At 73.3% G+C, this 57,671-nt stretch carries 42 protein-coding genes and 1 pseudogene (2 of these 43 cut by a window edge); 35 read left to right on the top strand and 8 right to left on the bottom strand.

Annotated features, from left to right (window positions below; all coding sequences use genetic code 11):
• On the top strand, positions 1-695 hold the end of the coding sequence (hflX, locus tag OG286_RS13655) for a GTPase HflX (protein ID WP_396323794.1). The gene continues 811 nt to the left of window position 1, outside the view; the window shows 695 of its 1,506 coding nt (coding positions 812-1,506); its start codon lies beyond the left edge, outside the window; it ends in the stop codon at positions 693-695.
• A 144-nt stretch (positions 696-839) separates the two neighbouring features.
• Here the strand turns inward: hflX and OG286_RS13650 are convergent, their stop codons facing one another.
• Both OG286_RS13650 and OG286_RS13645 read right to left on the bottom strand, forming a co-directional pair.
• Positions 840-1,994: a trypsin-like serine peptidase gene (locus OG286_RS13650; protein ID WP_396323793.1), complete on the bottom strand. Its 1,155-nt coding sequence runs from the start codon at positions 1,992-1,994 to the stop codon at positions 840-842.
• A gap of 37 nt (positions 1,995-2,031) precedes the next feature.
• Positions 2,032-3,198: a hypothetical protein gene (locus tag OG286_RS13645; protein WP_396323792.1), complete on the bottom strand. Its 1,167-nt coding sequence runs from the start codon at positions 3,196-3,198 to the stop codon at positions 2,032-2,034.
• 357 nt (positions 3,199-3,555) lie between these two features.
• Between OG286_RS13645 and OG286_RS13640 the strand changes: the two genes are divergently transcribed.
• The 5 genes from OG286_RS13640 to OG286_RS13620 are packed head-to-tail and all read left to right on the top strand — an operon-like array spanning position 3,556 to position 11,363.
• A complete protein-coding gene (locus tag OG286_RS13640) occupies positions 3,556-5,391 on the top strand; it encodes an IucA/IucC family protein (protein ID WP_405361485.1) in 1,836 nt (611 codons plus the stop codon).
• Positions 5,283-5,990 (top strand): GNAT family N-acetyltransferase, encoded by a 708-nt coding sequence (locus OG286_RS13635; RefSeq protein WP_396323832.1) that lies wholly within the window; start codon positions 5,283-5,285, stop codon positions 5,988-5,990. Before OG286_RS13640 ends, OG286_RS13635 begins: the two co-directional genes overlap by 109 nt.
• 14 nt (positions 5,991-6,004) lie before the next feature.
• A complete protein-coding gene (locus OG286_RS13630) occupies positions 6,005-7,405 on the top strand; it encodes a lysine N(6)-hydroxylase/L-ornithine N(5)-oxygenase family protein (protein WP_396323790.1) in 1,401 nt (466 codons plus the stop codon).
• Positions 7,383-9,218: an IucA/IucC family protein gene (locus tag OG286_RS13625; protein WP_396323789.1), complete on the top strand. Its 1,836-nt coding sequence runs from the start codon at positions 7,383-7,385 to the stop codon at positions 9,216-9,218. Before OG286_RS13630 ends, OG286_RS13625 begins: the two co-directional genes overlap by 23 nt.
• A 12-nt stretch (positions 9,219-9,230) precedes the next feature.
• On the top strand, positions 9,231-11,363 hold the full coding sequence (locus OG286_RS13620; protein ID WP_396323788.1) for an ATP-dependent DNA helicase: 2,133 nt from the start codon (positions 9,231-9,233) through the stop codon (positions 11,361-11,363).
• Positions 11,364-11,523: 160 nt separating this feature from the next.
• Here the strand turns inward: OG286_RS13620 and lexA are convergent, their stop codons facing one another.
• Positions 11,524-12,186, bottom strand: a complete 663-nt coding sequence (gene lexA, locus OG286_RS13615; RefSeq protein ID WP_224281048.1) for a transcriptional repressor LexA — start codon at positions 12,184-12,186, stop codon at positions 11,524-11,526.
• A gap of 584 nt (positions 12,187-12,770) precedes the next feature.
• Between lexA and nrdR the strand changes: the two genes are divergently transcribed.
• The 17 genes and pseudogenes from nrdR (at position 12,771) to OG286_RS13530 (ending at position 33,212) form a co-directional block, all read left to right on the top strand.
• Positions 12,771-13,268, top strand: a complete 498-nt coding sequence (nrdR, locus tag OG286_RS13610; protein WP_396323787.1) for a transcriptional regulator NrdR — start codon at positions 12,771-12,773, stop codon at positions 13,266-13,268.
• Positions 13,269-13,507: 239 nt separating this feature from the next.
• The gene (locus OG286_RS13605; protein WP_405365296.1) at positions 13,508-16,405 is read left to right on the top strand and encodes a vitamin B12-dependent ribonucleotide reductase; all 2,898 of its coding nucleotides are present in this window, start codon (positions 13,508-13,510) and stop codon (positions 16,403-16,405) included.
• A gap of 176 nt (positions 16,406-16,581) precedes the next feature.
• A complete protein-coding gene (locus tag OG286_RS13600) occupies positions 16,582-17,346 on the top strand; it encodes an SDR family oxidoreductase (RefSeq protein ID WP_396323785.1) in 765 nt (254 codons plus the stop codon).
• A gap of 31 nt (positions 17,347-17,377) precedes the next feature.
• Positions 17,378-17,614, top strand: a complete 237-nt coding sequence (locus OG286_RS13595; RefSeq protein ID WP_396323784.1) for an RNA polymerase subunit sigma-70 — start codon at positions 17,378-17,380, stop codon at positions 17,612-17,614.
• Positions 17,615-17,617: 3 nt separating this feature from the next.
• Positions 17,618-17,908, top strand: a pseudogene (locus OG286_RS13590) (Clp protease N-terminal domain-containing protein); the annotation flags it as partial.
• Positions 17,885-18,184, top strand: coding sequence for a Clp protease N-terminal domain-containing protein (locus OG286_RS13585; RefSeq protein ID WP_405366052.1), 300 nt, complete (start codon positions 17,885-17,887; stop codon positions 18,182-18,184). The pseudogene OG286_RS13590 and the gene OG286_RS13585, both read left to right, overlap by 24 nt.
• A 232-nt stretch (positions 18,185-18,416) precedes the next feature.
• The gene (locus OG286_RS13580; RefSeq protein WP_396323782.1) at positions 18,417-20,084 is read left to right on the top strand and encodes a sensor histidine kinase; all 1,668 of its coding nucleotides are present in this window, start codon (positions 18,417-18,419) and stop codon (positions 20,082-20,084) included.
• Positions 20,084-20,527, top strand: coding sequence for a roadblock/LC7 domain-containing protein (locus OG286_RS13575; RefSeq protein WP_396323781.1), 444 nt, complete (start codon positions 20,084-20,086; stop codon positions 20,525-20,527). Before OG286_RS13580 ends, OG286_RS13575 begins: the two co-directional genes overlap by 1 nt.
• A complete protein-coding gene (locus OG286_RS13570; protein ID WP_396323780.1) occupies positions 20,524-20,892 on the top strand; it encodes a DUF742 domain-containing protein in 369 nt (122 codons plus the stop codon). The genes OG286_RS13575 and OG286_RS13570 overlap by 4 nt, the downstream gene beginning before the upstream one ends.
• The gene (locus OG286_RS13565; protein ID WP_396323779.1) at positions 20,873-21,553 is read left to right on the top strand and encodes a GTP-binding protein; all 681 of its coding nucleotides are present in this window, start codon (positions 20,873-20,875) and stop codon (positions 21,551-21,553) included. The genes OG286_RS13570 and OG286_RS13565 overlap by 20 nt, the downstream gene beginning before the upstream one ends.
• Entirely contained in the window at positions 21,550-22,794 is a 1,245-nt protein-coding gene (locus OG286_RS13560) for a cytochrome P450 (RefSeq protein WP_396323778.1), read from the top strand. Before OG286_RS13565 ends, OG286_RS13560 begins: the two co-directional genes overlap by 4 nt.
• Positions 22,795-22,849: 55 nt before the next feature.
• Positions 22,850-24,055, top strand: a complete 1,206-nt coding sequence (locus tag OG286_RS13555) for a cytochrome P450 (protein WP_396323777.1) — start codon at positions 22,850-22,852, stop codon at positions 24,053-24,055.
• 282 nt (positions 24,056-24,337) lie between these two features.
• A complete protein-coding gene (locus OG286_RS13550; protein ID WP_405365292.1) occupies positions 24,338-25,738 on the top strand; it encodes an ABC transporter substrate-binding protein in 1,401 nt (466 codons plus the stop codon).
• Between the two features lie 109 nt (positions 25,739-25,847).
• On the top strand, positions 25,848-26,870 hold the full coding sequence (locus OG286_RS13545) for a carbohydrate ABC transporter permease (RefSeq protein WP_396323775.1): 1,023 nt from the start codon (positions 25,848-25,850) through the stop codon (positions 26,868-26,870).
• Positions 26,867-27,850 carry a carbohydrate ABC transporter permease gene (locus tag OG286_RS13540; RefSeq protein WP_396323774.1) on the top strand — a complete coding sequence of 328 codons (984 nt, stop codon included), beginning with the start codon at positions 26,867-26,869 and terminating at the stop codon, positions 27,848-27,850. Before OG286_RS13545 ends, OG286_RS13540 begins: the two co-directional genes overlap by 4 nt.
• Before the next feature lie 129 nt (positions 27,851-27,979).
• Positions 27,980-31,168: an Ig-like domain-containing protein gene (locus OG286_RS13535; protein ID WP_405361500.1), complete on the top strand. Its 3,189-nt coding sequence runs from the start codon at positions 27,980-27,982 to the stop codon at positions 31,166-31,168.
• Between the two features lie 421 nt (positions 31,169-31,589).
• Positions 31,590-33,212: a DUF4153 domain-containing protein gene (locus OG286_RS13530; protein WP_405365289.1), complete on the top strand. Its 1,623-nt coding sequence runs from the start codon at positions 31,590-31,592 to the stop codon at positions 33,210-33,212.
• A gap of 113 nt (positions 33,213-33,325) precedes the next feature.
• Here OG286_RS13530 and OG286_RS13525 read toward each other — a convergent pair whose 3' ends face one another.
• A complete protein-coding gene (locus OG286_RS13525) occupies positions 33,326-34,873 on the bottom strand; it encodes an MFS transporter (protein ID WP_396323771.1) in 1,548 nt (515 codons plus the stop codon).
• 160 nt (positions 34,874-35,033) lie between these two features.
• On the opposite strand from OG286_RS13525, the gene OG286_RS13520 reads away from it, so the two are divergent.
• The 3 genes from OG286_RS13520 (at position 35,034) to OG286_RS13510 (ending at position 37,474) form a co-directional block, all read left to right on the top strand.
• Entirely contained in the window at positions 35,034-35,777 is a 744-nt protein-coding gene (locus OG286_RS13520; protein ID WP_396323770.1) for a TetR/AcrR family transcriptional regulator, read from the top strand.
• Positions 35,778-35,973: 196 nt separating this feature from the next.
• Positions 35,974-36,678, top strand: coding sequence for a ribonuclease HII (locus tag OG286_RS13515; RefSeq protein ID WP_396323769.1), 705 nt, complete (start codon positions 35,974-35,976; stop codon positions 36,676-36,678).
• A gap of 265 nt (positions 36,679-36,943) precedes the next feature.
• A complete protein-coding gene (locus tag OG286_RS13510; RefSeq protein ID WP_396323768.1) occupies positions 36,944-37,474 on the top strand; it encodes a hypothetical protein in 531 nt (176 codons plus the stop codon).
• 318 nt (positions 37,475-37,792) lie between these two features.
• Here the strand turns inward: OG286_RS13510 and OG286_RS13505 are convergent, their stop codons facing one another.
• On the bottom strand, positions 37,793-38,485 hold the full coding sequence (locus OG286_RS13505) for a hypothetical protein (protein ID WP_405361503.1): 693 nt from the start codon (positions 38,483-38,485) through the stop codon (positions 37,793-37,795).
• Positions 38,486-38,857: 372 nt separating this feature from the next.
• Complete coding sequence (locus OG286_RS13500) at positions 38,858-41,113, bottom strand: RecQ family ATP-dependent DNA helicase (RefSeq protein ID WP_405365287.1); 2,256 nt, start codon at positions 41,111-41,113, stop codon at positions 38,858-38,860.
• Between the two features lie 229 nt (positions 41,114-41,342).
• On the opposite strand from OG286_RS13500, the gene OG286_RS13495 reads away from it, so the two are divergent.
• A complete protein-coding gene (locus tag OG286_RS13495; RefSeq protein ID WP_396323765.1) occupies positions 41,343-42,932 on the top strand; it encodes a DUF4192 domain-containing protein in 1,590 nt (529 codons plus the stop codon).
• Between the two features lie 244 nt (positions 42,933-43,176).
• On the opposite strand, the gene OG286_RS13490 is transcribed toward OG286_RS13495, so the two are convergent.
• Positions 43,177-44,490 carry an alpha/beta fold hydrolase gene (locus OG286_RS13490; RefSeq protein ID WP_396323764.1) on the bottom strand — a complete coding sequence of 438 codons (1,314 nt, stop codon included), beginning with the start codon at positions 44,488-44,490 and terminating at the stop codon, positions 43,177-43,179.
• 763 nt (positions 44,491-45,253) lie between these two features.
• Between OG286_RS13490 and OG286_RS13485 the strand changes: the two genes are divergently transcribed.
• The 7 genes from OG286_RS13485 (at position 45,254) to OG286_RS13455 (ending at position 55,799) form a co-directional block, all read left to right on the top strand.
• The gene (locus OG286_RS13485; protein WP_396323831.1) at positions 45,254-47,446 is read left to right on the top strand and encodes a glycogen debranching N-terminal domain-containing protein; all 2,193 of its coding nucleotides are present in this window, start codon (positions 45,254-45,256) and stop codon (positions 47,444-47,446) included.
• 272 nt (positions 47,447-47,718) lie between these two features.
• Positions 47,719-48,477: an NUDIX domain-containing protein gene (locus OG286_RS13480; RefSeq protein ID WP_396323763.1), complete on the top strand. Its 759-nt coding sequence runs from the start codon at positions 47,719-47,721 to the stop codon at positions 48,475-48,477.
• Between the two features lie 272 nt (positions 48,478-48,749).
• Complete coding sequence (locus OG286_RS13475) at positions 48,750-50,489, top strand: ATP-binding cassette domain-containing protein (RefSeq protein WP_396323762.1); 1,740 nt, start codon at positions 48,750-48,752, stop codon at positions 50,487-50,489.
• Positions 50,490-50,492: 3 nt separating this feature from the next.
• Positions 50,493-51,410: a hypothetical protein gene (locus OG286_RS13470; RefSeq protein WP_396323761.1), complete on the top strand. Its 918-nt coding sequence runs from the start codon at positions 50,493-50,495 to the stop codon at positions 51,408-51,410.
• A gap of 153 nt (positions 51,411-51,563) precedes the next feature.
• Positions 51,564-52,496, top strand: coding sequence for a FadR/GntR family transcriptional regulator (locus OG286_RS13465; protein ID WP_396323760.1), 933 nt, complete (start codon positions 51,564-51,566; stop codon positions 52,494-52,496).
• Between the two features lie 462 nt (positions 52,497-52,958).
• Complete coding sequence (locus OG286_RS13460) at positions 52,959-54,608, top strand: RNA polymerase sigma factor (RefSeq protein WP_396323759.1); 1,650 nt, start codon at positions 52,959-52,961, stop codon at positions 54,606-54,608.
• A gap of 384 nt (positions 54,609-54,992) precedes the next feature.
• The gene (locus tag OG286_RS13455; protein WP_396323830.1) at positions 54,993-55,799 is read left to right on the top strand and encodes a S1 family peptidase; all 807 of its coding nucleotides are present in this window, start codon (positions 54,993-54,995) and stop codon (positions 55,797-55,799) included.
• 281 nt (positions 55,800-56,080) lie between these two features.
• Here the strand turns inward: OG286_RS13455 and OG286_RS13450 are convergent, their stop codons facing one another.
• Positions 56,081-56,314, bottom strand: coding sequence for a hypothetical protein (locus OG286_RS13450; RefSeq protein WP_396323758.1), 234 nt, complete (start codon positions 56,312-56,314; stop codon positions 56,081-56,083).
• 594 nt (positions 56,315-56,908) lie between these two features.
• Here OG286_RS13450 and OG286_RS13445 point away from each other — a divergent pair.
• Positions 56,909-57,671: the 5' portion of a type IIA DNA topoisomerase subunit B gene (locus OG286_RS13445; RefSeq protein ID WP_396323757.1), read on the top strand. The gene runs 1,349 nt beyond the window's last position; only the first 763 of its 2,112 coding nucleotides appear in the window; its start codon is at positions 56,909-56,911; the stop codon falls past the right edge of the window.

Genomic DNA, 57,671 nt, shown 5'->3' with positions numbered 1-57,671 from the left:
AGGAGCGCAAGCGCCACCAGGTGCCGTCCGTGGCCATCGCCGGCTACACCAACGCCGGCAAGTCCTCCCTGCTCAACCGGCTCACCGGCGCGGGCGTCCTGGTGGAGAACGCGCTGTTCGCCACCCTGGACCCGACCGTGCGCCGGGCGCAGACCCCGAGCGGCCGGCTCTACACGCTGGCCGACACCGTCGGCTTCGTCCGGCACCTGCCGCACCACCTGGTCGAGGCGTTCCGCTCCACCATGGAGGAGGTCGCCGACGCGGACCTCATCCTTCACGTGGTGGACGGCTCACACCCCGAGCCGGAGACGCAGCTGGCCGCCGTCCGCGAGGTCATCGTCTCGGTCGACGCGCAGAACGTGCCGGAGATCGTGGTGATCAACAAGGCCGACGCGGCCGACCCGCACGTGCTCCAGCGCCTGCTGCGCCGCGAGCCGCACGCCATCGTGGTGTCGGCCCGCACCGGGCTGGGCATGGAGGAGCTGCTGAAGCTCATCGACGACGAGCTGCCGCGGCCGGCGATCGAGGTGCAGGCACTGGTCCCGTACACCCACGGTGGCCTGGTCTCCCGGGTGCACGCCGAGGGTGAGCTGATCTCGACCGAGCACACCGCGGAGGGCACGCTGCTGCACGCCAAGGTGCAGGCCGAGCTGGCCGCCGAGCTGGAGCGCTTCTCGGTCGCGCTGCAGGGCTGAGGCGCCGAGGGGCTGAGGCTGCGCAGGGCTCGAAGCTCCGCGGGGCTGAGGCTCCGCGGGGCCCGGGGCTCCCGAGGTCCGAGCAGAACGCCGACGGCCCCGGTCTCCTCAACGGAGACCGGGGCCGTCGGCGTTGCCGCGGGCCTACTTCGCGTTCTTGGAGAAGTAGTCGAAGGCCTGCCGCGCCTGCTCCTGGAGCGAGGGGCCGGCCATGTACTCGGACGGGTTGCGGTTGCCGATCGAGTTGACGCTGATCAGGTTCGGCTTGCCGTCCTTGGTGATGAACCAGCCGCCGCCGCTGGAGCCTCCGGTCATGGTGCAGCCGATCACGTACATCGGCGGCCGGGCCGGGTCGAAGGAGAGCTTGGCCGGCCGGATCGCGGAGTCGCAGTGGTTGAGCTCCATGCCGTCGAACGGCCGCTCGGCCGGGTAGCCGTAGGAGAAGGCCGAGGTGATCTGCTCGCGCGGGGCGTTGAACCAGACCGGGATCGAGCTGCCGACCGTCTCCTCCAGCGACTTGCCGGAGCCGTTCTCGTTGCGGACCCGGATGATCCCGTAGTCGTACTGGGAGTTGGGGCCGACGCCGTTCTCCTTCACCCAGGTCGGCGAGACCAGCGCGCGGACCGCCGTCCATCGCCCGTACGGGGAGACCTGCTGCTCGCTGTACTGCCTGCCCCGGCTGGCCTGTCCGTCCCGGTTGTAGCCGGGGACGAAGGTGATGTCCTTCAGCCAGGTGCCGCCCTTGCCGTCGTGCAGGCAGTGCGCGGCGGTGTAGACGAGGTTGCTCCGGCCCGGGTTGGCCGGGTCGGAGACCAGGGTGCCGGAGCACATCGAGTCGCCCTCGGGCGTGGTCATGAAGATCTTGCCGACCACGGCCGTCGCCGGGCTGTACGGGTGCGGCTGCGGCTTGGCGGGGATGGCGGCCGGCGGGGTGTCCCGCTCGACCGTGCTGCCGGCCGTCGTGTGCGAGTACTCCGGGGTGGCCCGGCCCTTGGCGTTCTCCATCTTGGCGATCGACCAGAACCCCTGGGCGACCTCGTTGACGAAGGCGTTGTCGCCGACGAACCTCGCCCAGTCGTCGAGCTTCCAGTTGGCGAGGTCCTGGAGGCTGCTGGGCAGTGCGGCCCCCGGCTTGCCGGGTGCGGTGGTGGCGGCGGTCGCGGACGGAGTGCCCGCGGCCTCGTTGCTCTTCTCGTTGTCCGGCCCGCAGGCGGTCGCGCTGAGGGCGAGCGCGGCGAGCACGGCGGCTCCGGCCGTCGCGGCCCGGCGGCCGGGCCCGGCCGTGGTGATCGGTGGCATGGTGATCTCTCCCCGTCGGTCGGTTCCTGCCAGCCGGCTACTTCTGCTTGCGGGAGATGTAGTCCAGGGCCTGCTTGGCGACCGTCTCCAGGTACGGGCCGCTCAGCGAGGTGTGGTCCTGGGTGCCGATGGAGGTGTTGCTGACCAGTGCGAGCCTGCCGTCCGGCATCGGGGCGAACCAGCCGCCGCCGCTGGAGCCCTGCGTCATGGTGCAGCCGATGGTGTGCATCGACGGGCGCTTCGGGTCGAAGGAGAGCCGGACCGGCTTGCCGCCGTCGCACTTGTACAGCTCCTGCCCGTCGAAGGGCTTGTAGAGCGGGTACCCGACGGCCGAGACCTTCAGCTGGTCGCGCGGGGCGTCGAACCAGACCGGAACGGCCGAACCGACCGTCTCCTCCAGCGACTTGCCGGTGTCGTTCTGGTTCTGCACCCGCATGACCGCGAAGTCGTACTGGCTGGCGGCGTCACCGGTGCCGCCGCCCTCGACCGTCCACTGCGGCGAGGTCACCACGTCCTTGGCCCACCAGGTGCCAAGCGGAGCCAGCTCCGCCAGCGGGGCCTTCTTGCCGCCGCTGGAGGCACCGGAGTTGTTGTAGGCGGGGACGAAGACGAGGTCCTTGTAGAAGTCGCCGCCCTTGCCCGGGTGCACGCAGTGCCCGGCCGTCCAGACCAGGTTGCTCTTGCCGGGGTGGGCCGGGTCGGCGATCACGGTGGCCGAGCAGTTGCCGCGGCCGCCCTCGGCGCTGAAGAACACCTTGCCCGAGGGCTGCTTGGTGTACGGGCGGGCCACCGGCGTCGCCTTGACCACGGGCGGCTCGGGGTCGGTGACCCCGGCGTCCCCGGCCGGCTTGGCGGTGGGCGGCGCCGGCTCGGCGGGCTTGGAGTCGCCCATCTTGTCCGGGTTCCAGAAGTCCTTGACGACGGGGTTGTTGAAGACGTGCTTGGAGGCCCAGTTGTCCCAGTCCTCGAACTTCCACTTCTTCAGGTCGTCCCAGCTCTTCGGCAGGCCCTCCAGCAGGCTGGTCGGGATGCCCGACGGCAGGGTGAGACCGCCGATCACTCCGCCGCCCCCCGCGGCGGAGGCGGAGGCGGTGGCGCTCGTCGAGGCCGGCGGTGGTGCGGCGGTGCCCCCGTCGCCGGCGGGGCCGTCCGGGCCGCAGGCGCTCACGACGAGCAGGGTTCCGGCGGCAAGGGCCGCGGCCATGGCTGACCGGTGGATCGATGGCATGGTGTTCGCTTTCCCCCTGGATGGTCCTGTTCCGGCGGCGCCCGCCGCCCTGGAGTCTCCCACTGGCCTCCAGGACGGCACGGGCCGACCCCCGGGTTCCGGAGCTGACGGGAGGTCACCGAGCTGTGACGAACGCCCCGTCGGCTCGTTGCCACGGCAGGGGCTCCCACCCCAGGGGTGAACAATCACCGCTCTTCACCCGGACGAGTGAGCCGCCCTTGTGATCACCAGTCAGGGATAGGTAACCCTTACCTGACGCGACGGTGCGAGCGCCCGCCAGATCCTCTCCACCACCCGCGCGCGTCCGCACCCCACGCGCCCCAAGGAGCAGCCTTGAGCACCGCCCTCACCGGAGCCCCGCCCGACGTCCCGGCGCGCCGGCCCACCCCGGGCCGCCCCGCCGTGGCCGGCCCGGCGCAACCCGATCCGCTGCTTCACCCGTCCCCGGCCGTCGCCGCCGAACAGGCGGCCCTGGAGGCCCTGCTGCGCTGCTGGGCCCGTGAGACCGGTGCCATGCCCGGCCCCGACGGGCGGCTGCGGATCGCCGTCCTCGGCGGCGCCGCCCGGCTCTCCGCGCCTGTCCGCCACTGGTCCCGGGCCGGCTGGCACCGCTTCGGCCCGGCCACCCTCTCGGCCGGCGGGGGCGCCGCGGCGGGGGATGGCCGCGACGCACCGGTCGACGCCGTCACCACCGCCGCGCTGCTCGCCGCCGCGGCCGCCGCCCGCCCCGACCCCGGCCAGGTCGCCGACCTCGCCGCCCGGGTCGCCGACTCCGTCGTCCGCACCGCCGACATCCTCACCCACCACCGCACCGCCGCCGCCCCCGGCGGGCCGGAAGGTTCCCACTTCCTCGCCGCCGAACAGTCCCTGCTGCTCGGCCACCCGCTGCACCCCACCCCGAAGAGCCGTGACGGCCTCGGCCCCGCGCAGAGCGCCGCCTACTCCCCGGAACTGCACGGCTCGTTCCAGCTGCACTGGTACGCCGTCGACCGCGAACTGCTCGCCGCCGGCTCCGCCGTGACCGAGAGCGCCGACCGGATCACCGCCCGACTCCTCGGCGACCCGGCCCTGCTACCGCCCGGCACCGCCGCCCTGCCGCTGCACCCCTGGCAGGCCCGCGAACTGGCGCTGCGCCCGGCCGTGGCCGGACTCCTCGCCGACGGACTGCTGCACGACCTCGGCCCGGCCGGCACGCCCTGGTACCCGACCTCCTCGGTGCGCACCGTCTACCGGCCCGGCACGCCCTGGATGCTGAAGCTCTCGCTCGGCCTGCGGATCACCAACTCCCGCCGGGAGAACCTCCGCAAGGAACTGCACCGCGGCCTGGAGATGCACCGGCTGCTGGAGAGCGGCCTGGCCGCCGAGTGGCGGGCCGCCCACCCCGGCTTCGACATCGTCCGCGACCCGGCCTGGATCGGCGTCGACCACCCCGCCCTCGGCGACCCGGGCGGCCTGGACACCGTGCTGCGCGCCCAGCCCTTCGCCCCCGGCGACCGCGTGCTCTGCGTGGCCGGGCTGGTCGCCGAACAGCCGCTCGGCACCGGCGACGCCGTGCCGTCCCGGCTCGGCGACATCCTGCGCTCCCTCGCCGCCCGCTGCGGCCGCCCGTTGGCCACTGTGGCCGCCGAATGGTTCCTGCGCTACCTGGACGCCGTCGTGCTGCCCGTCCTCTGGCTGGACGGACGGGCCGGCATCGCGCTGGAGGCGCACCAGCAGAACAGCCTCGTCCTGCTCGACGCCGACGGCTGGCCGACCGGCGGGCGCTACCGCGACAACCAGGGCTTCTACTACCGCCAGAGTGCGGCCGAGCGGCTCACCGGCCGGCTGGCCGGCCTCGGCGCGCAGAGCGACACCTTCCTCGCCGACGAGGTGATCGACCACCACTTCGCCTACTACCTCGGCATCAACCACGTCCTCGGCCTGATCGGCGCCCTCGGCTCCCAGCGGCTGGCCGACGAGGCGGTGCTGCTGGCCGCGCTGCGCGGCTTCCTCGGCAGCCCCCGGGCCGCGGCCACCGGCTCCGCACTGCCCGCCCTGCTGCTGGACGCGGCCACCCTGCCCTGCAAGGCCAACCTGCTCACCCGGATCAACGGCATGGACGAACTGGTCGGCCCGGTCGCCACCCAGTCCGTCTACGTCGACATCCCCAACCCGGTGGCCGGCGCGTGACCTCCGCCGCGAGCCCGGCCGAGGAGGCCGCCGGCTGGGGCGCCATGCCCACCACCGCCGGCGAGTTCCGGCTCCGCCCGGTCCGGCTGCCCGCCGACCTGGAACTGCTCACCGGCTGGATGAACGACCCGGAGATCGCCGCCTTCTGGGACCTCGCCGGGCCGCCCGCCACCACCGAACGCCACATCCGGGCCCAGCTCGACGGCGACGGGAACAGCGCGCCCTGCCTCGGCCTGCTCGACGGCACCCCGATGAGCTACTGGGAGGTCTACCGCGCCGACCTCGACCCGCTCGCCGGGTACTACCCCGCCCGGCCCCACGACACCGGCGTCCACCTGCTGCTCGGCCCGGCCGACCGGCGCGGGCGGGGCCTCGGATCCACCCTGCTCGCCGCGCTGGCCGACCGGATCCTGCGGGAACGGCCGCACTGCGAGCGCGTGGTGGCCGAACCCGACGTCCGGAACCGGCGGTCCGTCCGCGCCTTCGAACGGGCCGGCTTCGTACCCGCCGCCGAACTCGACCTGCCCGGGAAACGGGCCGCCCTGATGGTCCGCGACCGCGCCCGCGGCCCGCTCCCCTCCGCCCCGAACCCCGCCTAGGACACCGCCCACCCATGGACACCCCACCCCAGCCCGAGCCGTACGACCTCTTCGGCGTCGGCATCGGCCCGTTCAACCTCTCGCTCGCCGCGCTGGCCGAGCCCGTCCCGGGCCTGCGCACGCTCTTCTGCGACCAGCGCCCGGAGTTCCGCTGGCACCCCGGGATGCTGGTCGACGGGGCCAGGATGCAGGTGCCCTTCCTCGCCGACCTGGTCTCGCTGGTCGACCCGACCAACCGCTGGTCCTTCCTCAACTACCTGCGCGAACAGGACCGGCTCTTCCCGTTCTACTTCGCCGAGCGCTTCCAGCTGCCCCGCCGGGAGTACGACCACTACTGCCGCTGGGCCGCCGAGCGGCTCACCAACTGCCGGTTCGCCACCGTCGTCACCGCCCTGCACTGGGAGGGGGACCGCTACCGGGCCGAGCTGCTCGACACCGCCACCGGCCGGCGCGAGGAGGTGCACGCCCGCAACCTCGTGCTCGGCGTCGGCACCCGGCCGCTCCTGCCCGAGGCCTTCGCCGGTGTGGCCGGCCACCCGCGGGCCTTCCACTCCGCCGACTACCTGGACCGCCGCGCCGCCCTGGACGGCGCCCGCGACATCACCGTGGTCGGCAGCGGGCAGTCCGGCGCCGAGGTCTTCCTCGACCTGCTGCGGCGCCACGCCGGCGACGGCGTCCGGCTGCGCTGGCTCACCCGGACCAGGGCCCTCGCCCCCATGGAGTACTCCAAACTCGGCCTGGAGCACTTCACCCCCGACTACACCCGCTACTTCCACGGCCTGCCCGAGCCGGTCCGCGACCGCCTGGTCGACGCCCAGTGGCAGCTGCACAAGGCCGCCAGTGCCGAGACCCTCGCCGAGATCCACGACCACCTGTACGAGCGGACCATCGGCCGCCCGATCGACGCCGACCCGGTCGAGATCACCCCCGGAACCACCGTCACCGACGCCCGGCCCGGCCCCTGCGGCGGGCTCGAACTCCGCTGCCGGCACACCGACTCCGGCGCCGAGTACGTCCTGCGCACCGACGCCGTGGTGCTCGCCACCGGCTACCGGGCCGCCCGCCCGGCCGCCCTGGAACCGCTCGCCGAGCTGATCGACTGGGACGGCTCCGGGCGCTACCGCGTCGACCTCGACCACCGGGTCGCGACCCTTCCGGAGCTCACCGGCGGGCTGTACGTACAGAACGCCGAACTGCACACCCACGGCGTCGGCACCCCCGACCTCGGCCTCGGCGCCCACCGCGCCGCGGTGATCCTCAACGCCGTGACCGGCCGGACCGTCCACCGGCTGCCCGCCCGTACCGCGTGGACCGGCTTCGCCCCGCCGGAGCCGGCGGCCCCCGCCTCCACCCCGCCCACCACCACCGTCCCTCGCCCCCAGGAGCTGTCCCGTGCCGCAACCGCCGGCCGCTGAACCGCCGCTGTACCTGCCCCCGCAGCTCACCGCCGGGCACTGGCGGCGGGCCGGCCGCGCGCTGCTGGCCAAGATGCTCGGCGAGTTCGCCTACGAGGAACTGATCACCCCGGTCCCCGGCGCCGCCGGCGGCGCGTACCTGCTGCCCCTGCCCGAGGCCGAGTACCGCTTCACCGCCCGCCGCGGCGCCTACGGCAGCTGGCAGGTGGCCGAGGACTCGGTGCGCTGCTCCCGGCCGGACGGCCTCGACCCGCTGCGCTTCCTCCCGTACGCCCGGCACAGCCTCGGCCTGAACGGCGAGACCACCGGCCACCTCGTCCGCGAGCTCACCGCCACCCTGATCTCCGACGCCCACCAGATCGCCACCGCGCTCACCGCCGCCGAACTGGCCGACCTCGGCCACACCGAGCTGGAGGGCCGGCAGGGCGGCCACCCCTGGATCGTCCCCAACAAAGGCCGGATCGGCTTCTCCGCCTCCGACGCCGCCCGCTGGGCCCCGGAGGCGCGCACCCCGCTGCCACTGCCCTGGATCGCCGTCCACCGCCGGCTCGCCCAGTACCGGGGCGTCCCCGGCCTCACCGAGCCCGGGCAGCTGTACGCCCGCGAGATCGACGACCCGGACGCGCTGCGCGCCGGGCTGCGCGCCCTCGGCCTGGATGCCGACGACTACCTGCTGCTGCCCGTCCACCCCTGGCAGTGGGACGAGACCGTCGTCCCGCTGTTCGCGCCGTGGATCGCGTCCGGCGAGATCGTCCCGCTGCCCTCCGACGGCGACCTGCGGCTGCCCCAGCAGTCCATCCGCTCCTTCTTCAACCGGAGCCGCCCCGAACGCTGCACGGTCAAGCTGCCGCTCGCCATCCTCAACACCCTGGTCTGGCGCGGCCTCCCGACCGAACGCACGCTGGCCGCGCCCGCCGTCACCGCCTGGATCCACGGGCTCCGACAGGCCGACCCGTTCCTGCGCGACGAGTGCCGGGTGGTGCTGCTCGGCGAGATCGCCTCCGTCACCGTCGACCACCCGCTCTACCGCGAGCTGCCCGAGGCGCCCTACCAGTACAAGGAGCTGCTGGGCGCGATCTGGCGCGAACCGCTCGGCCCAGCCCTGGACGCCGGCGAGCGCGGCCGCACCCTGGCCGCGCTGCTGCAGACCGGCGCCGACGGCCGGGCGCTGGCCGCCGAGCTGATCACCCGCTCGGGGCTCGCCCCGGCCGCCTGGACGGCCCGGCTGTTCGCCGCCATGCTGCCGCCGCTGCTGCACTTCCTCTACCGGTACGGCCTGGTCTTCTCCCCGCACGGCGAGAACGCCATCCTGGTCTTCGACTCCTCCGACGCCCCCGTGCGCCTCGCGGTCAAGGACTTCGTCGACGACGTCAACCTCAGCGACCAGGACCTCCCCGAGCTGCGCGGGCTGCCCGCCGAGGTGGCCGGGGTGCTGCTGCGTGAGGACCCTCAGGGCCTCTGCCAGTTCCTCCACTCCGGCCTCTTCATCGGCGTCTTCCGCTACCTCGCCCCGCTGCTGGAGGCGCAGACCGGCCTGCCCGAGACGGAGTTCTGGGCGCTGCTGCGGGCCGAGATCCTCCGGTACCAGGAGCGCTTCCCCGAGCTGAAGGAGCGGTTCGCCCTCTTCGACCTGTTCCGGCCGCGGATCGACCGGCTCTGCCTCAACCGCAACCGGCTGCTCCTCGACGGCTACCGGGACCGCCCGCACCGCCCGCACGCGGCCAGGCACGGCTCCGTCCCGAATGCCCTCACCCCCGAGGGGACGGCCGGGCTGCCCGGCCGACGGGACCGGATTGTCACCCCTGCCCCGTAGGGTGGGAGGGTCATGACGAACGACTCCGAATCCCAGCTCCCCGCCGCCGCCGCCGAGGACGCCGCCGCCGATTCGGCCGCTGCCGACGCCGCCGAGGCCGCCGTCCCGCGGGCCCAGCTCCCCGAGCTGCTGCACGCCGCAGTCGAGGCCGTCGGCGGCGTCGAGCGCCCCGGCCAGGTCCGCATGGCCGAGGCCGTCGCCGACGCCGTCGACCACGGCGAGCACCTGCTGGTGCAGGCCGGCACCGGCACCGGGAAGTCCCTGGCCTACCTGGTGCCGGCCCTCGCCCACGGGGACCGCGTGGTGGTCGCCACCGCCACCCTGGCGCTCCAACGCCAGCTGGTCGAGCGGGACTTGCCGCGCACGGTGGAGGCGCTGCACCCGGTGCTGCGCCGCCGCCCGCTCTTCGCGATGCTCAAGGGCCGCTCCAACTACCTCTGCCTGCACCGGGCCAACGAGGGCACCCCGAGCGAGGAGGGCGAGGGCCTGTTCGACCCGGTGGACGCGCTCGGCGGCCCCACCGGCAAGCTCGGGCAGGACGTGCTGCGGCTGCGCGACTGGGCCGACGAGACCGAGACCGGTGACCGGGACGACCTCAGCCCCGGCGTCTCCGACAAGGCCTGGGCCCAGCTCTCGGTCACCTCCAAGGAGTGCCTGGGCGCCACCCGGTGCGCCTACGGGCAGGAGTGCTTCGCCGAGAAGGCGCGCGAGCGGGCCAAGCTGGCGGACGTCGTGGTGACCAACCACGCGATGCTGGCGATCGACGCCATCGAGGGCGCGCCGGTGCTGCCCGAGCACGGGCTGCTGATCGTCGACGAGGCGCACGAGCTGGTCAACCGGGTCACCGGCGCGGCCACCGCCGAGCTGACCGTCGGCGCGGTCAACCGTGCGGTGAAGCGGGCCGCGCGGCTCGCCGACGAGAAGGCCGTGGACGCCCTCCAGGGCGCCGCGGAGAACTACCACGGCCTGATGGAGACGGCTCAGCCCGGCCGGGTCGAGGAGCTGCCCGAGTACCTGGCGTACGCGGTCACCGCGATCCGGGACGCCAGCCGGCAGGTGATCACCTCGCTCGGCGAGACCAGGGACAAGTCGCTCAGCGACGAGGACGCGGTGCGCAAGCAGGCGATGGCCTCCGCCGAGGCGCTGCACGAGACGGCCGAGCGGCTGCTCGCCGACTCCGAGTACGACGTGGTCTGGATCGAGCGCAGCGACCGGTTCGGGATGGGCACCGCCTCGCTACGGGTCGCCCCGCTGAGCGTCTCCGGGCTGCTGCGCGAGGGCCTGTACAAGGAGCGCTCGGTGGTGCTCACCTCGGCCACCCTCAAGCTCGGCGGGGACTTCAACGGCGTCGCGGCCTCGGTCGGCCTGCCCTCGGAGGCCCGGCTGCCCGACGTGCGCGGGCCGGGGGACGCCCCGGAGCCCGGTTTCGGCGAGGACGTGGTGCCGCACTGGCGGGGCATCGACGTCGGCTCGCCGTTCAAGTACCCCAAGCAGGGCATCCTCTACGTCGCCAAGCACCTGGCCGACCCGGGCCGCGACCCGGAGCGCCCCGACATGCTGGACGAGCTGGCCGAGCTGATCGGCGCGGCCGGCGGGCGGACGCTGGGCCTGTTCTCCTCGATGCGCGGCGCCCAGACGGCCGCCGAGGCGATGCGCGGGCGGCTCGACAACCGGATCCTGCTCCAGGGCGAGGACACCCTGGGCGAGCTGATCCGGGAGTTCGCGTCGGACGCCACCACCTGCCTGTTCGGCACCCTCTCGCTCTGGCAGGGCGTGGACGTGCCCGGCTCGGCGTGCCAGCTGGTGGTGATGGACCGCATCCCGTTCCCGCGTCCGGACGACCCGCTGATGAGTGCCCGGCAGAAGGATGTCGAACAGCGCGGCGGGAACGGCTTCATGGCCGTCGCGGCCACCCACGCGGCGCTGCTGATGGCGCAGGGCGCGGGCCGGCTCGTGCGCGCCGCGGACGACCGGGGCGTGGTGGCGGTGCTGGACCCGCGGGTGGAGACCAAGCGGTACGGCGGGTACTTCCGGTCCTCGATGCCGGAGTTCTGGTACACCACCGACCGCAACCAGGTGCGGCGCTCGCTGGCGGCGATCGACGACTCGGCGGCGCCGGTCCGGCCGGTGGTGAGGAAGGGCTGAGCGGGCGTTCTGAGCCCGGCCCCGGGAGTACCTGTCCCGTGGGCCCGGGAATGCCCGTCGGAGCGTGCTCGGGAACGCCTCCCGCGTGGGCCCGGGAACGCCGGAGGGGCTCCCCGCACTCTGCGGTGGAGCCCCTTCCCGGTGCGTGCTGTGGCGGCGCTCAGAGACGGCGCAGGACCGCGACGACCTTGCCCAGGATGGTCGCGTTGTCGCCGTTGATCGGCTCGTACGCCGGGTTGTGCGGCATCAGCCAGATCCGGCCGTCCTCGCGCTTGAGGCGCTTGACGGTGGCCTCGCCGTCGATCATCGCGGCCACGATGTCGCCGTTCTCGGCGACCGGCTGGCGGCGGACGGTCACCCAGTCGCCGTCGCAGATGGCCGCCTCGATCATCGAGTCGCCGCGCACGGTGAGTGCGAACAGCTCGCCCTCGCCGACCAGTTGGCGCGGCAGCGGGAAGACGTCCTCGACCGTCTGCTCGGCCAGGATCGGACCGCCGGCGGCGATCCGGCCGACCAGCGGCACGTACGAGGTGGACGGGCGCCCGGCCGTCTCGGCGGTGTTGGGGCGGGCCACCTCGACGCCGCGGACCTCGTAGGCGCGCGGGCGGTGCGGATCGCGGCGGAGGAACCCCTTGCGCTCCAGGGCCATCAGCTGATGGGCGACGGAGGAGGTGCTGGACAGGCCGACGGCCTGGCCGATCTCGCGCATGGACGGCGGATAGCCGCGGCGCTGGACGGAGTCCCGGATGACCTCGATCACCCGGCGCTGGCGCTCCGTCAGCCCGGCCTCGTCGGTGCGGATGCCGGGAGGGCGCCCCGGCATCGAGCGCGCGGGGGCGGGGTGCGAGTCGTCCAGCACGGGGGAATGCTCGATCGGCTGGTCGGGAACGCGGCTCGTGCTGGAAATGGCCGCGCCGGAGAGTCGGTGTTCTTCGCTACGGTCCATGCTGACGTCCACACTCTGCTGATTCGTGGTGCGCTGCCCCACCTTGAGCTGGGAGTGTTCCTGCACCGGGATGGTGTTGCTTTCGATCGTGTTCACGGCGGCCCCTCTCGACGGCTGTCCTCTCCCTTTCCAGCCCAACGGCACCTCCTATCGAAAGGTTGCGCCAAACACACGTTCGAGTGAATTATTCGGGAGTTGGCTGACTCGATCAAGGCTTTGTTGTACATCGATTAAATGTTCGACTCGAAGTCGGCCCCGGCAGTCTATTCCGCGCCGGCGGGACCGTCGCGTCCGGATCGACACGCCCGCCGCACTGCCTCCCCCGAAGGCCTACATGTAGTGGCTACAGTCCTCATCGTGCCCAGTACTAGTGGTCACGGTGCATGATCAGCTTGCCGAGGCCGGGTCGTCATCGCGTAGACTCGACCAGTCCGCACGTCCTGCCCGGGAGGGATCCTCAGGTGCACTGCCCCTTCTGCCGGCACTCCGACAGCCGCGTCGTCGACAGCCGGACCACCGAAGACGGCAGCTCGATCCGCCGCCGCCGGCAGTGCCCGGATTGCGGCCGCCGCTTCACCACGGTGGAGACGGCCGCACTCATGGTCATCAAGCGCAGCGGTGTCACCGAGCCGTTCTCCCGGGAGAAGGTCATCTCCGGAGTCCGCAAGGCCTGCCAGGGCCGCCCGGTCACCGAGGACGCCCTCGCCCAGCTCGGCCAGAAGGTCGAGGAGTGCGTGCGGGCCACCGGCAAGTCCGAGCTCACCACCCACGACGTGGGCCTGGCCATACTCGGACCGCTCAAGCAGCTCGACGTCGTCGCCTACCTGCGCTTCGCCAGCGTGTACCAGGCGTACGACGGACTGGAAGACTTCGAGGCCGCCATCGCGGAGATCCGCGCCGAACGGCCCGTCCCCGAGGCGGACGGCACCTGCGTGCCCGTCCCCGCCGCCGCGCCCTAGGAGGCCCGGCTCAGCACACCGGCCCCCTCCGGGGCCGATCGCCAGACCGGCCCCCTCCGGGGCCGATCGCCAGACCGGCCCCCTCCGGGGCCGACGCGTGCCCGGAAACGGTGCACAGAACACCACAGACCGTGTGGAAACAGGCAGGTCGTCGCCTGTCCGCACACCGGAAGAGCGAACCAGCGGTGCCCGGACTTTTCGGGGCACTTTGGGCGTTTGCCCAGGAGGAGGAGCGAGAAGTGACAGACACCACGAGCGGTTCCGCACGCGGGTCGAAGTCCGACAAGGCCATGACGAAGGGTGCCGGCAAGGCCCCCAAGGGCGGCCTGCGGATCGAGCGCATCTACACCACCCCTGGCGTCCACCCCTATGACGAGGTCCGCTGGGAGCGCCGCGACGTCGTCATGACCAACTGGCGCGACGGCTCGATCAACTTCGAGCAGCGCGGCGTCGAGTTCCCCGACTTCTGGTCGGTCAACGCCGTCAACATCGTCACGTCCAAGTACTTCCGCGGCGCCGTCGGCACCCCGCAGCGCGAGTGGAGCCTCAAGCAGATCATCGACCGCGTGGTGCTCACCTACCGCGCCGCCGGTGAGAAGAACGGCTACTTCGCCACCCCCGGCGACGCCGAGGTCTTCGAGCACGAGCTGACCCACGCCCTCCTCCACCAGGTGTTCAGCTTCAACTCGCCGGTCTGGTTCAACGTCGGCACCAAGCAGCCCCAGCAGGTCAGCGCCTGCTTCATCCTGGCCGTCGACGACTCCATGGAGTCGATCCTCGACTGGTACAAGGAAGAGGGCATGATCTTCAAGGGCGGCTCCGGCGCCGGCCTCAACCTCTCCCGGATCCGCTCCTCCAAGGAGCTGCTCTCCTCCGGCGGCAACGCCTCCGGCCCGGTCTCCTTCATGCGCGGCGCCGACGCCTCCGCCGGCACCATCAAGTCCGGCGGCGCCACCCGCCGCGCGGCCAAGATGGTCGTCCTCGACGTCGACCACCCCGACGTCGAGGCCTTCATCGAGACCAAGGTGAAGGAGGAGGAGAAGATCCGCGCCCTGCGCGACGCGGGCTTCGACATGGACCTCGGCGGGGACGACATCGCCTCCGTCCAGTACCAGAACGCCAACAACTCGGTCCGGGTCAACGACGAATTCATGACCGCCGTCGAGAACGGCACCGAATTCGGCCTGCGCGCCCGCATGACCGGCGAGGTCATCGAGACCGTCGACGCGAAGAAGCTCTTCCGCAAGATGGCGGAGGCCGCCTGGGCCTGCGCCGACCCCGGCATCCAGTACGACTCCACCATCAACCACTGGCACACCTGCCCGGAGTCCGGACGCATCAACGCCTCCAACCCCTGCTCCGAGTACATGCACCTGGACAACTCCAGCTGCAACCTCGCCTCGCTCAACCTGATGAAGTTCCTGCGCGACGACGACTCGTTCGACGCCACGACCTTCGCCAAGGTCGTCGAGCTCGTCATCACCGCGATGGACATCTCCATCTGCTTCGCCGACTTCCCCACCGAGAAGATCGGCGAGACCACCCGCGCCTACCGCCAGCTCGGCATCGGCTATGCCAACCTCGGCGCCCTGCTGATGGCCACCGGCCACGCCTACGACAGCGAGGGCGGCCGCGCCCTGGCCGGCGCCATCACCTCCCTGATGACCGGCACCGCCTACCGCCGCGGCGCCGAACTCGCAGGCGTGGTGGGCCCGTACGACGGCTACGCCCGCAACGCCGCCCCGCACCGGCGGGTCATGAAGCAGCACGCGGACGCCTCGGTCGCCGCCGTCTCGGTCGACGACCTGGACGCCCCGGTCTGGGCCGCCGCCACCGAGACCTGGCAGGACGTGCTGCGCATCGGCGCGCAGAACGGCTTCCGCAACGCCCAGGCGTCGGTGCTCGCCCCGACCGGCACCATCGGCCTGATGATGGACTGCGACACCACCGGCGTCGAGCCCGACCTCGCCCTGGTCAAGTTCAAGAAGCTCGTCGGCGGCGGCTCGATGCAGATCGTCAACGGCACCGTCCCGCGCGCCCTCAAGCGCCTCGGCTACCAGGGCGAGCAGATCGAGGCGGTCGTCGCCCACATCGCCGAGCACGGCAACGTGGTGGACGCGCCCGGCCTGAAGACCGAGCACTACGAGGTCTTCGACTGCGCGATGGGCGAGCGGGTCATCTCGGCCATGGGCCACGTGCGGATGATGGCCGCGATCCAGCCCTGGATCTCCGGTGCCATCTCCAAGACGGTGAACATGCCGGAGTCCGCGACCGTCGAGGAGATCGAGGAGATCTACTTCGAGGCGTGGAAGATGGGCGTCAAGGCGCTCGCCATCTACCGCGACAACTGCAAGGTCGGCCAGCCGCTCTCGGCCAAGAAGAAGGACAGCGACGAGGTCAAGGCCTCCGAGAGCGCGTCCGTCGTCGAGAAGGTCGTCGAGTACCGCCCCGTCCGCAAGCGCCTCCCCAAGGGCCGCCCGGGCATCACCACCTCCTTCACGGTCGGTGGCGCCGAGGGCTACATGACCGCCAACTCCTACCCGGACGACGGCCTCGGCGAGGTCTTCCTGAAGATGTCCAAGCAGGGCTCGACCCTCGCCGGCATGATGGACGCCTTCTCCATCGCCGTCTCGGTCGGCCTCCAGTACGGCGTGCCGCTGGAGACCTACGTCTCGAAGTTCACCAACATGCGCTTCGAGCCGGCCGGACTGACCGACGACCCGGACGTGCGGATGGCCCAGTCGATCGTCGACTACATCTTCCGTCGCCTGGCGCTGGACTTCCTGCCCTTCGAGACCCGCTCCGCGCTCGGCATCCACTCCGTCGAGGAGCGCCAGCGCCACCTGGAGACCGGCTCCTACGAGCCGCTGGACGCCGAGGAGCTGGACACCGAGACGCTCGCCCAGTCCGCCCCGGTCACCCCGGCGGCCCCGGTGGCCAAGCCCGCCCCGGCGGTCGAGGCCCCCAAGGCCCCCAAGGCCACTCCGGCCCAGGCCCACAACTCGACGGAGCTGATGGAGATCCAGCTCGGCCTCAACGCCGACGCGCCGCTCTGCTTCTCCTGCGGCACCAAGATGCGCCGCGCCGGCAGCTGCTACCTCTGCGAGGGCTGCGGCTCCACCAGCGGCTGCAGCTGACCGCTGACCCGCGAGCGGTGATCCACCGCTGAGGCGGGGCGAGGACTTCGTGTCCTCGCCCCGCCTCTTCGTCGTTCTCCGGGCGTTTTCGTGCCCGGGGACCTGCCGATGTCACAAATCGGAGGGCTGCTCGGTCTCGTACGGCAGATGACCGTGACGAGAGGACGGGGACGGCGATGGCCGGGACAGTGCTGGTGACCGGGGCGACGGGGACGCTGGGGCGGGAGGTGGTGCGGCTGCTGGTCGAACGGGGCTTCTCGGTGCGGGGGCTGAGCCGGCGGGAGCGCAGCGGTGGCGGGGTCGCGTGGGTGGTGGGGGACCTGCTGACCGGGGCCGGGGTGGCCGAGGCGGTGGCGGGGGTCGAGGTGGTGGTCGACTGTGCCACCACCATCGGCAGCAAGGACCTGGTGGCGGTCGGGATGCTGCTGGACGCGGCGAAGGCAGCCGGGGTGCGGCACGTCGTCTATGTGTCGATCGTGGGCGTGGACCGGGTGCCGCTCCCGTACTACCGGACGAAGTACGCGGCCGAGCAGCTGGTGCGGGAGTCGGGGGTGGGGTGGACGGTGCTGCGGGCGACGCAGTTCCACGACCTGCTGGTCAAGGTGTTCCGGTTGTCGGCGAAGCTGCCGGTCTTCCCGGTGGTGAGCGGGGTGCGGATCCAGCCGGTGGAGGTGCGGGAGGTGGCCGCGCGGGTGGCCGGGCTGGCGGGGGAGGAGCCGGCGGGGTACGCGCCGGATCTGGGCGGGCCACGGGTGCGGACGTACCGGGAGCTGGCGCAGGTGTATCTGGCGGCGGCGGGCAAGCGCCGGCTGCTGCTGCCGCTGCGACTGCCGGGTTCGGTGGTCCGGGCGCTGCGGGCGGGAGGGAACCTCACGCCGGAGCATGCGGACGGGCGACGGGCCTTCGAGGAGGCGCTGCGCCCAGATGTCAACCAGGGTTGACGCGGCGCGAGTGTCAACCTAGGTTGACAGTATGAGCGAGAGCAGAGAACTCGCGGCGGCGGCGAGCAGCCGTGATCCGGCGGTGGGGCTCCGGGCGGTGCGGGCGTTGCGTGACCTGGCGGACCGGCTGGAGGGGTTGCAGGTCGGGAACGCCCGGCAGCAGGGCTGGTCCTGGCAGGACATCGCGGTCTGTCTCGGGGTGAGCCGCCAGGCGGTGCACAAGAAGTACGCCCGGCGTGGGCCCGGTGGAGAAAAGGACGGAGGCTGAGTGATGTTCGAGCGTTTCACCGACCGTGCGCGGCAGGTGGTGCTGCGGGCGCAGCAGGAGGCGGCCGGGCTGCGGCACGGGTACGTCGGGACGGAGCACCTGCTGCTGTCGCTGCTGGCGGAGCCGGACGACCCGGCCGTCGTGGTGCTGGTGGGCTCGGGCCTGGACCACGAGACGGCCAGGCAGGCGGTGTTGCGGCTGCTGGGGGCGGGGGAGGACGCCCAGGCGCTGGCGGCGATCGGGGTGGACCTGGAGGCCGTCCGGGAGGCGGTGGAGGCGGTGTTCGGGGAGGGGGCGCTGGACGATCCGGGCGAGGGATCGGAGGTGCGGCGGCGGGCCTGGTTCCGGTCCGAGCCGAAGGCGCGGCGGAGTCCGTTCACGGCGCGGGCGAGGAAGGTGCTGGAGCTGTCCCTGCGCGAGTCGATCCGGCTGAAGTCCGGTGAGATCGCGGTCGGGCACCTGCTGCTGGGGGTGCTCCGGGAGGGCGAGGGTCTCGGGGTCAGGGTGATCGCCGACCACGGGCTGGATGTGAACGCCGTCCGGCGGGCGGTGGAGGCGACGCTCGGCTGACGGAGTTGCGGCGGGCTCGCCTCGGATCGGTGCACGAAGCGTGAACGAACGAGACTGTCCGTCAACTTGCCAGTTGAGGACAACAGCTGAATGGATATGATCGGCCGACTGCGTGAACCGATCAACCGCCCGGAGACGTTTCATCACGTCGGCCGGGCGGTCGCGCATTCGCCTAGCCCCGCTGTCGGCGTCAGCCCGTCGACGCCCGCCGCCGCTGCCGAGGACCGCACCGATGAGAGAACGCACCAGCCCCGACGGCGGCCCGCGCCGACGACCCGCCGCTCGCACCGTGGCCCTGACGGCGGCGGCGGTCCTGCTCGCGCTGGTCGTCACCCCGATCGCGATCGGCCGGGCGGCGGCGGCCCACCAGCCGCTGACCGCCGTGGCGGTCGGCGCGGTCGCCGTGCTCTGGCTGATCGTCGTCGGGGTGGCGGCGTCCGCCACCGAACGCGGCCACCGGCTCGGCGCCGCGCTCGCCGGGAAGGACGACGAGGCCATGACGGCTCTGGTCGTGGCCGGTGCGGCCAAGCAGGCGGAGACGGCGGCCCGGCAGCGGGCCGCCGCCGCTCAGGCCGAGTGCGACGCCGCCCGCGCCGAGCTGGCACAGGCCCGGGCCGACGTCGCCGCCGCGCAGACCGAACTGGCCCGGGCGCGGGCCGAGGCCGAGGCGGAGCGGGCCGACCGCGACCGGCTGGACCGGCTGGCCGACGAGGTGTTGCCCGAGGTGGTGAAGAGGCTCCGCGACGGCGCCTCCGTCGACAGCGCGCTGGCCACGCACCGCAAGCATCCCCAGTACGCGCTGCTGCGGGCCGTCGCCGAGGAGGTCGGCCGGGGCGAGCGACTGCGGGCCGCCGCCCTCGCGGTCTGCGCGACCGCCGCCGGGCGGGTCCAGGCGCTGGCCACGAGCATGCACGCCGAGCTGCGGGAGATGCAGCACCGGCACGACGAGGAGGTCCTCGGCGACCTGCTGCGGCTGGACCACTCCACCGCGCAGGCGGGCCGCATGGCCGACGGCATCGCCGTACTCACCGGCGCCCGTTCGGGAAGGCGCTGGGCCAAGCCGATCGCCGTGGAGTCGGTGCTGCGCGGCGCGCTCGGCCGGATCGGCGCGTACCAGCGGGTCCGGCTGCACAACGCCAGTACCGCCGCCGTGGCCGGGTTCGCCGCCGAGGGCGTGATGCACGCGCTCGCCGAACTGCTCGACAACGCCACCAACTTCTCCGCCCCGCCGGCCGAGGTGCACGTCTACGTCGAGGAGGTGCCGGCCGGGCTGGCGGTCACCGTCGAGGACAGCGGCCTCGGGCTGGGCGACAGTTGGCTGCGCCGGGCCGAACGGGCCGTCTCCGCCGAGCCGCTGGACCTCACCACGCTGTCGGCGGGCACCCGGCTCGGCCTTGCGGTGGTCGGCACGCTGGCCCGCAAGCACGGGCTGCAGATCTCGTTCCGGCCGTCGGCGCGCGGCGGCACCGGGGTGGTGATGCTGATCCCGCAGCAGCTGGTGACGCACCCCGCGCCGGAGCCCGCCCCGGCGCCCGTACCGGATCGCCCGGCCGCGCAGGCTCCCGCGCGCCCCGCACTCACCCCGGCCCTCCCGCCCGCCATCGCACCTGCGCGCCCCCTGCCCGCCGTACCGGCTGCTCCGGCGGCTTCCGTCCCGGCCACCCGGGCCGACGCGCCCGCGCCGGTCACCGACAGCGGCCTGCCGCAGCGCCGCCGCGGGCAGACGCTCGCCACGGCCGCCCCGGCGGCCCCCGCCGCCAGGCCCGCCCGCGGCGACGCGGCGAGCGCCGCCGCCCGGTTCGGTGCCTTCCGCCGCGCCTCGCAGCAGGCCAGGAGCGGTGGCGAACCGACCACGGACACCACGCCCGACGCTTCCCCCGTCACCGAGAAGGACTCCTGATGAGCAGCGCCACCGATCGTGATCTCGACTGGCTGTTGGAAAACCTGCTGACGGCCACCCCCGGCACCCGGCACGCCCTGGTGCTCTCCGCCGACGGCCTGAAGCTCTGCCACACCGCCGGTCTCGACGCCGACCAGGCGGACCAGCTGGCGGCGATCGCCTCCGGGATGCAGAGCCTGGCGCACGGCGCCTCGATCGAGTTCGGCGACGGCAGCGGCGGCGTCCGGCAGTCGATGACCGAGTTCCACGGTGGCATCCTGTGCATCGTGGCGGCCGGCGAGGGTGCCCACCTCGCGGTGGTGACCGACGACGACGCGGACGTGGGCGTGGTCGGCCACAACATGCACGGCCTGATCGAGCAGATCGGCGTCCACCTCAGTGCCCCGGCCCGCGAGGACCTCGCGGGCACGGCGGACCCGGCCCGAGAGAGCGCCCCGGCATGACCGGCCGGCCGGTCATGCCGGGCCGTGACGACGACCCGGACCGCCTCTACACCATCACCCGGGGCCGCAGCCGGTCCCCGGAGAACGCCTTCGACCTGGTCACCCTGATCGTCGCCGAGCGGGAGCCGGCACCGGGCATGCAGTCGGAGCACGTCCGCATCCTGCGGATGTGCGAGGCCCCGACCGCCGTCGTGGAGGTGTCCGCCGAGCTGGCGCTGCCGGTCTCGGTGGTGAAGATCCTCCTCGGCGACCTGCTGGAGACCGGGGCGATCACCGCCCGCCACCCCCGGTTCGCCCCCAACAAGGCCCGGCTGCCCGATCTCGACACGCTGAAGCAGGTGCTGCATGGACTCCAACGGCTCTGAGGCACCGGCGGCCCGGCGCACCCCGCTGCGCGGCACCGCCGACAACGCGCTGAAGATCGTCGTGGTCGGCGGCTTCGGCGTGGGCAAGACCACGCTCGTCGGCGCGGTCAGCGAGATCCGTCCGCTGAACACCGAGGAGACCATGACCAAGGCGGGCGAGGGGATCGACGACCCCTCGGGCGCCTGGGGCAAGCGCTCCACCACGGTCGCGTTCGACTTCGGCCGGATCACGCTCTCCGCCAGCCAGGTGCTGTACCTGTTCGGCGCGCCCGGGCAGGAACGTTTCTGGTTCCTCTGGGACCGGCTGTTCAGCGGCGCCCTCGGCGCGGTCGTCCTGGTGGACACCCGGCGGCTGGAGGAGTCCTGGTACGCCATCGACCGGCTGGAACACCACGGCACGCCGTTCATCGTGGCCCGGAACAACTTCGGTGAGCCGACCCACACGCTGGAGCAGGTCCGCGAGGCGCTCGACCTGCCCGCGGACGTCCCCCTGGTGGACTGCGACGCGCGCGACCGGGAGTCGAGCAAGCAGGTGCTGATCGAGCTGGTCCGGCACCTGGCCGCCCGGGTCGAAGCGGCCGCCCGCGTCGGGGCCGACGCCGCCCTGCTCGCAACAGAAGGCATCACCGACCCGTCCCTGTACGAGGAGAGCACGCCGTGACCGAGCCCGCCGCCACCCCGCCGCCGGGCTGCCCGGCGCACGCCGGCGCCACCCCGCTGTACGGGCCGCGCTTCCAGACCGACCCGGGGCAGCTCTACCGCGAGCTGCGGGCCGCCCACGGCCCCGTCGCCCCGGTGGAGCTGGCCGGAGGCGTCCCGGCCTGGCTGGTGATCGGCTACCGCGAGCTCCAGCTGGTGACCGGCCAGCCGCAGCTGTTCGGCCGCGACTCCAGCCGCTGGAACGCCTGGGAGACCATCCCCGAGAACTGGCCGCTCAAGCCGATGATGGCCCCGGTGCCGTCGATCCTGTACGCCGAGGGCGAGGAGCACGTCCGCCGTTCCCGGGCGGTCACCGACGCGCTGGCCGCCGTCGACCCGTACGAGCTGCGCAAGCACGCGGAGGAGGTCGCCGACCGGCTGATCGACGAGTTCGCCGGGCGCGGCGAGGCCGACCTGGTCGCCGAGTACGCCCACCGGATGCCGCTGCTGGTGCTCTGCCGGCTGTTCGGGCTGAACGAGGAGCAGGCGCCGGTCCTGATCGACGGCCTGCTGACGATGCTGGACGGCGGCCCGGACGCGCCCGCCGGCGCGCAGCGGCTGCTCGGTGTGATGCTGCAGCTGGTCGAGGAGAAGGCCGAGCACCCCGGCAACGACATCGCCACCGCGATGCTCCAGCACGACGCGGGCCTGTCGCACGACGAGATCATGCGTGACCTGCGGGTGATCCTGATCGCCGGGCACCAGCCCAGTTCGTACTGGATCTCCAACGCGCTGCGGCTGATGCTCACCGACGAGCGGTTCGCCGCCTCGCTCTCCGGCGGCCGGCGCAGCATCAGCCAGGCGCTGAACGAGGCGCTCTGGGAGGACACCCCGACGCAGATCTTCGCCGGCCGCTGGGCGACCCGGGACACCCAGCTCGCCGGGCAGCGGATCGCCGCCGGGGACATGGTGCTGCTCGGCTTCGCGGGCGCGAACGCGGACCCGTCGGTGCGTCAGCCCGACGGCAGCCCGGCCGAGGGCAACCGGGCGCACATGAGCTACTCGTACGGCGAGCACGGCTGCCCGTTCCCGGCGCAGGAGGCGGCCGAGGTGATCGCCACCACCGCGATCGAGGTGCTGCTGGACCGGCTGCCGGACCTGCGGCTGGCGGTGGCCGAGCACGCGCTGGTCTGGCGCCCGTCGGCCTGGGTGCGCGGGCTGGTGGCGCTGCCGGTGTCGTTCACCGCGGGTTACCACGCCTGAGCCGGCCGGCTGTTCGGCTGTTGCAAGAACCAGGACCTCAAGGAGAGTTGTGCCGATGACCGCCCCGATAGCCCTCGATCCGCTGGCGCGCGACAACGCCGCCGAGGGTGCGCTGCTGCGCGCCGCCGGCCCGGCGGTGGCGGTGGAGCTGCCCGGCGGGGTCGCCGCCTGGGCGGTGACGCAGCACGCGGCCGCGCGGGACCTGCTGACCGACGCCCGGCTGGTGAAGGACGCCTCGCACTGGGCGGCCTACCAGCGCGGCGACGTGCCGAAGACGTGGCCGCTGATCGGCCTGGCGGTGCCCGGCCCGAGCATGGTGACCACCGACGGCGCCGAGCACCGGCGGCTGCGGGCGCTGGTGGCCCAGGCGTTCACGCCGCGCCGGGTGGAGCTGATGCGCCCGCGGGTGGAGGAGATCACCCTCGGGCTGCTGGACGCGCTGGCGGCGGGGGAGCGGGAGGTGGACCTCAAGACCGCGTTCGCCTTCCCGCTGCCGATGACGGTGATCTGCTCGCTGCTCGGCGTGCCGGAGTCCGACCACGGCCACCTGCGCGACCTGTACGAGCGGTTCTTCGGCATCCGGCCCAACCCCGAGGGCATCCAGGCGACCATCGCCGGGCTGAACGCCTTCGTCAACGACCTGGTGGCGCAGCGTCGTTCGGCGCCCGGCGACGACCTGGCCAGCGTGCTGCTGGCGGCGGACACCGAGGGCGGCGCGCTGAGCGACGCGGAGGCGGCGGCCACCCTGCGGGTGATCATCGCGGCGGGCCACGAGACCACCGTGAACCTGATCGGCAACGCCGTCCGGGCGTTGCTGGCCCACCCGGACCAGCTGGAGCTGGTGCGCTCGGGCAAGGTCGGGTGGGACGCGGTGGTCGAGGAGTCGCTCCGCTGGACGCCGCCGACCAGCAACTTCCTCTTCCGGTTCACCACCGGGGACGTCGAGGTGGGCGAGGTGGTGATCCCCGAGGGCGAGCCGGTGCTGATCTCGTACAACGCGATCGGCCGCGACCCGGCGCAGCACGGCATGACCGCCGAGCTGTTCGACATCACCCGGGACCCGATCCGCCACCTCTCGTTCGGCCACGGCCCGCATGTCTGCCCCGGGTCGCCGCTGGCCCGGCTGGAGGCGGGGGTCGCGCTGCCGGCACTGTTCGAGCGGTTCCCGGAGCTGGCGCTGGCGGTGGGGGACGAGGAGCTGCGGCCGAGCCCGTCGCTGGTGGTCAACTCGCTGCGGGAGCTGCCCGTCCGGCTCCGCTGACGGCAGGTCGTCGCACGGCCCCGTCCGGCCCGTCAGGCCCGGGCGGGGCCGTGCGGCGTTCGGGCGGGGCACGGCCCCGGGTCTCGGGTGCGGGCGGGGCACGTGCCCGGGTCACAACTTGGGCGATGAGTGGATGAAGGTCGAACGCGGACCTTGGCGAGGGGTGGCCGCTGCGTTAACGTCGTCAAACCGGCCGCCGCCGCGTCCATGTCGATCTCCGGTACAGCGCAATGTCGTTCTGTCGTACTGCCGGCGCTCTGCGCCCTGGCGAGGAGGACCGCATTGACCCCCACCCCGACCGTGCCGTCCACGTGTACGCCCTCCACCCGTTCCCGTCGTCTGGTCGCCGTACCCGCCCTGCTGGCGGCACTGGCGCTGACCGCGGCCTGCTCCAACAGTTCGAGCAGCTCGGGGGGCGGTTCGGGCGGCGGGGGGCAGGCCCTGGCCGGTGACTGTGCCAAGTACCAGCCGTACGCGGGGCATTCGGGCACCACGGTGACGGTCTTCGCGTCGATCCTCAGCCCGGAGTCGGACAACCTGGAGAAGTCCTGGTCCGAGTTCAGCTCCTGTACCGGCATCAAGATCAGCTACGAGGGCTCGAACGACTTCGAGTCCCAGCTGCCGGTCCGGGTGACCGGCGGCAACGCCCCCGACTTCGCGATCATCCCGCAGCCCGGGCTGCTGGCGCAGATGGCGAAGAGCGGCAAGGTGGTGAAGCCGCCCGCGCAGACGGTCGCCAACCAGGAGAAGTGGAGCCCGGTCTGGAAGACCTACGGCTCGGTGAACGGCACCTTCTACGCGGCGCCGATGAGCGCCAACATGAAGTCCCTGGTCTGGTACTCGCCGAAGACCTTCAAGCAGGCCGGCTACGAGGTCCCGAAGACCTGGGCCGACCTGATGGCGCTCAGCGACCGGATCGCCAAGGCCGGCGGCGGCAAGCCGTGGTGCGGCGGCATCGCCTCCGGGACGGCCACCGGCTGGCCGGCCACCGACTGGCTGGAGGAAGTGGTGCTGGGCTCGTACGGCGGCGACGTGTACGACCAGTGGGTGAGCCACAAGGTGAAGTTCTCCGACGAGAAGATCACCACGGCGATGAAGACCGTCGGGGACTGGATGCAGTACCCGGCCTGGGTCAACGGGGGCTACGGCGACGTGAAGTCGATCGCCACCACGACCTTCCAGGACGCGGGCGCGCCGATCCTCACCGGCAAGTGCCTCCTGCTCCAGCAGGCGTCCTTCTACAAGGCGCAGTGGCCCAAGGGCACCAACGTGGGCCCGGACGGCGACATCTTCGCCTTCCACCTGCCGGCGGTGAACCCGCAGGTCGCCAACCCGGTCGAGGGCGGCGGCGAGTTCCTGACCGCGTTCGCGAGCCGGCCCGAGGTGCAGGCGGTGCAGAACTACCTGTCCAGCGCGGACTGGGCGAGCAGCCGCGTGAAGACCGCGACGGGCTGGGTCTCCGCAAACCAGGGCGTGGACAAGAGCCTCTACACCGACCCGATCGACCGGCTCTCCGCCGACGCGCTGACCGACCCGGGGGCCACCTTCCGCTTCGACGGTTCGGACCTCATGCCGGCCGCGGTCGGCGCCGGGCAGGAGTGGAAGTCGCTGACCGCCTGGTTCGCGGAGGGCCAGTCCATCCAGAAGACCGCCGCCGACATCGACGCGGCCTGGCCGCAGTAGCGGCGCGCCGGGCGCCACGTGAGGACCATCTGTCGAGGGCGGTGCGGGGCCACCCGCCCGCACCGCCCGCCCCTCCTCTCTGCCTGCGGCAGGGAAAGGACGCGCAGCCATGTCCCTGACTGCCACCGCGCTCGCGGACGGCACGCTGGCCGCCGGTGCCTGGGGTGACGCGGCCGTCAAGTTCGGCAACAGCTTCGGCGCGATCGCGGGCTTCCTCGGAATCCTGCTGCTGGTCTTCCTGGCCGCCGGCCGGGCGTCCGGCCGGATCGCCCGCCCGCTGGCCGTCGCGGTCTTCCTCGGCCCGGCGGTGGTGCTGCTGCTGGTCGGCCTGGTCGCCCCGCTGGTCCGCACCGTCTACCTGAGCCTGTACAACGACGACAGCAGCCGGTTCGTCGGCGGCGAGAACTTCGGCTGGGCGTTCACCACCGACTCGGTGCAGAAGATCCTGGTCACCACCCTGCTCTGGCTGGTGGTCGCGCCCCTGGCCGCGACCGGCCTGGGCCTGGTACTGGCGCTGCTGGTGGACCGGATGCGCGGCCAGGCGGTCTACAAGTCGCTGATCTTCATGCCGATGGCGATCTCGCTGGTCGGCGCCTCGATCATCTTCAAGTTCGTCTACGAGTCCCGGGACGCCTCTCAGCACCAGATCGGCCTGCTCAGCCAGCTCGCCATCGCGCTGGGCTGGGAGCACCCGCCGAACTGGATGCTCTCCCAGCCGCTGAACACCTTCCTGCTGATGGCGGTCATGGTCTGGGTGCAGACCGGCTTCGCGATGGTGGTGCTCTCGGCCGCGATCAAGGCGATCCCGGACGAGGTCACCGAGGCCGCCCGGCTGGACGGCGCCGGCGGGGTGCGGCTGTTCTGGTACGTCACGGTGCCGATGATCCGCACCACGGTGGTGGTGGTGCTCACCACCGTCATGATCACGACGCTGAAGGCCTTCGACATCGTCCGCACCATGACGGGTGGCAACTTCGGCACCCAGGTGCTGGCCAACGAGATGTACTCGCAGTCCTTCGTGCAGTTCAACACCGGGCGGGGCAGCGCGCTCGCGGTGATCCTCTTCCTCGCGGTGCTGCCACTGGTGGCCTACAACATCGTCCAGCTGCGGAAGGAGCGTGGGGTCCGATGAGCGTGCTCGATCCGGTGCGCGGGCGCCGTCCGTCGGGTGGGAGCCGTCGGTCCGGTGGGCGCCGGCCGGCGGGCGACCGTCGCGGCCCGGTTCGGCAGGCCTTCAGCAGCCCGCTCGCCTCGGTCTTCGTGATCGCGGTGACCGTGCTCTGGACCATCCCCACCCTCGGCCTGCTGGTCACCTCGCTGCGCCCCAAGCAGGACGTCACCGCCGACGGCTGGTGGAACGCCCTCCTCCACCCCGACCTCGGCCTCTCCAACTACCACACGGTGCTGTTCGAGGGCGGCTCCGGCGTCTCCACCGGCCTGATGCCGTTCCTGGTGAACTCGCTGGCGATCAGCGTCCCGGCGACGCTCTTCCCGCTGGTGCTGGCGGCGATGGCCGCGTACGGGCTGGCCTGGGTGCGGTTCCGGGGCAGTGACACGGTGTTCTTCGTGGTCTTCGCGCTCCAGGTGGTGCCGATCCAGATGGCGCTGATCCCGCTGCTGCGGCTGTTCTCCGGCGGCGCGCACCTGGGCTCGCTGACGCTGATCCCGGCGGTGGACCTGAAGGGTACGTATGCGCCGGTCTGGCTGGCGCACACCATGTTCGCGCTGCCGCTGGCGATCTTCCTGCTGCACAACTTCATCGCCCAGCTGCCGCGCGACCTGATGGAGGCCGCGGTGGTGGACGGCGCCTCGCACTTCAAGATCTTCCGGTCGATCGTGCTGCCGCTCTGCACACCGGCGCTGGCCTCGTTCGCCATCTTCCAGTTCCTCTGGGTCTGGAACGACCTGCTGGTGGCGCTGACCTTCGCCGGCGGCACCCCGGAGGTGGCTCCGATGACGGTCCGGCTGGCGCAGCTCTCCGGCTCCTTCGGCGGGCGCTGGGAGCTGCTCACCGCCGGGGCGTTCCTGTCGATCGTGATCCCGCTGGTGGTCTTCTTCGGCCTCCAGCGGTACTTCGTCCGCGGCCTGCTGGCCGGATCCGTCAAGGGGTGACGGTCGAAGCGGCGACGGTCAGGCGGTGACGCGTCCCGGCGGGGGATTGTGGCGGTTCCGTGGACACGCTCGCCGCACAACCGGTACACCGTTAGGGGCAGTTGGCCGAAGCGGGCATAGGGGGCGGTCATGGCAGGTACAGGCCAACGCACAGGCGCACGTCCGGGCCTCCGGGCAGGTGGGGGCCCAGGCCCGGGCATCCGGTGGCGGAGGAGGATTGCGGCCCTGCTGGCGGCCCTCAGCACGGCCGCGGCGCTGGCAGCCGGCCCGGGAGCCGCCCCCGCGGCGGCCGCCACGGCCACCCTGGGCTCCACGGCGGTCGGTCCGTCCACCGACTCGGACGACTCCAACTACCTGAACGCGTCCCGGTACGTCACCGGCGCGGCGGGCGGCACGGTCAGCAGTATCAGCGTCTACGTGGGCGCGGTGGACGCCGCACCCGACAACCAGTTCCAGGCGGCGGTCTACCGCGACAACGCGGGCAGTCCGGGCGCCCTGCTGGCGAGCAGCGGCTCCGCGACCCTCACCGCCGACAGCTGGAACACCGTGCCGCTGACGGCGGGCCTGTCCGCCAACACGCCCTACTGGCTGGCCTACAACAGCAACGGCTCGGGCGCGGCCGTCAACAACCTGCACTACAGCGCCGGCGGCGCCAGCGTGTACGGCAACGGCGGCCGGTCGTTCGGCAGTTGGCCGGCCGACTTCGGCGCGTCCACGGCCAGTGGCCTGAGCTTCTCGATCTACGCGACGTACACCCCGGAGGAGACCCCGCCGCCCCCGCCGCCCGGCGCCGGACCGGGCAGCGAGGGGCCGATCCTGCTGGTCACCACCCAGGCCAACCCGTACAGCCGCTACCTCGCCGAGATCCTCAAGGCCGAGGGCCTCAACTCCTACCGCACGGTGGACATCTCGGCCGTGACCAGCTCCCTGCTCGCCTCCTACGACGTGGTGCTGCTCGGCGAGACGCCGCTCACCGCGGCCCAGGCCGCGACACTCACCACCTGGACCAACGGCGGCGGCCGGCTGGTCGCGATGCGCCCGGACAAGCAGCTCGCGCCGCTGTTCGGCCTCACCCCGGCGGCCGGCACCCGCGCCGACGCCTACCTCAAGGTGGACACCGGCGCCGCGCCCGGTATCGGGATCACCGGCGACACCATGGGCTACCACGGGCCCGCCGACCTCTACACGCTCAGCGGCGCCACCGCCGTCGCCACCCTGTACAGCGACGCCGCCACCGCCACCGCCAACCCGGCCGTCACCCTCCGCACGGCCGGCGGCGGACGCGCCGCCGCGTTCAGTTACGACCTGGCCAGGTCGGTGGTGCAGACCCGCCAGGGCAACATCGCCTGGGCCGGCCAGCAGCGCGACAGCACCGACGGCTACGAGGCCAGCGAGATGTTCTTCGGTACGGGCGGCCAGCCGGACTGGAACAACCTGGACAAGGCGCTGATCCCGATCGCCGACGAACAGCAGCGGCTGCTGGCCAACCTGATCACCCTGGTCGACGCCGCCAACAAGCCGCTCCCGCGCTTCTGGTACTTCCCGCGGGACGTCAAGGCCGTGGTGGTGATGACCGGCGACGACCACGGTGTCGGCGGTACGGCCGGCCGCTGGGACGGCTACATCGCCCAGAGCCCGCCCGGCTGCTCCGTCGCCGACTGGGAGTGCGTGCGCGGCTCCTCGTACATCTACACCGGCGACCCGCTGACCCCGGCGCAGGCGCAGGCCTACACCGACCAGGGCTTCGAGGTGGGCGTCCATGTCACGACCAACTGCCGCCCCTGGGGCACCACCGCGGCCCTCCAGGGCTTCTACCGCGACCAGCTGGCCGAGTGGCGGGCCAAGTACCCCTCGCTGCCGGGCCCGTCCAGCAGCCGCACGCACTGCGTGGAGTGGGACGACTGGGCCGCTCAGGCGAGGACCAAGCTGGCCAACGGGATCCGGCTGGACACCGACTACTACTTCTACCCGTCCAACTTCACCAGGGACCGGCCCGGTTACTTCAACGGCACCGCCCAGATCATGCGCTTCGCCGACACCGACGGCAGCGTGATCGACGAGTACCAGGCCACCACCCAGCTCACCGACGAGTCCGGCCAGTCCTACCCGGGCACCATCACCACGCTGCTCGACGCCGCCTACGGCGCCAAGGGCTACTACGCGGCGCTCACCGCCAACATCCACACCGACTTCGCCGCCTCCTCCGCCTCGGACGCGATCATCGCCGCCGCCAAGGCGCGCGGCGTCCCGGTGGTCTCCGGCCGGCAGATGCTCACCTGGCTGGACGCGCGCAACGGCTCGGCCTTCTCCAAGCTGGCCTGGAGCGGGAGTTCGCTGACCTTCGACATCACCGGCGGGGCCAACGGCCTGCGCGCGATGCTGCCGGTCTCCGCCGCCTCCGGAACGCTGACCGGCATCTCCTCCGGCGGCCGCGCGGTCCCGTACCGGATCGAGACGATCAAGGGAGTGTCGTACGCGTTCTTCGACGGTGCGGTGGGCTCCTACACCGCCTCGTACGGCCGGGACACCACCCCGCCCACCGTCACCGGAACCAGCCCGGCGGCCGGCGCCACCGGGGTCGGCCCGGGCACGGCGGTGCGCTTCTCGTTCAGCGAGCCGCTGGACCAGGCGAGCGTCACCGCCTCCGCTGTCACCCTGCGTACCGCCGGCGGCAGCGCCGTCGCGGGCACGGTGGCCTACGACGGCGCCGCCAACGGCGTCATCTTCACGCCGGGCGCCCCACTCGCGCTCACCACCGGGTACACCGCGACCGTCCAGGGCGTCCGCGACACCTCCGGCAATGCGCTGGCGAACCCGGCCACGCTCTCGTTCACCACCGGGGGAGCGCCGCCGAAGACGCTCGGCAACACCGTGGTCGGCTCGCTGATCGACGACACCGACTCCAACCACCTCAACGGAAGCCGGGTCACCACGGGCGCCGCCGCTGTGCCGCTGACCTCGCTGAGCGTGCACGTCGGCCCGGTCAGTGCGGCGCCCGACAACCAGTACCAGCTGGCGGTGTACACCGACGCGGGCGGCTCGCCCGGCTCCCTGGTGGCGGCCACCGGCAGCGGCACGCTGACCCCCAACGCCTGGAACTCGCTGCCGGTCAGCGCCACGCTGAGCGCCAACACGGCGTACTGGTTCGTCTACAACAGCAACGGCACCGGAGCCACGGTCAACAACATGAACTACTCCACCGGCCCGGCCGGCTCGGGCGCCTACAGCAACGCGGTGGTGCCCTTCGGTACCTGGCCGGCGGCCTTCGGGCCGGCGGTGAAGGACTCGCTGGCGTACTCGCTGTACGGCTCCTACTGAGCCCCGGGTCTTCTCCGGCAAGCCGCTGACCTGCCCTCACTTTCGCGCCCAGGGTGGAGGGGCGCCTCTGTCACAGCCCTGTGACGGAGGCGCCCCGATGTTTTTGAACCTGTTCAGAATGGTCTACAGTCGGCTCCAGTCGCGGCGCCTGCGCGCCTGCCGGCGGACTGCCCCCAGGGTGGCTTCCGCATGCCCACCGACCTCTGAGGGGGTACTCATGTCCGGTCTCTCAACGCCCGCCCCGGCCGACGGACCGGCCGAATCCGGTCCTTCCGGCGCCGGCTCGGCCGGTGCGGATTCGGCCGGTGCGGGCCCGTTCGGTACCGCTCCGTCCGGTACGGGTTCGGCCGGTGCCGGTCCTTCCGGTGTTGCTCCGCCCGGTACGGGTTCGGCCGGTGCGGGTGCGTTCGGTCCCGGCCCGGTGGCCGGCGCACCGTTCGGCCCCGGACCGGCGGTGGCCGGTGAGTCCGGCTTCGACCCGTACCGCGGACCCGTCGGACCGAACCCGTACCGCCCGCCGGTCGCCGGACGGGTGCCACGGCCCGACGGCTGGCTGCGCCCCAGCGACCCGGGCACCAAGGCCCCGGCCCCGCCGAGGGCGCTGCTGGCCGCCGTACTGACCGGCCTGCTGACCGCCTGGCTGCTGGGCGGCGGACTCGGCGTCAACCTGCTGATCTGCGGTGCGGTGGCCGCCGTGGGCGCGGGCCTCGCCGCCCGGTCGGCCGGCCGGAAGGTGCGTCCCTGGACGGTGGCCTGGAGCCTGCTCGCCCTGGTCCTGCTCGCCGTGCCCGCGATCTTTGACGCCGGCTGGCCGACGGTGCTGTCCACGGTCTGCGCGCTGGCCCTGGCCTCGCTCGCGCTCCACGGCGGCCGCCGCTGGGCGGGCGTACTGCTCGCCCTGCCGGGCATCCTCTGGCAGCTCGTGCCCGGCCTGCGCTGGGCCCGGGACAGTCTGCGCAGCCTCGCCCTGCCCGGCCGCGGCAAGCTGGTTCCGGTGCTGCGCGCGGCCGTGGTGGCGGTCCTCCTGCTGATCGTCTTCGGGCGGCTGTTCGCCAGTGCCGACGCGGCCATGGCGGACATCCTCGGGAGCCTCAGCCCCAGCTTCGCCCCCGGAGAGATCCCGCTGCGCCTGGTGCTGTTCGTCCTCGGGCTGGCCACCACGCTGGGCTTCGCCCACATCGCGGCCGGTCCGCGCCGCTGGGACCGTACGGTGGTCCGCCCCGGCCGCGAGCGCGGCCGGCTGGAGTGGGCGCTGCCGCTGGTCGCGCTCAACCTGATGTTCGGCGCCTTCGCGCTGGTCCAGGCCGTGGTGGTGCTCGGCGGCCGGGACTCGATCATGGAGAACGCGGGGATGAGCCGCTCCGAGTACGCCCGGCAGGGCTTCTGGCAGCTGATGGCCGTCACCGTGCTGACCCTGGTCGTGGTCGCCGTCGCCAAGCGCTGGGCGCCGCGCAGCTCCGAGTCCGACCGCCAGCTGGCCCGGCTCCTGCTCGGCGTGCTCTGCCTGCTCACCCTGGTCGTGGTCGCCTCGGCGCTCGGCCGGATGTGGTTCTACGTCGACGCCTCCGGGCTGACCAGGCTCCGGCTCTGGGTGCTGGTGGTCGAGGTCTGGCTGGGCGCCGTCTTCGTCCTGCTGATCACAGCCGGGCTGGTCCGCTCCGCCGCCTGGCTGCCTCGCGCCGTGGTGCTCAGCGGCGCGCTGACCGTCGCCGTCTACGGGCTGATCGGGCCGGACGCGATCGTCGCCGAGCAGAACGTGGCCCGCTTCGAGCGCACCGGTCAGATCGACCTGCGCAATGTCCGCGACCTCTCGCTCGACGCCGTCCCGGCCCTGGACCGGCTGCCGCAGGACTACCGGATCTGTGCCCTGGAGAAGCAGTGGTCCGAGCTCCCCGAGGAGGCCTCGCCCTGGTACGCCACCAGCCTTGCCGAGTCGCGGTCCCGCGGGATTCTGCTGGAGCGCCCGCCGGTCGGCCCGCGGAACGCGACCTCGGACGCCTGCACGTCGGTGGGGCTGCAGCGCGGCTTCTTCGAAGGGTACTGACCCGCTGTCCTGGCGGGTGCGAGCCGCCTCCGCGGCGGAAAGGGCCGGGGCCGGCCGGGAGCGTTGTGCTCCCGGCCGGCCCCTCGCGTTCGTTCGGGCCGCTGGTGTGCGACTCAGTGCATCGCGACACCCGAGGTGTCCGACGGCAGGTCGCTGGCCTTGGCCTTGATCACGACGAGCGCGACCACCAGGGCGAGGCCGGCGAGCGCCGCCCCCGCGATGAAGCCGTGCGAAATGCCTTGCGCGAGCACCTCGTTGGCCGCGCCGGTGCCCTTGGGGAACTCGTGCTTCTCCAGGAACTCCGCACGCTGCTCCGGCGTGGCCGTGGCCAGGAAGCCGGGCGCCTGCAGCTTGGCCTCGGCGGTGGCGTAGTGCGCGAACACCGTGGTCAGGATCGACAGGCCGAGGGAGCCGCCGATCTGCTGCATGGAGTTGAGCAGGCCGGAGGCGGCGCCGGTCTCCTCGCCGGCGACCCCCGCCACCGCGAGCAGCATCACCGGCACGAAGGTCAGGCCCATGCCGAAGCCGAAGATCACCGTCGGGCCGAGCACCCCGTCCACGTAGCCGCTGTCCGCGCTCATCTGCGTCAGCCAGGTGAGCCCGATGGTGACCAGCAGCGCGCCGCCGGCCATGAACGGCTTGGGGCCGTACTTGGCCTGGAGGGCGGAGGCGAGCTGGGCGGCGATGATGATCGACACGCTGATCGGCAGGAAGGCGAAGCCGGCCTTCAACGGGCTGTACCCGAGCGGTCCCTGTACGAAGAGCGTGACGTAGAAGAAGATGCCGAACATGGCCGCAGCCAGGCAGAGCATCATCACCAGGCCGCCGGTGCGGTTCCGGTTGGCGAACAGGTGCAGCGGGGTGATCGGCTGCGCGGTGCGGTTCTCGATCACCAGGAACGCGGCTATCAGCAGCACGCCGGCCGCGAAGGAGCCGAGCGTGAGCGGATCCGTCCAGCCGTCCGAGGCGGCCCGGATGAACCCGTAGACCAGGCCGACCAGGCCGAGCGTGGAGGTCATCGCGCCCGGCAGGTCGAAACGGCCTTCGTGGCGCTCCGACTCGGCGATGTAGCGGGGCGCGGCGAGCGCGATCAGGACCGCGATCGGCACGTTGACGAAGAAGACCCAGCGCCAGTCGAGGTACTCGGTGAGCACGCCGCCGGCCAGCAGGCCGATCGCCGCCCCCGCCCCGGCCACCGCGGAGAAGACACCGAACGCCTTGTTGCGTTCGGGGCCTTCCTCGAAGTTGGTCGCGATCAGTGCGAAGGCGGTCGGCGAACAGATCGCGCCGCCGATGCCCTGCAGTGCGCGGGCTGCCAGCAGCAGGCCGCCGTCCTGCGCGAAGCCCCCCAGCAGCGAGGCCAGGCCGAAGAGCAGTGTGCCGGCGATGAACACCCGGCGGCGGCCGAGGATGTCACCCGCGCGACCGCCGAGCAGCAGCAGGCCGCCGAAGGTCAGTGTGTAGGCGTTGATCACCCAGGACAGGTTGGTGGTGGAGAAGTTCAGCGCGTCCCGGATCTGCGGCAGCGCGATGTTCACGATGGTGGCGTCGAGCACCACCATGAGCTGCGTGGCCGCGATGACGGTCAGGGTGATGCCCTTGCGCCGGCCCTTGCTGCCTTGCGATGGTGAGCTCTTGCTGAGTGTGTCGGAGATAGCCAAGTTGATGCCCCCTGCTGGCTATTGCTTCGTATGCCGCGGACCAGACGCCCGGCACGGTCCCACGGCGTCCCGCAGGCTATGAAGGAACGGGATCGTTCACTAATCTGGACGATATCCTCGGCGATATTGTGAACGCAAGCGTTCTCTAAGGTTGGTGGCGATGGATCAGTTGGTGCGGCGCCAGGCGAAGGCTCCGGTGACCGACCGGGCGGCAGGACGGACCGTGGAGCGGGCGGGGGAGCGCCCCGGCGCTCCCGGACCAGCGCCTGCCCCGGTAGCTGCGCCCGCGGCGCTCTGCCCGGTCAGGGCGGCTGCCGAGGTCCTGTCCCGGCCGATGCGCCGCCGGGGCAAGGAGCTGGAGCAAGCGATCTTCGAGGCCGCGCTCGACCAGCTCACCTCCGGCGGATTCGCGCGGCTGACGATGGAAGGCGTCGCCAGTGCCGCGCGGACCGGAAAGGCCGCGCTGTACCGGCGTTGGGCGTCCAAGGTGGACCTGGTCGTCGATGCCCTGGACTCCACTCTGCCACGGCCTGCCGACACCCCCGACCTCGGGTCCGCCCGCAGCGAATTGCTGCTGCTCATCGAGGGTTTCACCGAGGCGATGAGCTCCCGGGCGGGTGGCGCGATGCAGGCGTTGATGGCCGAGCTGGACCACGAACAGGCCGAGCTGTTCAAGGACTTCATCGTTCAGCGGGTGATCGAGCCGACCAAGGGCACCATCCTGGACATCCTCCGCCGGGGTGCCGAGCGCGGCGACGTACGGCCCGGCGCGGCCACTCCGCTGGTCGCCGACGTGGCCCCGGCGATGCTGCTGTACCGGGTGAAGACCTCCGGCCGGGGGATCGCCCCCGGGTTCGCGGCCGAGCTGGTGGACGAGGTGCTGGTGCCGCTGATCCGCGTCTGAGGGGCGCGGGCGTGGGCGCCGGCAGGCGTGGCCGTGGACGTGGGGTGGTGTGGGCGTGAGTGTGGGCCGCGGCGGGCGCTGGCAGGCGTGGGCGTGGGCGGGGGCGGGCGTGGGCGGGTGCGGGCGGGGTGAGCGTGGTCGGGGCTGCTCCGGGCGGGGCTTACGCTGGAGGTTGCCCCACTCGAAGGACACCGCGATGCCCATCGTTCCGCCGACGCACTCCGTCGAGCGCTCGCTCCGCCGGGCCGGCGCCAAGATCGTCGTCGGTCTCGACGAGGTCGGGCGCGGCGCCTGGGCCGGCCCGGTCACCGTGGGCGCGGCCGTCACCGGTCTGCGCAAGCCGCCGGAGGGTCTGACCGACTCCAAACTGCTCACCGAGCTGCGCCGCGAGGCGCTCGCCCCGGTGCTCGCCGACTGGGTCACCGCGTACGCGCTCGGTCACGCCTCCGCGCTGGAGTGCGACGAGCTCGGGATGACCGCCGCCCTCCGGCTGGCCGCCGTCCGTGCGCTGGAGGCGCTGCCGGTGGAGCCGGACGCGGTGATACTCGACGGCAAGCACGACTACCTCGGCGGGCCCTGGCGGGTGCGCACCGTGATCAAGGGCGACCAGTCCTGCATCTGCGTCTCGGCCGCCTCGGTGCTCGCGAAGGTGCATCGCGACGGGATGATGGCCGAACTCGGCGAGGCGCACCCGGAGTACGGCTTCGCCGACAACGCCGGCTACCCGTCCCCGGTGCACCGCGCCGCGCTGGAGGAGTTCGGCCCGACCGAACAGCACCGGCTCTCCTGGGCGTACCTGGACGGGCTGCCCCAGTGGCGCCATCTGAAGCGGAGCCGGTTCGGTGTGGGCGGACCGGGTTCGGAAGGCCCCGCCGACGAGCAGTTGATGCTCGGTTTCTGACGTTCCGTCGTGAATTGCCTGGGTGGGGGCGGGCGGTTCGTGGTGCCCAAAAGGTGGGGCGCCCGTGCGCTCCTGACCGGCATTTGATAGATATCCGGGTATGCCTGTCTTCCCCGAGGAGCCGGAGATTCACGAGAGCCTCCCGGGCCCCGGCGTTCCCTTCCCCCGCGAGTCGGACGCACAAGCCCTTCGCACATCTGCCACCGCCGGCTCGACCGCCGCCGTACCGTCGGCCGTCACTGCCGCACCGCCGGTAGTCGCACCGGTGCCGGGCCCGCGCCCCGCACCGCCGCGGCCCGCGCCGCCGCGCGCCGACCGTTCGGGGCCGCCGCCGCGTACGGCCCAGATCCCCAAGCCCGGCCCGCGGCGCCCGGCGCCCGCCGCACCGCAGGTCGCCGTCCAGCAGGTCGCCGCCTCCCTGGCGGACGCCCTGGACCGCGCCGACGAGGCGGTCGACCAGCTGCTGGAGAGCGGCCGCAACCCGGGCGACATCCTGGTGCTGACGGTCGGTGAGGACCACCCCTGGCAGCAGCACGAACTCTCCTTCGGCGAGGAGCGCTACTGGGCGCAACTCGCCGAGGGCGATGACGTGTTCTACGCCGACGCCGCGCTGAGCCGCCCGGTCCGCCGCGAGGTGGTCGTGCTGGTCGTCAACGGCGGCACGGCCGACCGCGCCGCCGAGGCGTACACCAAGGCGCTCGGCCACGCGGCCGCGCTCCTGGTGGTCTGCGGCAACGTCGGCCCCGCCGCCGCGGCTGCCGCCGGCGCGCCCATCAGCCGCCCCGTTCGCGCCTGAGACCCCTGGACCGTCCGGGCCCGATGCCGCGAGGCACCGGGCCCGGTTCGCGTTGTGCCGGGGCCGGGGCCGGGGTCGGGGCCGGGGTCGGCGCGGGTGCCGGTGGGCGATCGGTGGTGGGCGCTCGGGCGGGGCCGGCGCGGCCTCTGGTGACGAGGCGCGCGCCGACGGCTCGTTGGCGGTCCGCGACCCGTCGTCCGGGCGCTGTGCCCTGCGGTCGGCGGCGCGTCGTGCCCTGCCGTAGCCGTAGCCGTAGCCGTAGCCGTAGCAGCTGCAGCCGCATACGCGGGTTCGGCCGCCGTTGCAGCCGCCGTTGCGTCAGCCGGTTCCGGTGCGCCGGGCCGTCGGCTCGATGGCCGTCACCCGGGCCGGAGCCCACGGAGGTTCGGACGCCCGCGGGCGCTGCGACCGCTCGCCGAGCTGGCTCCGCTCCGCCGGCTGGCGCAGCGCCGACCGGGGTGGCAGCTCCGTCACGGTGTGGACCGGCCCGCCCTCCCACGAACCCGCGTGCGGGGTGCGTCCGCTGCGATCCTGGCCGAGGATCTGCCAGCCCGCCGGGGTCAGCGCGACATACGAACCGCAGCGCAGCCCGTGCAGCACAGCCGCGTCCTGCAGGGCCCACATCCAGGCGCCGTCCTGCTCCGTCCAGCCGGCCGCACCTTCGCGGCAGCGGAGCACGACGGCCGTCCGGGTCGGGGCGGTCTGGCGCAGGTCGTGCGGGGTGACCTGGCGCAGGTGCGCAAGGATCGCGTTGCGGTGCTGCCAGCCGTCGGTGTGCCGGGGCCAGGGCGCGAACGAGGCCGAGGCGGTCAGCCGCTGCGACGCGTCCACCACCCCGACCACGACCGTGCCCGGCTGGGGCAGGTGGCGTTGGTGCAGCTCCAGGACGAATTCGCGCGGATCGCGCAGCAACGGGATCCCCGCGGCCGCCCATGTCTCCAGGTCGAGCACCCGTCTGGGCGACGAACTCCGGGCGAGGGGATACTGACCTCGGCCGATACCGTTGATCACGATCCTCCTTCCCGACCCACGGGCGCGCGGGTACGTGCGTACGCCGAAGTCCTGGTCCGTCGGACCGGGTTCCGGGTACGGTCCAATTCTCAGGGCAGATGGGGTGGAGCGGCAATGATGAAATGATGAACGCCGCCCGAAAGCCAACGTTCTGCCGGATATATTCCACAGCCGCGGGCGCTCCACTCGGGTGGTGCCGGATTGTGATCGCGGCCACCCGAAGGCGGGGCATCCCGGGCGGCATCCGCCCTCCTCGTCCCCGATCGGTGGGTCCTGCGTTCCCGGGTGTTCCGATGATCACCTCCATTGCTCCATTCGAGTGACGGTCGCTCTCGGGCCTCCTGCTTCTTCCGCCCCCTCCGCCCCGGTACCTCAGCCCTGCACGGCCAGCACCAGGGGCAGGACGGCGCTCGCCCCGGCCTTGCGCAGCAGCCGGGCAGCGACGGTGACCGTCCACCCGGAGTCGACCAGGTCGTCCACCAGCAGCACCGGCCCGCCCGCCCCGGCCACCGCGGCCGCCACCTCGGGCGGCAGGACGAGCGCGCCGGCCAGCGAGTGCAGTCGCTGGGCACTGTTGCTGCGCGCGCCGTGCGGGGGCTGCCCCGTCGCGTACTCGATCTGCCCGAGCAGTGGCAGCCGCCCGATCTCGGCGATCCGGGCACCGAGGCTGCCGACCAGTTGCGGCCTCCGGGAGGAGGCCATCGTCACCACGCCGACGGGCCGGTCCAGCCGGGTGCCGCCGCTGGTCTCGGGACCGGCCCAGCCGCCGGGGCCGCGCGCCCAGTCGGCCAGCACCGCCACCAGGGCGTCCACCGCCTCCCCGGGGACGGGCGTGTCGGGCGCCTGGTCGGCCAGCAGGGTGCGCAGCCGGTTGCCCCAGCCGATGTCGGAGAGCCGGCCGAGGGCCCGGCCGGTCTCGGCCTGCTCGCCCGCCGGGATGCGGCCCTTGAGCGGCACGCCCAGCGCGTCCATGCCGGTTGGCCAGAGCCGGCGCGGCTCGAAGCTGACTCCGGGCCGGCCGAGCGCGGCCCGGGCGGCGTCCAGCGCCTCGGCGGAGACCTCCGGGGTGTGCAGCGGCCCGGCGCAGTTGTCGCAGCGGCCGCACGGCACGGCCTGCTCGTCGTCGAGCTGCCGGCGCAGGAACTCCATCCGGCAGCCGGTACCCGCCGCGTACTCGCGCATGGCCCGCTGCTCGGCCTCGCGGGAGGCCGCGACCTTGGCGTACCGGGCGGTGTCGTACTCCCAGCTCTGCCCGGTGGCCGTCCAGCCGCCCTTGACCCGCCGCACCGCGCCGTCCACGTCGAGGACCTTGAGCATGGTCTCCAGCCGGGCGCGGCGCAGGTCCACCCGGGGCTCCAGGGCGGCGGTGGAGAGGGGCCGGCCGGCCTCGGCGAGCGCGTCGATGGTGCGGCGCACCTGCTCCTCCGGCGGGAAGGCCAGCGAAGCGAAGTAGCGCCAGATCGCCTCGTCCTCGCGCCCGGGCAGCAGCAGCACCTCGGCACGGTCGACGCCGCGGCCGGCCCGGCCCACCTGCTGGTAGTAGGCGATCGGCGAGCTCGGAGAACCCAGGTGCACCACGAAGCCGAGGTCGGGCTTGTCGAAGCCCATGCCGAGCGCGGAGGTGGCGACCAGGGCCTTGACCCGGTTGGCCAGCAGGTCGGCTTCGGCGGTCCGGCGCTCGGCGTCCTCGGTGCGGCCCGAGTACGAGGCCACCGCGAAGCCCCGCTCGCGCAGGAAGGCCGTCACCTCGTCCGCGGCGGCCACCGTCAGGGTGTAGACGATGCCGGAACCGGGCAGCCGGTCGAGGTGGTCGGCCAGCCAGGCGAGCCGGTGCGCCGGATCGGGCAGGGCGAGCACGCCGAGGGTGAGGCTCTCCCGGTCGAGCGGCCCGCGCAGCACCAGCGCGTGCGCGTCGGTGGTGCCGGTGCCGAGCTGCTCGGCGACATCGGCGGTGACCCGGGCGTTGGCCGTGGCGGTGGTGGCCAGCACCGGGACGCCAGGTGAGAGGTCGGCGAGCATGGTGCGCAGCCGGCGGTAGTCGGGGCGGAAGTCGTGGCCCCAGTCGGAGATGCAGTGGGCCTCGTCGACCACCAGCAGGCCGGTGGAGGCGGCGAGCTTGGGCAGCACCTGGTCGCGGAAGTCGGGGTTGTTCAGCCGCTCGGGGCTGACCAGCAGGATGTCCACCGCACCGGCCGCGACCTCGGCCTGGATGGTGTCCCACTCGTCGGTGTTGGCCGAGTTGATGGTGCGGGCGTGGATGCCGGCCCGGGCCGCCGACTCGACCTGGTTGCGCATCAGGGCGAGCAGGGGGGAGACGATCACCGTCGGCCCTGCGCCGCGGGCGCGCAGCAGGGCGGTGGCGATGAAGTAGACGGCGGACTTCCCCCAGCCGGTGCGCTGCACCACGAGGGCCCGTCGGTGGTCGACGACCAGGGCCTCGATGGCCGTCCACTGGTCGTCGCGGAGCGTGGCGGCCGGCCCGGCGAGTTCGCGCAGGACGGCCTCGGCCCGCGCCCGGACCTCGGCGCGGTCGGCGGCCGTCGCGGTGCCGGCGCCGGAGGCGGCCGTGCCGGTGCCGGACGTGGCGGAAGCGTCGGTGGCGGTGGTGTGGGTCTGCGGCTGCTGCATGGCGTCCATGTAACCCCGAGGTGCCGACAATGGGCGAACGGCGGTGACCCGTGGACACGTGGAGCGCGGGTGCATTTCATCCGTTCTTCCGCTGAACGGCCGTCAAATATCCCTCGGGAGGGTGGGTGTGTATGCCCCGAACGAGGGAGGTTTTATCCACAGGGCGGGTTTATCCACAGGAAAAAAGAATAATCCGGGGGCGTTCTCGAATTGCGGCAATCTTCCGGCCATGACGAACGAACGCATCACCCTCCCCTTCGGCCACCCATCCGGGGCTCGGCCGGTGACGATGCGGGGCCCGGCCGACATGGCCGAGCTGCTGCCCTACCTGCTCGGTTTCTTCCCCGACGACAGCATCGTCGCCGTCGGCCTCCAGGGACCAGAGCTCCACCAGGGCGGGGTTGTCCGGCTGGACATCCCGGAGTCGCCGGCGCAGTGGCCGGCGGCCGCGGCCGAGACGGCCACCCTGCTCGTAGGCCTGTCCGAGCAGCGGGACCGCCGCCCGGCCCAGGTGCTCCTCTACCTCTGTCAGGACCCTCGCACCGAGGACGGCCCGCCCGTGCTCGACGGGCTCAGACCGCTCGCGGCGGAGCTGCGGGCGGCCTTCGAGAGCAGGGGGGTGCCGGTGAAGGAGTCGCTCTGCGTCTCCGCCGGCCGCTGGTGGTCCTTCCTCTGCCGCCGCGACGGGTGCTGCGACCCGGCGGGGCATCCGGTCCGGCACGCGCCCGCTCCCGGAGCGGTGGCCGTGGCGGCCACCTTGGCCGGTCTCGCACCGCGCGGCAGCCGCAAGGCGATCGTCGCCGGGCTGGCGCCGATCGGCCCGCCGGGCGCCGGCTCCCAGCGCCTGGCGCTCGCCCGGGCCGAGGGCGGCGAGGGCGCCGGGCGCGGGCCTGCGCTCTCCCCGGAGCGGGGCGCCGAGCTGCTCGACCGGGCCGTCGCCGAGTTCATGGCCGGCGCCCACGAGCTCGACGAGCGCCGGACGGCAGAGCTGCTCATCGCCCTCCGGGACCGGCGCACCCGGGACCGCGCCGCCGAGTACGCCCGGCCGGCCGAGCTCGCTCCCGCCCAGCGGCTCTGGCGCTTCCTCGCCGTGCGCTGTGTGCCGCCCTACACGGGCTACGCCCCGCCCCCGCTCACTCTGCTGGCATGGGTGTCATGGGTCGCGGGGGACACCGCGACGGCGCGGGTCGTCCTCGCCCACGCGCTCCGCCTCGACCCCTCTTACCGGCTGGCCCAGCTGCTCTACGAGTCGCTGAACGGCGGGCTCTCCCCGACCTCCCTGTTGGCGAGGGCGGACGCCGAGCGCCGCCGCCGTACCGGGGAGGCCCAGGGAGCCGAGACGGCCGCCGGCCTGGAAGCCGACCCGGCCCGCGAGTCGGAGCGCGACCCGGAGGGCGGCCCGCCGGGCGAGCCGGAGCGGGGGGCGAAGCGGACTCCCGAACGGGATCCGGGCCAAGGGCCTGACAAACCGTGTGATCCCGCCCCGTCCGAGACCCGTCGACGGCGCGCCCGCCCGGGCCCGGCCGCCCCCACCGCCTCGGGCGCCGTTCCGTCGCCAGAACCGGTGGACCGGACCGAGGGCGCGTCCGGCACGTCCGATACGTCCGTCGGCTCCGCCGGGGGTACGGTCGCGCAGCTTCGCCAGCGGACGGACCGCCCGTCGGGGTGCCGGCCGTCGGCCCAGCCGCGCCCCGCGCGCAAGCTGCGGCTCGGCCGCGCGTCGCCCTGGGCGCCCGCCGCCCCGGCGGCTCCGAACGGCCGGCGCGGCCGGTGCCGGGGCGCCCGGCGCCCGGTGATCGGATCCCGGCATGCGGAGTGACACCGCCGTCGGCCGGTCGTGCCCGCTGATCCCCTCCGTCGGCCGGACGGAGCAACCGCTCCGCCCGGCCGGCGGGGGCACCGGGCCCGCCCCGGGGCAGGGCCGGGCGGCCCGTTCCTTGCTGCTGCGCCTCAGACTAGTGCGGCTCGGCCGGCCGCGCCCAGGCGCAGCGCACCGCGGCCGGCCGCACCCCGGTCCGCCGCGTCCGGAGCCGGTACACCCAGGCCTGTCGCTCCTTGGCCGGCTACGCCTCGCCGTGGGCCATCGCGAGCAGGCGGTCGAGCACCTTGCCGCCGCTCATCCGCAGGCCGTCGTGCTCCCACTCGTTGGTGATCCACGTCCGCAGGCCGCGCACGGCGCGGGCGGTCACCAGCGAGTGGGCGGTGTCGACGTACATGTCGTCGTGGTAGACCGCTGCGACCACCGGCACCTCGTTGACGGCCAGCCGCGCCGGGTCGTACAGGTCGGCCCAGTCGGGGCGGGCGGCGAGCAGCTCCGCGGTCTCCTTGAGCGGCCGCAGCGCCGGATCGGTGTCGAACATCCAGGGGTAGATCATCTCCCCGGTGAACAGCACCGGCTCCCCGGACTCCAGGGCGGCCCGGGCGTCGAACTCCGGGAACTCCTTGCGGACGCGCTCGGCCGACCACGCCGTCCCGGCCCGGTCCACCGACCGCTGCCCGTAGATCGACTCGTGCAGCACGGCGTACAGCGGCCCCCCGGCGAAGGAGAGCTTCGCCTGCGCCTCGGCCAGGAAGGTGTCGGACAGCTCGGGCCCGGCCGCGCCCTCCACCCACGCCTCCTCCAGCAGGTAGTGCAGGCTGCCGGAGCCATGGCCGCCGCCGAGCACGATCCCGAGGGCCTGGAACGCCTCGACGGTGAGCAGCCCGCCGCCGGGCAGGGGCGCAGGCGAGGCGGCCAGGTGCGCGGCGATCCGCCGCACCGCCTCGACGTCCTGCGGGAAGCGGGCGTAGTGTCCCTCGTTCTTGCGGACGACCCGGGGGTACGCCGCCCGGTAGACGTCGTCGGCCGAGCTGTGCAGGCCGGCCAGGCCGCCGGTGATGAAGGCCTCGTGCAGACCCTCGGGTGCGATCGAGAGGTAGGTGAGGGTGCAGAAGCCACCGAAGCTCTGCCCGAGCACGCTCCAACGCCGGTCGTCGCCGAGCAGCCGGCGGCGGATCAGCTCGGCGTCACGGACGATCGAGTCCGCGCGGAAGTGCGCCAGGTAGTCCGCCTGCTGCCGGGCGCCGCCGCGCCGGGCGAGGGTCTGCCGGTTCGCGGGCGTGGACCGCCCGGTGCCGCGCTGGTCGAGCAGGAGCACTCGGTAGTCGTCGAGGGCGCGCTCCAGCCAGCCGTCACGGCCGAGCGGGCGTCCGGCCTTGCCACCGGGCCCGCCCTGGAGAAAGAGCAGCCAGGGCAGGTCGTCCTTCTCGCGGCCCGGAGCCACCACCTCACGGGCGTACACCTCGATCTGCTCGCCCTGTGGGGCGGTGTGGTCGAGGGGCAGCTGGAAGACGTGGTCGGTCGTGACAATCCCGGGCAGCCGACTGGCGGTGGACATACAACTCCTCGGTACGTGCAGGTCACAGCGGTCACGTCGCTCTCCACGGTGTTGCCGGTGCGGGCGCCGCGACCCTCGCACCGTATCCTGGCGGCGGTCGGGCACCGGTCCGGCGGTTGCCGCCCCCGGTCACCCGCCTGCTGCGCCGTCCGCCCGTTGTGCCGGGCGCGATCATCCGGCGACCCCGGCGGGGGCGCGTTCGGCCCGGAACGACACCGGCACGGGGTGGCAGGGCTCCGTCGACGGCAGTGGCACGACCGCCCGCCAGTGCCGACCGGCAGGCCGAACCGGCGCGCCGGGCGTTACCTGCGACCGGTCGGCAGCGTTCAACCCCGGGGGCACTGCGCCGGAACGGCCTCCGGGCCCCGGAGGCGGACGGAGTCGCGGCGCGCCCACGGCCGCCGGGGCGCCGACGGCGGCCGAGCCAGGCGGACACGTGCCCGCGGACGTACGGCGTGCTGCCGCCGCCCGGTGACGGCCGGTCCGGGCACCGGCCGGGACAGGGCGTCATGGGCACGGCCGGACGCCGGACACGACGACGCCCGGGGCACAACGGCGTGCCCGGGGCGAGGCGGGGCCGGTACCGGAGTGGTACCGCGCGTCGCATGGCACGACCCGGCGCCGGGTACGGCCAGACACGGCACGGACGCCGACGGGAACCTCCGCCGGCCAAGGCACCATCAGCACGCGATCGAGCATGCTCGCGGCCCACCGGCCTGACCGGCCACCGGACCGCCGAGGGGAGGAGAGTCCGGTGACCGCCATGAGGCCACCACAGGCGAGGCCGCCACAGGCCATGCCGGCCGAGAGCGTGGTCGGCGCGCCGAGACCGGTCGGCCGTCCCGACCAGGTCCCCGGAGGCGCCCCCGCCGGCCAGGCACGGTCCGCGGCACCGCCGCGCCCGCAGCCTGCCGCCGTCCACCACGCGGTGCTCTGCGTCAACGCGCCCGCGATGGCTGCCTCCGGCCCGGACGGGCAGCTGCGCGGCCACGGTCTCCACGGCTTCTACCGCTCCGGCGTCCGGGTGCTGGCCCGGATGGAGCTGCGGCTCGGCGGCATGGAGCCACTGCCCCTCCAGGGCACCTCGACCACGGCGGCTCAGGCTCGCTTCCTCGGTGCCGTCCGGATTCCCGGGGACCCCGACCCCGACCCGGCGCTCACCGTCGAGCGGCTGCGGCACGCCGACGGGGTCGAGACCGTCACCGTCCGGAACACCGGTAGCCGGCCTGCCCGGCTCCCGCTGGAGATAGCGCTCGGCACCGACCTCGGCCCGGTCGGCGAGATCGCCGCCGGGCACCGCTCGCCGGATCTGCCCGGCCAGGTGCAGTCCGCCGGGCTGCGCTGGGTCGGCCCCACCCACAGTGCCGTCGTCAGTGCCAAGCCGTCGCCGCACGCCGTCCTGGCCGGCGCCGGCGTACTGCGCTGGGACCTCGAGGTGCAGCCCGGCGCCCGCTGGTCGGTCGAGCTCCGCACCGAGCTGGAGAGCACCCTCCCCGGCCCCCGCCCGCCGGGCGGGCGCGGCACCGGTGTCCCGTTGCCCTGGGCGGAGCCGGAGGTCCGCAGCGACGACCCCCGGGTCGAGCTGCTGGTGCCGCGCTCCCTGGACGCCCTCGGCGGCCTGCTGTTCGCCGACCCGGACCGCCCCACCGATCTCTACCCGGCCTCCGGCGCGCCCTGGCGGTTCGGGCTCGCCCCGGCCGACGCGCTGTGGGCGGCCCGGCTGATGCTCCCGCTGGGCACCCGGCTGGCTGCCGGCACCCTCCGGGCGCTGGCCCGCCGTCAGCAGCTCGGCTCCGCGGCAGGCCCGGCAGGGCCTGTGCACGGGCCGGGCGGCCAGAGCGGCGGTCAGGGTGGGCCGGGACGTCGCCCCGAGGGGCTGCTGCCCGGCGCCCTCCGGCACGGCGGACCGGAGCTGCCGCCCGCCTGCACCGCCACGGAGGCGACGCTGCTGTTCGTCACCGTGCTGGCCGAGGCCTGGCGCTGGGGTCTGCCCCGGCAGGAGGTCGCCGAGCTGCTCCCGGCCGCCGAGCGTGCGCTCGGGGCACTCCGTGACGGCTTGGTCGACGGCTTCGTCACCGATCTGAGCCGCCCGGTGGAGGACCGCGCAACCCACCCGGTGGCGGCCCGGGCCGAGGTCCAGGCCCAGGCGCACCGCGCCGCCCTGCACGGCGCCGACCTGCTGGAGGCCTTCGGCCGTCCCGGCGCCGAGGAGTGGCGCGGCTGGGCGGCCGCGCTGCGCGGGCGCTTCCGCGACCGGTTCTGGATCGACGACCTCTCCGGCGGCCGCCCGGCGGCCGGCCTCGGCCTCGGGCCGGGCGGCCAGCCGCTGCCCGCGGTCGCCTCCTCCTTCGTCCACCTCCTCGACCCCGGTCTCTCCGCAGACGGCGGGCGGCACGAGAGCCTGCTGGAGCGCGAGCAGACCAGGCTGCTCGCCCAGCGCCTGGCCGCGCCCGAGCTGGACAGCGGCTGGGGCCTGCGCACGCTCAGCGCCAAGTCGCCCCGGTTCAACCCGCTCGGCCACCGCAGCGGAGCCGTGCGGGTCCACGAGACCGCCCTCGCGATCGCCGGGCTGGCCGAGGCGGGCCACGAGAACGAGGCCGGCGCCCTGCTGGAGGGCCTGCTCGGCGCCGCCGCCCACTTCGAGGGGCGACTGCCCGAGATGTACGCGGGGGAGCAGCGCGCGCTCGGCTGCCCGCCCGTGCCGCACCCGGCGGCCTGCCGCCCGGCGGCGGTCTCGGCGGCCGGCGCGGTGCACGCGGTGTTCGCGCTCGCCGGGGTCCGCCCCGACGTCCCGGGCGGGCGGGTGCTGGTCCGCCCGGCCAGCACGGCGCCGCTCGGCGAGCTGCAGCTGACCGGCCTGCGGGTCGCCGGGGAGCCTTTCTCGGTCCGGGTGAGCCGGATCGGCGTCGCGATGGTGGAGGAGGCGTCCGCGGAGCTGCAACTGGTCGCCCGCTGACGCCGCCACCGCCACGCGGGTGGCACCCGGGGGGCTGCCGGAAAGAGCTGCCCCGGCCCACCCCTGGCAAGGACGCGCCCCCGGGTCCCACCCCAGGGTCCTTCCCCCGGGGAAGGCCCGACCTTCCCGGGGACCCACCCCCGGGGGGAAAGGACCCTGCCACGGCCTCGGCCCGGGGCGCGCGCTCCGGGCAGGGCGGTCACCGGACCGTCACTGCACAGTCCGTGCACGGGCCTGTGCTTATCGTCAGAGAGACGACTATGATCGTCGCCATGTCGCGTTATGACCCGTCGGCCTTCCCCCCGTTCGCTGTCACGGTTGACCTGGTGGTGCTGACGGTGCGGGACCACGCGCTGTGTGCCCTGCTGGTCCGACGGGGCGAGCCCCCCTTCCAGGGCTACTGGGCCCTGCCCGGTGGCTTCGTCCGCCCGGACGAGGGTCTGGCCGAGGCGGCCTCCCGGGAGCTGGCGGAGGAGACCGGCCTGCGTGCCTACTCCGCCCCGGGCCACGAAGCGGCGAGCCCCGGCACGGCCGGCGCCCACCTGGAACAGCTCGCGACCTACGGCCACCCCCAGCGCGACCCCCGGATGCGGGTGGTCAGTGTCGCGTACCTGGTCCTGGCGCCCGACCTGCCGACCCCGCGCGCCGGCGGCGACGCCAGCAGCGCCCGCTGGGCCCCGGTCACCGAGCTGCTGGGAAAGAACCCGGCCGACGAAGTCCCGCTCGCCTTCGACCACGGGCTGATCCTGGCCGACGGGGTCGAGCGCGCCCGATCCAAGATCGAATACTCCTCACTGGCCACGGCCTTCTGCCCGCCCGAATTCACCGTCGGCGAGCTGCGCCGGGTCTACGAGGCCGTGTGGGGTGTGGTCCTCGACCCACGGAACTTCCACCGCAAGGTCACCGGCACCCCCGGCTTCCTGCTGCCCTCCGGGGGCACGACGACGCGTCAGGGCGGTCGTCCGGCGCAGCTGTTCACCGCGGGCGGGGCCACCGTGCTCAACCCGCCGATGCTGCGGCCGGAGTCCTGAGCCGACGTCCGCGGCCTGCCGCCGCCCCGCCTGCTGCCTGCCCCAACCCTTGCCCCTGTCCCTGCCCAACCCCTGCTCGCCCCGGCCCGGTGGCGTCGCAGGATCGGATTGTCCCCTGATCGGGTGAGGTGTGCGGGCAGCGAGCCCGTGCCGCTCCCGTAATGCCCGGAATCTCCGTGGTGGGCCCCTAATGTGCTGGCGCGGGGCCGTGCGGGCACGGCCCCGCGTCGCGCAGGGACGCAGGTCGGCCGAGGGCATGGGAGCAGCCAGCGATGATCCAGATCACCGGACTGACCAAGGTCTACCGCAGGGGCGGCCCACCGGCGGTGCTCGATCTGACCTTCGACGCCCGTCCCGGCGTGGTGACGGCGCTGCTCGGCCCCGAGGGTGCGGGCAAGTCCACCGCGCTGCGGCTGATGCTCGAACTCGAACGCGGCCAGGGCGTCACACTCTTCGACGGCCGCACCTACCGCCGGCTGCGGCGCCCCGAGCGGGAGGTCGGCGTGCTGCTGCCCGGCCCGGGCGGGGCCGCGGGTGCAGTAGCCGGGCACCCCGGCCGGAAGGCCCAGAGCCATCTCAGGATGCTGGCTGCGGCCCTCGGAGTCCCGGCCCGGCGGGCCGACGAGCTGTTGGAGCAGACCCGGCTCGCCAGCGTCTGCGGGCAGCGGCTGCGCACCTTCTCGCCCGGCATGCACCGTCGGCTGGCGCTCGCCACCGCCCTGCTCGGAGACCCCGGCACCCTCATCCTCGACGCGCCCACCGAGGGCCTGTCGCCGCGCAATGTGGAGTGGTTCCACTCCTTCCTGCGCTCGTTCGGTGTGGCGGGCGGGACGGTTCTGGTGACCACCCGGACCCCGCAGGAGGCCGCCCGGCTCGCCGACCGGGTGATCACGCTCGACCAGGGCCGGATGGTGGCCGACCAGCCGGTGTCGGAGTTCTGCCGTACCAGGCTCAGCCCGGAGGTCGCCGTACGCGGGCCGCAGATGGCCCGGCTCGCCGATCTTCTGGTCGGCCAGGGCGCGCAGGTGCGTCGCGACGGCGGGGCGGGCCTCGCGGTGGCGGGGATCGGGCGCACCGAGATCGGCGAACTCGCCTACCAGCACGGCATCCTGCTGCACGAACTCGCCGACCGGGTGGTCGAGCAGCCGGCGCCCCGCGCCACGCTGCCCGTGGCCTCGGGCCGCTCCGGCCACCTCCAGGTCCACCGGGCACCGGGGGAGCAGGCAACGGGGGGGCAGGCACCCGTCGGGCAGAAGCCGGGCGGGCAGGCACCGGGGGTGCAAGCACCGGCCGCTCAGGCCCCGGCCGATCGGAGGCTGGCCGGCTCCGTACCGGCCCGTCCGGTCAGGACCCGCCCGGTGAAGGCCCGTCGGTCGGCCGACGAGCAAGCGGCGGCCCAGGCGATGGTCACCCAGGCGATGCCGGTGGCGAGCGAGGAGGCGGCGAGGCCGGAGCCGGAGCGGCCCCAGGCATCGGAGGAGGCCGGGGCCGGACACGCCCACGTGCCCCAGCCGAGCACGGGGACACCGGGCGGCGTCGCGCTCCCCGCCCTCGCGCTCCCCTCCTCGCCCGCCCCTGCCGCCTCCTCCGCCCCAGCCGCCTTCACCCCAGCCGCTCCCGCCGCCGCCGAATCCTCCGGCTCCTTCTCCGCCTCCGCAGCGACCGCGCTGTCGGCGGCGGCCGCCCGAGCGACACGGCCGGCCCCGCCCGCCCCACCCTCCGGGCCGGACCCGGCCGACCCTGCGGAGGCCTCCCCGACCGTCGCCGTGGACCGTCTCTTCCGGGACGGCCTCAGCGCTCTGGTCCGGTTCGCCGGTGGTGGTGGTCAGGCCGCCACCGCACCCCGCGACCGGTCCGTGGAGGCCGCCGCCGGAGACCTGGTGACCGCCGACACGATCCGCCTCGGCCGCCTGGATCCGGAGGCCGCCCCCACCCGCAGTGCCCACAGCTCCACCCTCGCCCCCACCCCCACCCCCGCGTCCGCCCACACCCCCGACCACCGGAGCGAGTGAACCGTGCGTGCCCTGGCCTACGAGCTGCGCCGGCTGCGCGGCCTTCGCTCCACCTGGTTGCTTCTCGCCGCGGTGCTGCTCTGCGACGCCGTCGTGGCCGCCGTGCTGGCCGCCCAGACGCCGACCGGTCCGCTGTCCGGCCCGCTGTCCGGCCCGGCGGGCGTCCGGCTGCTGACGGCGACCGTCCCACTGATCCCGCTGCCCTTCGCGGCGCTCGGTGCCGGATTGCTGGGTGCCCTCTCCTACGGGCATGAGGTGCGCCACCCGGGGCTGCCGGCTTCGCAGGTGTCGTACCTGCGGCGGGTGCGGCTGCTGCTGGCCAAGCTGGTGGTGATCGGCCCGGTCGCGGGGCTGCTGGCGCTGGCCACCCTGCTGGTCGACGCGGTGGCCGTGCACCTCGCGCTGCCCGCGGGGGTGACGGCGGCCGCCTGGTCGGACCCGGCCGCGCTCTCGGACCGGGTGTCGGTGGCGCTGTCCTCGGCGGGTCTGACGGGGCTCGCAGACCTCCCGGGCCTGCTCGCCCCGGCGGCGCTCGGGGCCGGCCACGGGGTGCCGGGGGCACTGCTGGCCTTCCTCGGGCTGGTCGTCGTGGCGGGCTGGACGGGCGTCCTGACGGCCTCGCTGACCCGCAGTGCCGCGGCCGGTGTGCTGCTGCTCTGCGCGCTGCCGGCGCTGCTGGAGTCCGGGGTGGCGTTGCTGCTGCGGCAGACGGGGACGGCCTGGCCGATCCGCGCGGCGGAGCTGCTGCCGTTCCAGTCCGGCATCGAGTGGGCGTACGGATGGGTGTACGGCGGGGACCGCCGGGTTGCGGCGGGCGGTTCGGCGCTGACCGATCCCGTGCTGCTGGCGGCGGTGGCGGCGCCCGCCCTGGTGCTGCTGCTCGCGACCCTTCTGGTCCAGGCCCGTCGCCGGGCTCTCTGAGGCCCCTGAAGCCACGGCCCCGGCTCCTGCGGGGAGCCCCGCCGGGGCCCGGCCGTCGATGACGGTCCGCCAAGATCGGCCAGCTGTGACCGTAATGCGCGGTTCTTCCTGATAAGAAGTCAATTATCCAGTCACGGTCGATCACCCTTTCGTGTGCTTTTCACGAGAATCCTCAAGCTGTGCCCGCCGATCGCCGACAAAGGACCTGTGAGTACCCTTGCGCACCCCACCATGACCCCCGCCCGTTCCGCCGAAGGCGCCATCCCCGGCTCCGGCGACCTGGACCGCTTCTCGTACGCCGACCGGCCGATCCCGCCGGCGCCCCGCTGGGAGGGCGCCGAGTCGGATCTGGCCCGGGTCGGCCGCAAGACCACGAGCAGTCGCGGCCGCGGTCTGCACGGCCAGCTGGTGCAGCAGCTCGGTCAGATGATCGTCTCGGGTGACCTCGGCGCCGACCGCCCGCTCGTCCCCGAGGAGATCGGCCAGCGGTTCGAGGTCTCCCGCACCGTGGTCCGCGAGTCGCTGCGAGTGCTGGAGGCCAAGGGCCTGGTCAGCGCCCGGCCGAACGTCGGCACCCGGGTCCGTCCGGTCGGTGACTGGAACCTGCTGGACCCGGACATCATCGAGTGGCGTGCCTTCGGGCCGCAGCGCGACGAGCAACGCCGGGAGCTGTTCGAGCTCCGCTGGGCGATCGAGCCGCTGGCGGCCCGGCTGGCCGCCGGCCACGGCCGGGAGGACGTCCAGCAGCGGCTGGTCGAGCTGATCGAGATCATGGGCCACGCCTCCGCCCAGGCCGACCTCTCCACGTTCTCGCGGGCCGACGCCGAGCTGCACGCCCTCGTCCTGCAGATGGCCGGCAACCGGATGCTGGAGCATCTCTCCGGGATCGTCTCCGGCGCGCTCCAGGTGTCCGGTGGTCCGGCCACCGCCTGCGAGCGTCCCTCGGAGGCCTCGGTCAGCCTCCACGCCCGGCTGGTGGACGCGCTCGGCACCGGTGACGGCACCGCGGGCGAGGTCGCGATGCGGGCGCTGCTCACCGTCCACCCGGAGATCGAGCCGTCCGTCCCGGCCCCCCGGGAGCACTGAGCCGCCCACCTGGCGACCGAGCGACCCCGGCGAACCCATGGCCCTCCGGCTGCACCCCACGGCGCGGCCGGAGGGCCCTTGTGTGCTGGGCCGCTCACCCGTCCGCCTCGACCCCCGGCCTCCCGCCACGCCGATATGTCCTGCCCATGCCAACCGACTTCGGCGCGAGTGCGCGATGATGGAAGCCGGCCCCGGGCCGCGGGCGCCGAGTGGTGTGACCCGCGACACGAAGGCCATGCGTAACACTTGACGAGTAGCAGCGATGTCTCCAGAGCGGAAGCAGCTCCGGAATACCCCAACATGTCAGAATGCTGTGTTGGTCTGCGGCGCTGCTGCCGTCCTGCAAACCCAGTCCTCAAGCCCGAGTCGGTCGGAATCGACACCGCGTGCCTGACGCGCGATTTCCTTCCCCGCCCGCTCGGGCGGCCGGTACGGGTTCGAGTCCACTCATCGTCCGAGAGGTTGTTCGTGTCGGCCAGCACATCCCGTTCACTTCCCCCCGAGATCGCCGAGTCCGCGGCTCTGCTGGCGCTCATCGAGCGGGGCAAGGCCCAGGGGCAGATCGCCGGTGACGACGTGCGCCAGGCGTTCGAGGCGGACCAGATCCCGGTCACCAAGTGGAAGAACGTCATGCGCAGCCTCAACCAGGTTCTGATTGAGGAGGGGGTGGATCTCATGGTCAGCGCGGCCGAACCGGCCGGCGCCAAGCGCAAGAGCGTCGCGGCCAAGAGCCCCACCAAGCGCACTGCCACCAAGGCGGTCACCACCCGGAACCCGGCTGCCCCGGCGGCCCCGACCAAGCCGCCCGTGCGCATCGCCCCCGGTGCCCCCGTCGCCGCTCCGGCCGTCGTGGCCGCCGCGGCCACGGTCAGCACGGTGTCCGCCGACATCACCGTCGAGGAGACGACCACCGTCGTCGCCGAGGCGAAGGCGGTCGCGGCGAAGAAGGCGGCCCCGGCCAAGAAGGTCGCGGCCAAGAAGACCGCCGCCCCGGCCAAGAAGACCGCCGCCAAGAAGACCGCGTCCGCCAAGGCGGGCAAGGGCGACGAGGAGATCGTCGGCGAGGAGGAACTGCTCGAGGACGTCGCCCTCCCCGGCGACAAGTCGGGCGAGGAGGCGGAGCCCGAGGAGGAGTCGCAGGGCTTCGTGCTCTCCGACGACGACGAGGACGACGCCCCGGCCCAGCAGGTCGCCGTCGCCGGTGCCACCGCCGACCCGGTCAAGGACTACCTGAAGCAGATCGGCAAGGTCCCGCTGCTCAATGCCGAGCAGGAGGTCGAGCTCGCCAAGCGCATCGAGGCCGGCCTGTTCGCCGAGGACAAGCTCTCGGCCGCCGACAAGCTGGCTCCCAAGCTCAAGCGCGAGCTGGAGATCATCGCCGAGGACGGCCGCCGCGCCAAGAACCACCTGCTGGAGGCCAACCTCCGACTGGTCGTCTCGCTGGCCAAGCGCTACACCGGCCGCGGCATGCTCTTCCTGGACCTGATCCAGGAGGGCAACCTCGGTCTGATCCGTGCGGTCGAGAAGTTCGACTACACCAAGGGCTACAAGTTCTCCACCTACGCCACGTGGTGGATCCGCCAGGCGATCACCCGCGCGATGGCCGACCAGGCCCGCACCATCCGTATCCCGGTGCACATGGTCGAGGTCATCAACAAGCTGGCCCGCGTCCAGCGCCAGATGCTCCAGGACCTGGGCCGCGAGCCCACCCCGGAGGAGCTGGCCAAGGAGCTCGACATGACCCCGGAGAAGGTCATCGAGGTCCAGAAGTACGGCCGCGAGCCCATTTCGCTGCACACCCCGCTGGGTGAGGACGGCGACAGTGAGTTCGGTGACCTGATCGAGGACTCCGAGGCGGTCGTCCCGGCCGACGCGGTCTCCTTCACCTTGCTCCAGGAGCAGCTGCACTCGGTGCTGGACACCCTGTCCGAGCGCGAGGCGGGCGTGGTCTCGATGCGCTTCGGCCTGACGGACGGTCAGCCGAAGACGCTGGACGAGATCGGCAAGGTGTACGGGGTCACCCGTGAGCGCATCCGCCAGATCGAGTCCAAGACCATGTCGAAGCTGCGCCACCCGTCGCGCTCCCAGGTGCTGCGCGACTACCTGGACTGATCGGCAGGACCATGTAGGGCGGTAGCCCTGCGAAGAGGCCCGGAGCACACCGCTCCGGGCCTCTTCGCATGCCTGCCCGGCTGCCGTCGCATGTCCGTGCGACACCGCCCCTCCCCGCCGGGCCTCGTCGCACGTCCGCGGGGCCTTTTCGCGGGTCCGGGGCCGGGTGCGTCAGCGTCCGGGTGGCCGTTGTCGCTCGTCCGGGTGGCGGCACCGCGGGAAGTGGTCGCAGGGAGTAGTCGATCACCTACGCTGTGCCGGTTGCCTGCTGCCGAGCCAACTGGAGACACGGTGCTGCCCAACCCGGACCGCGCGGATCTGCCGACCGCCGCCCCGACACCGGCATGCCCGGCCGCCCGGCCGGCACGCCGCCACCGGGCCGCCGTGCTGGCCCTGATCGCGGCGCTGCCCGCGCCACTGATCGCGCTCGGCCCGGCGGCCGCCCCCGCCCGGGCACAGGGCAGGATCGTCGGCGGGGCCGGTTCGAGCACCGGCGACCACCCGTGGATGGTGGCGCTCGCCAGCCGCCAGCAGTTCGGCAACGGCCGGTCCGGGCAGTTCTGCGGGGGCGCGCTGGTCACCCCGACCAAGGTGGTGACGGCGGCGCACTGCTTCTACGACGAGTCCAAGGGCCGGCGGGTGGACCGGCCCGGGCTCAAGGTGGTGGTCGACCGGGACGATCTACGCGGCTCCGCCGGCCGCGAAGTGGCGGTCCAGTCGGTCTGGATCCACCCCGACTACGCCTTCGCCGCGAACATGAACGATGTGGCGGTGCTCACGCTCACCGAGTCGCAGGGTGCCCGGCCGGTCATCGACCTGGTGGGCCAGGGCGAGACCGAGCCGTACCGGCCGGGCACCAGGGCGCAGGTCTACGGCTGGGGGGACACCACCGGGACGGGTAGTTACTCACCCACGCTGCGCAGTGTCGATGTGCCGATCATCCCGGACCAGACCTGCGCGCAGGCCTACCCGGGCGGGTCGGACGGGCGGTTCGACGCCCGCGGCATGGTCTGTGCCGGGGAGGAGAAGGGCGCCAAGGATGCCTGCCAGGGGGACAGCGGCGGCCCGCTGGTCGTCGCGGGCCGGCTGGCCGGGCTGGTCTCCTGGGGAACGGGCTGCGCCGAGGCGGCACACCCGGGCGTCTACACCAGGCTGGGCGCGGTCTCGGACACGGTGCGCTCCGCACTGTAGCGGCCGCGTCACGTTCTGACGCGGCGTCGGCCGGCCCGGAGGAGTCGCAGGAGACCGGGGGAGTCACCGGAAACGGGAGTTGCCGGAAACGGGAGTTGCCGGAAACGGGCCGTGCCGGGAGCGGGCTCTTCGGGGAGCGGGACGCACCCGGGAGCGATGGCCGGAGAACAGCAGAGCCGGGCGACCGGTTCCCGGAAGGGGACCTGTCGCCCGGCTCGCCGGTCGCGCGCTGTGCGCGGCCGGACATAGCTCGTCGCTGATTGCTGCTGTGGCGCCTGGACTCAGCGCTCTTCGTCGCTGGCCGTGGCCGTGGTGGTGCCGCTGAGACGGCCGCTCTCGTCCTGTATCTCCACGGCGATCTTCTTGAGCTCGGGCTCGAACTTCCGGCCGTGGTGGGCACAGAAGAGCAGCTCTCCGCCGCTGGCGAGTACGACGCGCAGGTAGGCCTGGGCGCCGCAGCGGTCGCAGCGGTCAGCCGCGGTGAGCGGGCTCGCAGGTGTCAGAACAGTAGTCACGTCGCCTCTTCTCTAGCTCGACGAGCTGTCGTACCAGGGTCAACATCCAACCAGGCCGAAAACGTTCCCGCTCGTGGCTTTTCTTCTTTGAGGATTCTGCTGTGTTGATGAGGACGTGCCCCGGGGGCCGGTGGTTCATGCGTACCGAATCCCAGGATCCGCCTCTGGCTCGAACGCCCGATCGGGACCGGGTGCGAGGTCCGCGTAGCATAATCCTCTGCTGGGTTGGAGCATAAGCCCCGTCCCGGGCCCCGGTAGCCTGCATAACGGCAGTTCCGGAGCCTGCGCCCGGCCCCACGATCCGCCAGGACCGGTGGTACCGGGAGGAGATGGCGCCCCGGCGTCCGACGTCCAGTGCGGCGCTTGTTCGCGCAGCGCGTACAAGCTGCGCGGGACCGGATCGCCGTGCTGTGCACTCGGCGGAGCGGTGTGCACACGCAGGGGAGCGACTGTCGGTGCGGTGTGCTGCACTGGCGGACGATCCGGCTGCGGCCGGATGCCACCCCGGATCTGACCGAGCCGGATGTGACCGAGTCGGACATGGCCGGCTCGGATGTGACCGATGAGACAGAACTTCACCGAGGAGAGTGCCGCGTGAGTGCCGAAACGACCGTGCCGTCCGCACTGCTGGCCGGCGACGACGGTTCCAACTACACCGCTCGGCACCTGCTCGTCCTGGAGGGCCTGGAGGCGGTCCGCAAGCGTCCCGGCATGTACATCGGCTCGACCGACAGCCGCGGCCTGATGCACTGCCTCTGGGAGATCATCGACAACTCCGTCGACGAGGCGCTCGGCGGCCACTGCGACCGCATCGACGTCGTTCTGCACGAGGACTCCTCGGTGGAGGTGCGCGACAACGGCCGCGGCATCCCGGTGGACGTCGAGCCCAAGACCGGCCTCTCCGGCGTCGAGGTCGTGATGACCAAGCTGCACGCCGGCGGCAAGTTCGGCGGCGGCTCGTACGCGGCCTCCGGCGGTCTGCACGGCGTCGGCGCCTCCGTCGTCAACGCGCTCTCCGCCCGCCTGGACGTCGAGGTCGACCGGGGCGGCCACACCCACGCGATCAGCTTCCGCCGCGGCACCCCCGGCATCTTCACCGAGACCAGCCCGGACGCCCCCTTCGAGCCCGCCAACGGCCTCACCAAGGCCCGCAAGGTCCCGAAGGCCCGCACCGGCACCCGGATCCGCTACTGGGCCGACCGGCAGATCTTCCTGAAGGACGCCAAGCTCTCGCTGGAGCACCTGCACAGCAGGGCCCGGCAGACGGCCTTCCTCGTCCCCGGCCTGACCATCGTCGTCCGTGACGAGCGGCTGACCGAGAGCGACAAGGTCGAGGAGTCGACCTTCCGCTTCGACG

It is taken from the genome of Kitasatospora sp. NBC_00039, from assembly GCF_045160625.1.
In the GTDB taxonomy this organism is placed as follows: Bacteria; Actinomycetota; Actinomycetes; order Streptomycetales; family Streptomycetaceae; genus Kitasatospora.
The sequence above is the reverse complement of the archived record's forward strand: the minus strand, read 5'-3'. Positions and strand labels throughout refer to the sequence as shown.

What these genes read in the sequence shown, in the direction of transcription:
- OG286_RS13650 (WP_396323793.1), bottom strand. Translation starts at nt 1,994, where the DNA reads ATGCCACCGATCACCACGGCCGGGCCCGGCCGCCGGGCCGCGACGGCC.
- OG286_RS13645 (WP_396323792.1), bottom strand. Translation starts at nt 3,198, where the DNA reads ATGGCCGCGGCCCTTGCCGCCGGAACCCTGCTCGTCGTGAGCGCCTGC.
- OG286_RS13630 (WP_396323790.1), top strand. Translation starts at nt 6,005, where the DNA reads ATGGACACCCCACCCCAGCCCGAGCCGTACGACCTCTTCGGCGTCGGC.
- OG286_RS13620 (WP_396323788.1), top strand. Translation starts at nt 9,231, where the DNA reads ATGACGAACGACTCCGAATCCCAGCTCCCCGCCGCCGCCGCCGAGGAC.
- lexA (WP_224281048.1), bottom strand. Translation starts at nt 12,186, where the DNA reads ATGCCGGGGCGCCCTCCCGGCATCCGCACCGACGAGGCCGGGCTGACG.
- OG286_RS13600 (WP_396323785.1), top strand. Translation starts at nt 16,582, where the DNA reads ATGGCCGGGACAGTGCTGGTGACCGGGGCGACGGGGACGCTGGGGCGG.
- OG286_RS13595 (WP_396323784.1), top strand. Translation starts at nt 17,378, where the DNA reads ATGAGCGAGAGCAGAGAACTCGCGGCGGCGGCGAGCAGCCGTGATCCG.
- OG286_RS13580 (WP_396323782.1), top strand. Translation starts at nt 18,417, where the DNA reads ATGAGAGAACGCACCAGCCCCGACGGCGGCCCGCGCCGACGACCCGCC.
- OG286_RS13575 (WP_396323781.1), top strand. Translation starts at nt 20,084, where the DNA reads ATGAGCAGCGCCACCGATCGTGATCTCGACTGGCTGTTGGAAAACCTG.
- OG286_RS13570 (WP_396323780.1), top strand. Translation starts at nt 20,524, where the DNA reads ATGACCGGCCGGCCGGTCATGCCGGGCCGTGACGACGACCCGGACCGC.
- OG286_RS13565 (WP_396323779.1), top strand. Translation starts at nt 20,873, where the DNA reads ATGGACTCCAACGGCTCTGAGGCACCGGCGGCCCGGCGCACCCCGCTG.
- OG286_RS13555 (WP_396323777.1), top strand. Translation starts at nt 22,850, where the DNA reads ATGACCGCCCCGATAGCCCTCGATCCGCTGGCGCGCGACAACGCCGCC.
- OG286_RS13545 (WP_396323775.1), top strand. Translation starts at nt 25,848, where the DNA reads ATGTCCCTGACTGCCACCGCGCTCGCGGACGGCACGCTGGCCGCCGGT.
- OG286_RS13540 (WP_396323774.1), top strand. Translation starts at nt 26,867, where the DNA reads ATGAGCGTGCTCGATCCGGTGCGCGGGCGCCGTCCGTCGGGTGGGAGC.
- OG286_RS13535 (WP_405361500.1), top strand. Translation starts at nt 27,980, where the DNA reads ATGGCAGGTACAGGCCAACGCACAGGCGCACGTCCGGGCCTCCGGGCA.
- OG286_RS13520 (WP_396323770.1), top strand. Translation starts at nt 35,034, where the DNA reads ATGGATCAGTTGGTGCGGCGCCAGGCGAAGGCTCCGGTGACCGACCGG.
- OG286_RS13515 (WP_396323769.1), top strand. Translation starts at nt 35,974, where the DNA reads ATGCCCATCGTTCCGCCGACGCACTCCGTCGAGCGCTCGCTCCGCCGG.
- OG286_RS13500 (WP_405365287.1), bottom strand. Translation starts at nt 41,113, where the DNA reads ATGCAGCAGCCGCAGACCCACACCACCGCCACCGACGCTTCCGCCACG.
- OG286_RS13495 (WP_396323765.1), top strand. Translation starts at nt 41,343, where the DNA reads ATGACGAACGAACGCATCACCCTCCCCTTCGGCCACCCATCCGGGGCT.
- OG286_RS13490 (WP_396323764.1), bottom strand. Translation starts at nt 44,490, where the DNA reads ATGTCCACCGCCAGTCGGCTGCCCGGGATTGTCACGACCGACCACGTC.
- OG286_RS13485 (WP_396323831.1), top strand. Translation starts at nt 45,254, where the DNA reads ATGAGGCCACCACAGGCGAGGCCGCCACAGGCCATGCCGGCCGAGAGC.
- OG286_RS13480 (WP_396323763.1), top strand. Translation starts at nt 47,719, where the DNA reads ATGTCGCGTTATGACCCGTCGGCCTTCCCCCCGTTCGCTGTCACGGTT.
- OG286_RS13475 (WP_396323762.1), top strand. Translation starts at nt 48,750, where the DNA reads ATGATCCAGATCACCGGACTGACCAAGGTCTACCGCAGGGGCGGCCCA.